Here is a 53019-nt window from a genome sequence, read left to right as displayed (position 1 = left end):
GACGGCCTCAGTGCCGATCCCGTACAGAAGCAAGTGCCCGGCAGGTGGACAGCGCAAAAAGGGATTGACTAACTAAGGCCCGTTACAGAAGCCCGGATGAGCGAAGCGACATTCGGGCGCTTTCCTCGCATGTCGCTGCGCTCATGCGGGCCACACGTCGAATGTGAAAACGTCGTCATGACCGATCAGAACACACCCACCGCTTCCCCCTTCCAGTCCATCCGCGCCATCGACTACACCGTCATCTTCGTGCGCGACATGGCGGCGATGCGCCGCTTCTATGAGGGCGTTCTCCGTTTTCCGCTGACGCGCGAGTTGTCGGCGGGATGGATCGAGTATCAAATCGGCGGCAACACGCTCGCGCTGGCGCGGCCGAGCCGGACGGCGAAGGATGCGCCGGTGCCCACGGGGAGCGCTTCGCTGCAGCTTGCTTTCAAGGTTGGCGCTGACGACGTCGACCGCTGCGCCGACGAGCTGGTGCGGCAGGGGGTCGATCTGCTGGAGCCGCCGACCAACCAGCCCTTCGGCCATCGCACGCTATTCTTCAGGGATCCTGATGGGAATCTGCTGGAGGTATATGCGGAGATTTGACGCGGGCGAGAATCGTAGCCCGGATGGAGCGCAGCGAAATCCGGGACAGGTCGCGCGGTGCAGAGATCGCCTCCGGATTTCGCTGCGCTCCATCCGGGCTACTCTAGGCGTTATGGCGCCGCATTGCGCGCCCTAGTTCAGCGTCAGCCACACCAGGTTGCAGTCGGTGTGGCAGGTGTTGCAGCGCGCCGGCTGATTAAACGTGTTGGCGAGCTGCCATTCCTGCGCTTCGTTGCTCCACTGCGCGGTGGCGTGGCAGATGATGTCGTCGGAACCGCAGGCGGCGCAGACCGGCGTGGAACGGGCGGCGCGATTCACCACCTTGCGCTCGATCGGCTGGGGCCGGTCCTGGGTGATCCGGTCTTGACTGACCCGGTCTTGGGCGATTTCGAACGGGTTCATCAGCTTGGCGAGTCGCAACATCGGTCCTGTGCATCCATCTGCGAGTTCTGGGAATCGCTACCTTTAAACTAGCGAATCGGCATGGCCGTTCCATCGCAAAATTTAGGAATACCCACGTTTTAAATGTGATCGTCACCAGCGGGACACAGAAGCGGCTTTCCGGTGAGAGAAAGCGGTCCATTGATGCATCGCACTGTGCAAATGACGCAGAGACCTGCGGAGAAGATCAACCTGCACGCGCACGCAAAACGGCCCGGCATCGATGCCGGGCCGCGCTGTTGGAGAATTAGTACTTCTTCTTCGCAGCCGATCCGGTTGTCGTCTGCTTGCCGGGCGCGCTTTCCGAATGGCCCTTCGCCGTCTTCTTCTGATGTCCCGGCGCGTATTCCGACGCACCCGGCGCGGTCGAAGTCGTGCTCTTCTGCATCTTCTGTCCCGGGGCGTATTCGGAGGAGCCCTTGGACTTCGTGGTGCCCTGCGCAAACGCCGCGGTCGTGAGCAGCACGGTCGAAACCGTAATCAACGTCTTCAGCATTGGTGATCTCTCCTGTTGCAGGAAACCAAGCAACGCCTCGCTCGCGGCGGTGTTCCACTTTTTCCCGCTTGCGGTCGCAGCGGCGCATGCTGATGAACAAATCTTCATCTTCACGGTATGCGGGCGCCTTACGGGGCGCTGCGCGTAAACAGAAAGTTCTCCAATTCTTTCAACGTGATTTGCCCTGTCCAGTCCTGCGCGAGAAAAGAATCCTGTTCTCGCGCGAGGCAAATCAGTCCTACAACTCGCGTCATCCCGGCCCGCAAGAGGGGCGTTGGCCATCGTCACGAACGTGGGCCGGGCTGCGGTGGACGCGAAAGCGCCGGGCGCGCGAAGTTGTTCGCAGGGCGGTTATCCGTGAGCGAACGCGGCGCGCAGGACGTACGGCGCTGAAGCGTACGGCAAAACCGTGTGGTCCTGTAGTCCAGCATTATTTTCGTTCGCAAGAGAACCGATAAAACGTAGAGAAGCCAAAGGCTTCGGCGAGTTTGGATGACAGAGAAAAGACCCGCCCGCATGAGCCGGGCCCCAATAGGCCCTAGACCGTTCATCCCTTGAAAGCGGACGTCGAGCGCTCGCACGTGCTCGTCCGCGAAGGGCCAACAGGCGACATGGAATCACATCAAACGAAAGAGGCAGAGCTTGCCTGCCGAATAGGTCTTGAGCGGCTGGTCTCAATGTATCGCGACAGGGGGCAGTGCAAGCACTGGATCAAGGTCAAGAACCGCAACGAATCCCACGAGCGAGCGTGTGCTAGACAGCCTTGCTGTAGCGGGATCGTTGTCGTCCTTTACACGCCGAAACGGGAACTCAATATCCTTCTGGAGTACCCCAATCGATCATATTGCGTTTCTCTTAAGCCGAGAGCATAGGCGCGGGCAGACAAGCATTTGCTTGCCATCTGCTGTCCGCATAACGGCGACGTACCGAACTCTCCGTTTCTTCGAAGTGGCAGCGTTGGTGCCATCGGCAGGCTTTCAAGACTTCAACTATCAATGCCAACCCGCACTCGCGTTTGCACGCGTGTGCACAGCTATGACGAGCAGATTGGCTGAACAGCCCTGCCCCAACTTTGTGCATTCGGGGAGAACGGCAACAGCACCTTTCAGCAAGACATGGCCGAACATCTCCCCTTCTCCGCTGCCATCGCTGACCTCAACAGAGATGGCTAATTGGAAATCTTGAGTGCGAGGGCACTACTCGCCTCGAATGTTCTCAAAGGGAGAATTCAATGGCTATTACGTTTGCCTCACACGCCGACTATGGCGTTGGACCTGCACCGCAGTTCATCACCAGTGGAGACCTGAACTCCGACGGTTTCCTTGACCTCGTCGTTGCCGACCGGGACGCCGGGTTTGTTTCAGTGCTGCTCGGGACAGTCAGTGGCACTTTTCTGACACCCACGAACTATTCGACTGGACTCGACAGTAGAATGGTTAAACTGGCTGACTTTAACAATGATGGGACGTTGGACATAGCGGTCACGAACCAAACCTCCAACAATGTTTCAATATTGCTTGGCAACGGCAATGGCAGCTTTGGCGCGACCTCGAACTTCGCGGCAGGCTCCGGTAGTCCTTATGGCATTACCGTGGGGGACTTCGATGCCGACGGCAATTCCGACCTTGCGGTTGCTAACGTAGGCTCAGGTAAAGTATCTGTGTTGCTCGGCGACGGAAATGGTGCATTTAGTTTCGCCTGGGACGGCGACGTAGGGACTAACCCGAGTGACGTTGCCACCGCTGACTTCAATGGTGACGGGACGCTCGACTTGGCCGTTTCGAACTCCTCAAGCAACAGCGTCACGGTGTTGCTTGGAAACGGTGATGCCACCTTTGGCGCAGGAACTAATTTCGCTGCAAGCACAGATCCGTTCCGTATCATTACGGCCGACGTTAACGGCGATGCTAAGCCTGACCTAGTAACGGCCAATGCCGCTTCCGGTGACGTGTCGGTACTGCTTGGAAATGGCAACGGCATCTTTGGGGCGGCCGCGAATTTTGCGAGCGGCCAGGAAGCTCGGGCGGTCCAAGCCGGCGATTTCGACAACGATGGCAATCTTGATTTGGCGGTCGCAAACGCGACTGATAATAACGTTTCGGTACTGCGCGGGTTCGGGAACGGCACGTTTGGCGCGCCGCTCACCTTTGACGTTGGTGCTAACCCCCAATCTCTCACGATTGGGGATTTTAACGGTGACAGCAAGCAAGATATAGCTACATCCAATCTTAGCAATAACAGTGTTTCAGTTTTGCTGAACACGACAACGCCCAGCCCCAACTCGGCCCCGATAGCGAAAGACGATATCGCCGGGGTAACAAAGGGCAAGGTCGTCACTGCCGACGCCGCGCACGGCGTGCTGGCCAACGATACCGACCCGGACACCGACACCTTGCACGTCACTGCCGTCAACGGCAATTCGGCTAATGTGGGCCACGCGCTTGCTGGCGATTTCGGGAAGCTGACATTGAACGCTGATGGCAGCTACAGCTATGCCGCCAACAAGGGAGGCAGCGCATCCCCAGTGCTGCCCCAGGACACGTTCACGTATACGGTCGATGACGGTCATGGCGGGACCAGCACAGCCACGCTAACAATCTCGGCCATAGCTAACAACGGCCAAGTCTATAAGAGCGGGACGGACGGGAACGACAACCCGTTGCAGGCAGGCACCGTCCGAACCGTACTCGATGGCGGTAACGGGAACGACGTCCTCGTCGGCGGAAGCAGCGCCGATGCACTGATTGGCGGACGCGACAACGACACCCTCACCGGCGGGAAAGACTCTGACACGTTCGTGTTCAACCCCAACTTCGGCAAGGACGTGATCACCGATTTCAAGCAGGATCACATCCAGATTGATAACACGCTCTTTGCAGACTTTGCTGCCGTGCAAGCTCATGCGGCCAGCGACGGGAACGGCAACACCGTGATCACTTACGATACGAACAACACGATCACATTGACTGGCGTCGCTCCCTCTCAACTGCACGCGAGTGACTTCTTCTTCGTGTAATGGCGAGGCAGGTCCGTTGAGCGCGACAGCAAGTACAGCCGCACCAACCACAACGATGGCCCCGACGATATTGCACGTCGGGGCCATTCAAGATCACCAAGCCGGTTACATCCGCCACGTTCCGACATCCATTTCCCGTTACGCGCATTTGTCTCTTTTGGGTCAAAACCGGAATTCAGCCTCAACACCACTCGGTGCCCGGTTTATCCTCGAAAGCGGACATGATGCCCTTCATCAGTCCGAGCAGGATCGCGCCGACCTTTGCCTCGGCCCCGGCGCCGATCGGATTGGTCGAGCGCGTTCTGCCAACTGATAATCTCGCTTTCGTACCAAATCTTTCTGTTCGGCGAGATGAAAACGCCTCGCGGAAACTTGCCCGCGCGTTCCAGCCGCCACAGGGTTGAACGTCCGATCGGAATGAGTTGCAAAATCTGCTTCTCGGTCAACATACGTCGAGGCCGGGGGGCGCCGTCTTCCGCTTCGGCTGGTGGCTTGGGCGCGATCATCGCGAACTCCACACTACGGGTGAATGCCACCTTTTCGTGTTGTCTTCTCTTGTTCAGCTATCCACGCGAGCAACGTGCTTCGGCGCCCACAGATAACTTCGCCCAACCGAAACAGCGGCAGGTCCGAACGTGCGGCCAGATGATAGACGCGGCGCCGCTTGTCTGGGGAGCCAAACATGAAGCGCGCGATCTCCTCGGCGCCTTCGAGCAAATCGTCCGCGATACAATCGTTTTCATGCGCCTTCATGGCACTCACTCCTACGTCCGAAGAATATCGGCGATAGCAAGAATTGTCCGCTGCGTGATCCTTGTTCTTTCCCTGCGGTCAACACTGGCCTCAGCCGATGGCTGTCTTGGAGGATCTCCGAACGAGATGTAATCCCTGTGGCTGGTGTTCAAAATAGAAATTCCGACGAACACGCTAGGAACGGGTTTCTCGAATTCGATCTCGAACCTGTACGTCGCGTTAGGGAAACGTCTCCGCCCGAGAACGTGGCCGCGTGTGCCCAAAAGCGCGACCATCTTCGTAACGTAATCGGCCAGCATTTCCCGCTTGGCTGCCCAAATCAGTTCCTCCAACTCGTTGCCGAATTCACGCTTTCGCTTCGCTTGGAGCAATCGATATTGCGCAACAGCGGCAGGGGCGGTTCGTGCCGTATCCGCTGTGTTAGCGGCGATCAGCAAGTTCGCCGCGTCCGGCTCTGACATCTGCGCGGCCGAGGTTCCTCGCCCAGACGTGCGAATGAGCCGGTGCTCGCGAACCGCGCGTGCGATCGCGCCGACGCGCTCTGGATCGAAGCCTTCCAAGGTGGCTATGGCAGTTACCAACTGACTAAGTGTCGCCATGACGAGTACCCATAGGTAAATATTGCAAATGGGACGGAGATGGGTCAAGCTCCATTTGAGAAAATTTCAGATGGCGTCGGCGGCCGATGCTGCCTGAAACGAAACGCCGCCCTGCTTGGGGGCAAGCAGAAGCGGCGTGAAACTTCATTTTCCGACCGGCGAAGGCCGGGACCTTGAGCGGCCCGCTTCATAACCCGGTCAACCCCAACCACGCAAGTGGGAGGCCGGATGATGTACGCAAACCAAACGCGCGCCAGTCCAAACTGCTCGCCACCTGCGATGGCCGGATGGGCAGCGCCGCGCGTCCATCCGATTGCGACCCCCACCAGCTTCTCGATTTATTGCCACCGATTGCCGGACGCGCGCGCGAATGCTGCCCACGCGCGTGAAGCCGTTTTCTGGAATGGCAGCACGCAGCACCTAAAAGGATGAAAAACGATGACCGCGTTCGATGAGTTGGATACCAAGACAATCGATCGCCTCAAGAGGCACGCGCAAGAAGCTCAAGCTACCCCGCTTCCCTTTCTGAACTACGAAGGGAGCGTGTGGAGGATCGGTGGCGAGCAAGTAACCGACTCCGAGTGGGTCGTGGCCACGGACATGTGCGCCGTCGGATGGACCCTGTTTCATGACAATCAGATCGCGGGCGAGCTTTACGTGTCGGCTCTTGGAAACGAGAAACCGCCGCGGCCCAAGACCCATACCGACAAATCTCTCTGGAAGGTCAGCGCTGGCGGATGGCGCAGTGATCCATGGAGCCTTCAGTACTCGCTTCCGTTGCGCAACGAAATCAGCGGTCAGATTGTGCTGTTCAAAGCGAGCAAGTCCGCAGCGAAGGCGGCCGTCGGGAAGCTGCTGGAAGATTTTGCTGACAAGCGCCGGCGGCCGCGCGTCGTGCTGACTTCCACCACAGTCCGCCGCAACGGCCGCGACGAGATCGATCCGGTCTTCGAGATCATCGAGGTACGTCGTCGACGACGCGCCTTGGCCGGGTGTCATTGTCGAAAAGAATGACGTCCCGGTCGCAGAGCCGAAGCCCGCCAAGAGCGCCATGGACGATCCCATTCCGTTCTAAGTGCCCGCATGTGGCCGGCCTTGTCAGGCCGGCCGCGCCCAAAGATCGCTCCAATGTCAGTACACGTCAGTGCAGAGCAAATTGCCGCCAGACTTGGCGGCGAAGTACGCCTCGGGAAGGATGGCCCGTATGTTGCGGCACCGGGTCCCGGACATAGCGTCAAGGATCGCAGCCTGATCGTTACGCTCGTTCCGTCCGCGCCGGACGGCTTCCTCGTCCACAGCCATTCGGACAAAGATAGGGACGCCATTGCCCTCAAAGATTACGTCCGGGAGAAGGCGAGCCTGCCGGCTTTCCAACCTAAGACAACGGCCACTGGCGCGAATGGGTCTCGGCTAGCGCCTTCGGAGGAGGTCGCCGCAAGGCGCGCCGCCGCCACCGCGCGGGCTGCGGCCGCACTGGCGAAAGGGGCCGAGCCGGCGGCCAAGGAGGTGGCAACATACGACTACATCGCTGCCGACGGCAGTTTGCTCTATCAGGTGGTGCGCTACGAGCCGAAGGCCTTTCGGCAGCGTCGGCCAGACGGCTGCGGCGGCTGGATCACTCACAAAGTGTTCGAAGGCGTCTCCCGTATCGTCTATCGGCTCGCCGATTTGGCTAAGTATCCAGACGGGACCGTGTTTGTCACCGAAGGCGAGAAGGATGCCGACAACGTCGCCGCGCTTGGACTATGCGCGACCACAGTTGCTGGCGGCGTCTGGACGCCGGATTGCAAGGCGCCGTTGGCTGGCCGCGACGTGCTTATCCTTGAGCACAACGACAAGACCGGACGCGAGAAAGCGCTGGAGGCGGCGACCGCATTGCACGGCATCGCCAAGAGCATCCGCATTGTCCCGTTTACCGATCTGCCCGCCAAGGGCGACGTGAGCGACTGGATCGCGCTCGATCCGGAAAGGCATGATGCCGATGCCCTGACCGCTCGGTGCTTAGCCGCACCGCCGTGGCAGCCGGGCGCGACCTTGCCGGCCGTCGCGGACACAGCAGCGCCGACACCGTCCGAGCCTCTGGGCGAGTGGGATGCAGGCGATGATGACCGGCCGATCCCACCGCGCGGTTGGCTACTCGGAAACACCTTCTGTCGACGATACGTCAGCTCGGTGATCGCTGAGGGGGGCACCGGGAAAACGGCGCTGCGCACCGCGCAACTGCTTTCCTTAGCGGCCGGCCGCGCGCTGACGGGCGAACATGTCTTTGCGCGCTCGCGTGTGCTCATAGTTTCGCTTGAAGATGATGCCGATGAATTGCGCCGCCGGCTCAGGGCAGCCTGCCTGCACCACGGTGTTGAACGGAGCGAGCTCAAGGGCTGGCTATTCCTGGCGGCGCCCGGCGGGCGCGGCGGCAAGATCATGACAACGGACCAGCACGGCCGGCCTGTCATTGGTGACCTTGCCGTCAAACTGGCGAACACCATCAAGGCCCATCAGATCGACATCGTCAGCCTCGATCCGTTTGTGAAGGCGCACTCGGTCGACGAAAACAGCAACAGCCTGATTGACGAGGTGGTGCAAATCCTCAGCGATCTCGCCGGACAGTTCGATATCGCCGTCGATGTGCCGCACCATGCCGCGAAAGGTCCGGCCGATCCCGGCAACCCCAATCGAGGCCGTGGCGCCAGCAGCATGAAAGACGCCGGAAGGCTGGTCTACACTCTGACGACCATGAGCCCCGAGGAAGCGCGGGCGCTTGGTTTAAGCGAAGCCCATCGCCGCAGCCTGATCCGCATGGACAGCGCCAAGGTCAATATTGCGCCGCCAACCGTCGAGGCCAAATGGTTTCGGATCGTTGGCGTCGATATCGGCAACCGCACTGATCTATATCCCAATGGTGACCGCGTGCAGACGGTCGAGCCGTGGTCGCCGCCTGACATCTTCGAAGGGCTGAGCACTATGCTGCTCAACCAGATTTTGACCGACATTGAAGCCGGCGCACCTGACGGCAATCGATATACCGACGCCCCGAACGCCTTCGATCGCGCGGCATGGCGGGTCATCGTTAAGCATTGCCCGGACAAGGGCGAAGCGGCCGCAAGGAGGATCATCAGGACGTGGACCATGTCCGGCCTGCTGGTCCGCAAGAATTACGAAAATCCGTCTACCCGGAAGACCGTCAGCGGCTTCTGGATCGACCCGGTAAAGAGGCCATCATGAGTTGCGCCATTGACCACAACTCAATGGCGCACCAATGGCGCAACCAATCTGCGCCATTGTTGAATTGCGCCTACAGGAAAAAGCTAATGGCGCAGAGGCGCCCATTAGCTGTTTTCCAACGGCGCACCAATGGCGCAACGGCGCTCGCGGCAGAGGTCAGAAGGAACCTGCTATTGCCAAGAAAGGAGCTCTACAGATGACGTATCGCTGGAAGGCTGACATCCAAAACAACAATGGCGAGCCGCCGGACGTGGTAGCCTTTGAAGAACTGGCCGAGTTGCAAGATATTGTGGAACTTGGACCCGACTGGAATACGATTAATCAGATCGTCATCACGCTCAGCCGACGCCGTAGTGTCACGCCCGCTTCCCCGCAAAAGATGCGTCCGCCGGCTCGATGACGTGAAGGCTTGCGGGCCATCCAGATGAACGAGCAGGAACGCATCGCCCGAGCGCTTGAGCAGATCACCGCGCAGGTGCGTCAACTTCCGCCGTCGAACGATTGGGTCGACGCGTATGGCACGGGCGACGCGGTGACCAGCGATGCAGCGGGCTTCATCGCCGACGTCTCGTCGGCCACAATCCGGCGGCGGGCGACCGAAGCCGCGGCATGCGGCAAGCCGCTCGGCGTTTTGATCGCGAGCTCGATCTGGCTGATAAGCGAGAGGCGACTGATCGGCTGGATTCGGGATCACGAGGGCGAACACGCGGCGCTGTGTGCAACGACACGGGCGAGGAAACTCGCTCAAATGAGCGCGCCGCTGCAAGCGTCGGCGTGGAATGAGCGTGCAACGCCAGAGTGACCCTTCCAATTGTGCGACGACGATTTACCATTCCACCATGGCAGCAAGAAAGACATCAACGACTGAGAGCCTCGAAGTGGCCCTCACCAAATTGCGTTCGCGCCATTTGACGCTCAACGAGCGAAAGGCGGAAGCCCAATCCGCACTCGATCAAGCCAGGGCGGATCAACAGAGATATTTCTTCGAATCCGACATCATCGACAACGGGGCGATCGCGAAACTTGAAAGTGCTGTCGACGCCGCAACGTTGCGCCTTTCCAGCCTCAGCGACGCATGCACAGCGCTTGCAGCCCAGATCGCTGATGCGGAGCGGACGGTAGCCGCCGAGACCGAGCGCGAGGAGCGACAGGCAGCGGCAAAAGACATCCTCACTACCGCCGACGCGATCCAGGAGCGGCTTGAGGCGCTGCTCCGCGAGAGCCGCAGTGTCGGAGAAAACCTCGTCGCGATAAGGCACTTGACGTTCCAGGCCCGTGAATTCGGTCACTACCTTGACGGCGTGGCCACCAGGCTCGGGGTTGCGTTGGACGTCGTACCGTCTCAACTGCGTGGTCTAGCCAAAGCCGTCGAGCTGGGCGAAGAGCAAATCCCGATCGCGTGATGCATGAGAACTCGCGATCGGCGGCGCGGTATAGCCACGGCTCAACGTAGCCGTCTGCCCGCAGCCTCGCCCGGCGCGGTCGGAGGGGTGGCGCTCCTCCGGCCGCTGCTTTTCTAGTGCGTGTACTAATAACGAGCGATGTCCGATTTCTGAGGCCAAGCAGACACACCTTTGGCTCTGGTGGATGCCCGCAGATGACCCAACTCGGACGTCCCGAGCCCATTGCCCTGATTACAATTCTGGTCTCGAGGTCGGAGACGCCGTAATGGCTGGTATTCCAAGGCTCGCCAACAGGAGCAACTGATCGCAACTGCTTAGCCCGCTGGATTCATATCTGCAGAGCTTGTCGAGCATCCCTGTTGGGACATCAGGCTCCGCGCTCAATAACTCGCCGAGATATTTATCCCCAGAGCCGGTACAATCGCCTCGTGTATTTCACGGTAGCTGCTGTGTCTCCGTTCGGCTTAGGATCGCATATTCAGCTGCCAGAAAATCCAAGAGCGCACGCACTGAGGGAAGCAGACCTCGACGGGACGGGAAGATGGCATGGATGATGCCTGACTGAGGGGACCACCCCGGCAACACGTCGATCAATGTTCCGTCGGAAAGGTCTTTTGTCACCACCATCGTCGGCAACTGTACCACGCCCACGCCGCGGAGGGCCGCGAGGCGCAGGGCAACCATGTCCTCGGTTATCAAGCGAGGCTGGTGAGGAATCCGGGCCGTGGCTCCATTTGGCCCATCCAGTACCCAGTCGTAGTCCTTTTGTTGTTGCGGTGGACCCCAGGCAAGAGTCGGAAGCTTGCTGAGATCCGCTGGCACAAGCGGTCTGGAAAGTTCCTTCATCATGATGGGACTGGCCAGCAGACGTTGAGGGCTCTCTGCAAGCACTTTCATGACAAGATCGCTTTCCTCCAGTGGCGGGAAGCGCACTCGGATCGCGATGTCGAATCCTTCGCCGATCACATCGACGGGCCGATTGATGGCTTCAAGATGGACTTCGACGTTCGGGCACGAGGCCATGAAGCGCGCCATCATGTCACCAACCTGAAAATAAAGCACCGATGACGGACAGCTCAACCGCACTATGCCTCTCGGCTCGGCGCGCGCCCTTTCGATCGCGTCTTGCGCCGCCTCAGCTTCGACGAGCATGGCGACACAATGGCGGTAATATTCCAGACCTATCTCCGTGACAGTGAAACGACGAGTCGATCGCTGCAGCAGACGGACACCGAGACGATCTTCGAGCAAGCCAATACGCCGGCTGAGCCTTGAGCGCGGCATGCCGAGCGCCCGCGCCGCCGCCGCAAAACCGTTATGCTCGACCACCTGAGCGAAGAAATAGAGATCGTTGAGATCCAGCATCGTTGCCGATTGTCCCTCCAATAGGACACAGCGACTCGATTATGCCGACTATTCGAGGGTTTGTCTCGCTCCTATCCTCTATCGCATCGATACGAGCGATGGAAACCTTGGACGGAGGAATCCTATGCGAAAGGTTCTCGGCGTTTATGCAAGTCCCAATCCGCATTGGGTCGGCGACGGCTTTCCGGTGCGATCGATGTTCTCGAACGCAAGCCACGGCCAGCACGTAAGCCCCTTCCTTCTGTTGGACTATGCCGGCCCGGCAGAGTTTTCGCCTGCGCAGAAACCGCGCGGCGTGGGGGAGCACCCGCATCGCGGATTTGAGACGGTCACCATCGTCTATCAGGGCGAGGTCGAGCATCGCGATTCGACAGGCAAAGGCGGTGTTATAGGGCCGGGTGATGTGCAGTGGATGACGGCGGCGTCTGGCATCCTGCATGAGGAATTCCACTCGCAAGAGTTTGCGCGCAAGGGTGGGACGTTGGAGATGGTCCAACTCTGGGTAAATCTGCCCGCCAAGAATAAGGAAGCTGAGCCGGGCTACCAGACGCTCCTCGACCGAGACATCCCTGCTTTGGCTTTGCCAAACAATGCGGGTCGCCTTAGGGTAATCGCAGGCGAGTATCAGGGCAGCCGGGGACCGGCGCGGACCTTCACGCCGATCAATGTCTGGGATTTGCGGCTGAGCCAGGGCGGCATGACAGCGCTTACCTTGCCGGAGGGGCACACCGCCGGCATGGCGGTGTTACGTGGCACCGTTCTCGTCAATGGAAGCGAGAGCGCGAGTGAGGCGCAGTTCGTGCTGCTTGACCGAAGGGGTGGTGACGTGACCCTGGAAGCCTCCAGTGATGCGACGGTCGTGATCTTGAGCGGCGAGCCGATTGACGAGCCGGTCGTCATGTATGGCCCCTTTGTCATGAACACCGAAGACGAAATCAGGCGTGCGATAACCGACTTTCAAAGCGGGAGGTTCGGCGCGATCCGCGCCGACGCCTAAGCGCCATTCCGAAGGCCGGACCTTGCCTGCCGGCCCTCGGCTCGGCTCGCGCAGCAGCGTGAGGCTCTCATGGGCAAATGACCTGTAACCAAGGAGGAAAGTCATGAGCACGATTGCAAGTCCTGCCAACTTCGAAGGCAAGCGACCGGTCATAGATCCGGATGATTCCGCGATGTTGCTGATCGACCACCAGAGTGGCCTCTTCCAAACCGTTGGCGACATGCCGTTTCCGGAATTGCGCTTGCGTGCTGCGGCGCTCGCCAAAATGGCATCAATGTGCAAGATGCCGGTAATCACCACCGCATCGGTGCCGCAGGGGCCGAATGGGCCGCTGATCCCTGAAATTCATGAGAATGCGCCGCACGCCAAATACGTGGCGCGCAAAGGCGAAATCAACGCCTGGGATAATCCGGAGTTCGTCGCAGCGGTCAAGGCAACCGGCCGCAAGACTCTGATCATCGCCGGCACCATCACCAGCGTTTGCATGGCGTTCCCGTCAATCGCCGCGGTGCACGAGGGTTACAGAGTGTTCGCTGTGATCGATGCCTCGGGGACCTATTCGAAGATGGCTGAAGAGATCACGCTGATGCGTGTTGTCCAGGCCGGCGTCGTGCCGATGGACACCGCGGCGGTCGCTTCGGAGCTGCAGAAGACATGGCATCGCGACGACGCTAAAGAGTGGGCCGAGGTCTACGCGAAGATCTTCCCGCCCTATCAGCTGCTGATGGAGAGCTACACAAAGGCTCAACAGGTCGCCGTGGATCACGAACAGTTGGATTCGCAACGCGCAGCCTAGCGAACGGACGCTCTAGCGCTCTGGCGGGCCGCCGCCAGAGCGCTATGATTTGGAGCACTTTCGCTGGGCGGGGCCCGACATTTGGACAGACGTCTGGCTGTAGACACGCGAGCATTTATTGGCCGGTGCAGGTCAATGATCGATGGTTAAGGCCCCTGCCAACTCGGGGAAACCAAGTGCCAAGGGAGACTGACGTGGACGGTCGTCAAGCACTCCGGATACCTTGCTGCTTGCTCGTTCTGGGCTCTGCATCGATCGCTTATGCGCAGCAACAGCAAAAACAGCATATGCCACCCCCCTATAAGCTTTTCCGTTTCGAGGAGGATTACAGATATCTTCGGGACCCGACCAAGCGCACGGACATCTGGGACCCGATCAAATACATCCCCTTGGGTTCGGATCCCGCCTGGTATCTCAGCATCGGCGGCGAACTCCGCGAGCGCTTCGAATTCTATTCGCACCCGAATCTTGGGTTGCAGGGTCAAGGGCCGAACGGCTATCTCCTACACCGGCTCCTTTTGCACGCCGACTTGCATGCGAGCGACTACTTCCGCGCGTTCGTTCAGGTCGGCAACCATCTTGCCCCCTGGAAGGACGCCGCCGCGCCTCCATATCTCGACCGGCTCGATTTTCAGCAGGCCTTTGTCGATTTTCGACTGCCGTTCGGTGCCGACCGGGACCCGATTCTCCGTTTAGGGCGCCAGGAGATGGTGTTCGGCTCACAGCGCCTGGTGGCCATCCGGGATGCCCCGAACGTACGCCGCAGCTTTGATGGAGCGCGTCTGAGCGGCACCATCGAGGGCGTCAGCGTCGACGCCTTCGTCACGCGCCCTGTACAGCATCAGGCCGGCATCTTCGATGATCCCTCAGATCAGAGACAGGCTTTCTGGGGCCTCTATTCCACAATGCCGGCAAGCTTCGCGCCCGGCGGTAAGCTCGATTTTTACTATTTGGGCTTCGAAAACACACAGGCCCGCTACGCCGCGGGGCAAGGCGAGGAACGACGACAAACGATCGGGTCGCGCTTCTTCGGTGCTGCCGGGGGCTGGGATTGGGACTGGGAGGCGCTCGGCCAGTTCGGTACGTTCGCAGGGCAAAACATACGGGCGTGGGGAGTCTCAACCGACACCGGATACACGTCTGACCCTGCAGGCTGGAAGGTTCGGCTCGGGTTGAAAGCTGATATCGGAAGCGGTGACCGCAATTTGCAGGATGCCACGCTGGGCACCTTGAACGCGCTCTTCCCAAAACTGGCCTATTTCAACCAAGCAGCAATCCTTGGGCCCTCGAATGTCATGAACCTGCAGCCGACTTTGTCGTTCACTCCGGTGGAGAAGCTTCAGCTGACGCTGGGCTATGGCTTTCTGTGGCGCGCCACGACCGCCGACGCAATCTATACCGGGACCGGCGTGCCCGTGGCCGGAACGGCGGGCCAACCCGGCAGATTCACTGGCCGTCAATTTTCTATCGATCTCGCCTGGCAGGTGGATCGTCATATCGAGATCGGTCTCGGCTACGTCCACTTCGATCCCGCCAGGGTCCTGCAAATGGCGGGGGGCCACGATGTGGACTTCACCTACCTTTCCGCCGCGTATAAGTTTTGATTGACTAGGGGCGTGAACCCAGAGGGCGAACGTCCGCTTTGGTGCGCATTCCGGACTCAAAGTCGGACATCGCGCAAGGTCCGTTCGTGGCCCAAACCGGACATCCCGATAGGCGGCTCCAAACGTCTGCTTCTGAGGGAAAGGCGGAGATTGCGACCCTTGCATCGGTACGGAGGATTTTATAGGGACACGCTTGGCAATTGGTCGCGACGCCCCCATCGCCTCGAACCCGATCAGTCTAATTTACCAGCGCCGTAAACGGCCGCCCATGCGTTTACCCAAGGGGCTGGCCTCCCGGACTCCTCAAGCCGTCAAACGCGCCAGCGGCGGTTTATGACCGAAGCCGCTGTAGGTCCGCCTCGACCAAGGTCAGGTCCGACAGGCTCGACACTCTCTCGCCATGCGCGCCGCCGCCATTCCTCCGGAGGACCACCGCGCGTTCCCGGGCATACTGCTCACGGAACAGCGCCAGAAATTGCGCCTTCTCGGTTCGCGAAAGCGCGCGCCATCCTTGCCAAACCTGTTCTAGCCCGCTCATTCTGCAATATTAGTCGAGGCATCAAAACCGGGAAACACCACCGCGAGATATGCGGGAAGGCTGCGGTCCCGCGTACCCGCGAGTCTCCCTCCCTATCGGTAGGACCCGGTAAAAGGTTAGAGCAGCGTCGTTCGCGCGTCTCGTTCCCGAATAGGCCCGTGAACGCGATTTGTTCCTATGGTCCTAATGGCGCCGGCCTGTTTCGACCCTTAGTGGCCTAGTTTGAAGTTAACAGTGGCCTAATTTGAAGCCGAGCCTAGGATGTCCAAAGGCAACCAAAGGGGGAGGACAGAATGAAATTGAATCTAGCCGTTGCATTCGCCGCGACCTTTTTTATGGTCGGCATTGCCGAAGCTCAGGTACCAACCGTGACGCGCACCGGCCCCAACGGGCAAACGTTGGTCCTCAAACTCGATGGCAAGTACTCGACTTGCCTCCGGGATAGTCAGCGCCTCGGATACTCACTTGAGTCGGCCACTCGCTACTGTGATTCGAAGCCCGGCCTGAAAAAGTGAAATTGACGCAAAGCGCGAAAGAGGCCGCCTCAGTTGGCGGCCTCTTTCATTTCAAGGATTCCTCGACGCTGATGTCCGGGAGGAATTCTCCCGCCCTGAGGGTCAAGGCAAACGACCCCGGCGCTATACGCTACGCTGCACCAAGGCCGCCAACCCAGTTGGGGGTTTTCTTCCGGGCATCAGCCGGAAGCCTAGGCATTCTACGCCCGCCGCCGGGAAAAGATGATTGCTCAAAAGAGGCAATCTTTTGGAATGAATTCCCCGCCGCAATATTGGGTGGCCTATTTCGCGGGAAGTGCGAAGCTCGCGCTGATGATAGCCACCGCGGGAGTGATGACCAAGATCACCATCATGGCGACCATCGGGGCACTATCGTTCTTAGTGGTCGTTGAGGAAGCGAGAGCGCAGAGAACGACTACACCATCCCAGAGCCAAACAACGTCTGGCGTATGCCCGATAGGCACTTGCGCCCCAAATGGCGGTCAGAATGCGAGAGACGTCAAAAACTGCAAAGCCGCTAACTGCAAGAAGAAGTAACTAGGCTCGAAGAAGCCGCCTCAGTTGGTGGGCTCTTTCGTTGATTTGTCTGACCGCCAAACTTCGCACAGCCCCAAAATGCCGTGCCGTTGCCGTGTTAGTACGGATCGAAAAATTAACCGTGCCTCTGTCGGGCAGAGATAGGATCGGCCCTCTCACTCGAACCGGGAGAAGGAGTCGCGCCATGTTATTACCGGTATGCTCCGCCTGCGCCGTAGAGCGAAAGCTCACGGCGGTTCAAGATTTCGCCAAAGGCCACGAACTCCGATCGTTCGAATGTCCGCTCTGCCATACCACATTGCGATTGGTCGTCCGGCGCGGTAATCCGGGGTTGCTCAAAGAAGGAGTGGGACACGCTTAGGCGCTGCCGGCGACACCCGTACTCACCCGGATAGAGTGTTCTGTACAAATACCGTATCGTTGCGGCATTCATAAATTTGTATTTGCGTTCGCCCGGCCGTCTCAAACGGCAGCCGGGCTTTTGCGATGACGCCGCAAGCCGCCGTTTGAGTGATGTTTCCAGTCAGTGTCAGCCTATCAGTCATTGCAGATAGGTCGCGACGAGCGACGGCAAATGTCGAAGTTCTTTTGAACCCTGACCAGCCCGGTTGGTGATCCATCAAAGTTAGCCATCACCGAAGCCTGCCTCGTGAACGATCTCTTCGCTTTTGCCAAGTACTCTATCGATATATTTCATGCGCCCCTCAAACCGACACTAAGGGCTGGTCGCAGGATGAATTGGCCTACGAAGCTAAGATCAGCCGCAGTTACCTAAGCCAAATGAGAAGGGATCACGTCAGTATTTCAGTGATGGGGAAGCTGCATGCGCTGGATGCCGAGCCGGACGAATTATTGAAACGGGCAAAGCGTGGCCCGCAACTGAACTAGCCAAGTTTTTCGCAATTGCTCTGGGATGCCCTTTTCTGAGCGCGTCATTTCCGGGTCACCAATGAATTACTCTCAAATGAAAGACGAGCGCCTGATGGCGTTTTATGAAGCCGTCCGACAGCAAGTCATTCTAGATGGCAAGAGCCGCTACCGCTTTGCTGGTGAAGGCGTCAAGGCTTACGCCGACAAGCTTCGCGAAGAAATGGACAGGCGGCGGCTCAGGTTCACGCCGATTGATTGGCCAGAGGACGGCTGCCGATGATGGATAACGGATTGGAAGTGCCATTTCAGGTTCGCGACCTGGCCGCCACCAGCCTCGATAATATTGAAAAGGCATTCGCGCTGTTCTTCGACGCCGCAACAAGGTCGATTGCGCCGAACTCAGCGGAAACCATCGCTCTGCTAGAACGAGTGATTTCAGTAAAGATAGATTACGCTCGAAAGATTTCACTCGCGAAAGACCTTACGGAAGCGACCGCATTGCAATTTGCATATTGCCGATCACAGGTCCAAATAACGACCGATCTTATTCGAATAGCTTCGGATTCGATTGCGAGCCGACCTGCGGACAATTAGCAGTATCCGGCTTTCGGTTTTTCCACATTCGCCTCTGTCGCTTGGCCTGAGCGCAACCCCGACAATCTCTCGGTGCACTCAACGTCTTCTCTCAATTTCCTTAAGTCGAAATAGGCTCTGGCGAGGCTGTAGTTTGAAGGAATAGCCGGTGCGGGGCGCTTGGACATATGCAATTCTCCGATGCCAAAAACAGACACAACAGTAGTGAAATCGACGGCGCGGGCCCGAGCGGACTCGTTCGAGGCTTGGAGGTTTCCTAAAACGAGTCCGCAACCGCCGCCGCATAAGAAACGTTACTGATCGCGGCAGAAGAGTCTGTACCAAAGCGAACAAATTGATGCGGAACTGGTGCGATGTGGTAAGGGGGACACATATATTTTTGCGCCGGACCTTCGGTCTAACAAGCGGGTGCGATGCTTGGTAAGGGGCCGGCATGTCGCAACGAATAGATGCACGCAAGCGACGTCACGCGACTGGTGCCCCGACCATCGCGGGCGGAGGTTCCGAGCCTCGGATACTTCAATCTCGCTGTCGTCGTGGTTTGCTCTGCGATTTGGCCGAGATGGCGCATCTCAAACCATTACCCGCAGGCCGGGCATATCATGTGGTGGTCGGCTTCGGTCCTAGCGATGCCGTTGACGTCCTGACCCGGTTTCGTCAACGCCTATGACCTCGTATTCAAACACGACGCCTTCGGGATCGTTCACTAAGAACCATTCATCGGCGAGGTCCGAGTTTGCAAACACCTTGAGATGGTCACGGTCGCCGACCTGTTTCTTTGTATCGACGTAAATCCAGACTGTTTTCATGAGGCCCTCAAGGCCCATCAGCCAAGCACATGCCGGAATAGATCGGCCTAATGCTTGAGCAGTTCGTGCTGCGTGGTTGTCTCACTGCCGCCGACCGGACTAGCGCCGACAGCATCCTTGGCATCGCAAAGCGCCTCTGGGGCCTCATGCCTGTCAGGCAGGATCAGAAGCTGTTTCCGCATCTCGGCGAGGCGGGCACGGCAGTATTCGCGGTACAGGAGGTCGAATATGGCGGGCATGATCTAACCTCGTTGTTTGATCTGCACCATCAGGCTCCAAGCTATCATTTTTCTTGGGGCCCGAGATGTGAACTAGATTACAGCCTGTCCCTCTTGAGCTTTCTCCGCTCCCGATGATGCTGTTTCCCGGACTCCTTAAACTCCCGAACGTGGCCCCGGTTCAATGCTTTCATGACGCCGATCCGGGCAAACATCGTCGGGGCCTCCGAGTTCGACCACCAACATCAACGCCGCAATCGCGCCTGCCATTCCGGCTCTGCGGCGTCCTTTTTTGGTAGCCCAGTGATGTAGGTTGCCGCATCGTGCAATGTGACCAGCATTCGCCCGTCGGGTAACCGGATCGGGTCGTCGAAATCGCGCGGCCAGCCGCGATCGGTCACGCGGCGGCGGCCTTGTCTTCCTTGTCGTCGCCTCGCGCGACGATCTTGGCCCCGTCGTCGGGCAATGGCCGTTGCAGCGCCTTCGCCTCATCCCACGGCGCGCGCATCCATACATCCCGTTCTTCGTCCGTCGTCAGGATCGCCGGCATCGCTTTGGGAGTATCGGTTCGACCACTGCATTGGGCGCGGTGGTCAGGAAGCCGTATACAAGGTGCGGTCCGGGGATCGGCTTCGACTTGGTACGCCGGTCGCCTTTGAACTCGGTCCAGATGCCGCCGGACGCGAAAAGCGGTCGGTCATCATGCAGCGCAAACCAAACCACGTCCTTTTTGCCGGTCTACACTCAATTATCAAACCGCACGCCGACGCGATACCCTCTGCGCCAGACAACGCGGCACGAAAGCTTCAATCGGTCATCCGGCATGATCAGTGTGAATTCATTGGGAATGCGGATCAAATCGGAAAACTCTAGCGCCGCGCCGGTGCTAGATATATCGCGGACAACGCAGGGATACTTGTCGCCGCCATAATCGATCTTGGCAGTTTTCATGATCCGAATGCGCGGCGCAACCCGAGTTTCGACCACGGTAATATTCCTAATTCAAATACCGCCTCTGATAGCAGGAACGTGTTAAATGGTTACTAAGGCGGAACCTGGCATGTATTTGCGGCCACGACGGGCTCAAGTTAATGCCTCGTAAGTCAAACCTAGCAGACCTCAGCCGTTAGCAAACGACGGTCCGACAATAGCTTAGAGGCTGCCCCCCGGTTCGGGTCCGGCGCGTATTCCGCAAAACTATTTGCGGGGACTACGCATCGGTTCTCCGGTTTCTTCCCATGACGCGCGCTCTAGTTTTCCTGAAATCGCCTACCTTTCGCATGTAATAGCCTTGCCGTTGAACGGCCCACCTAATCTCCTCGCTGACACTGACTACCCGTCTCTTCTGCTTGCGCCATCTGCCTGATGCGTCGCCAGGAGGGATAGGAATCCCCTACGGACGACCAGCAAATCGCGCCTGCCGTTTAGATAGACGTCGAACATTGCGGTTCTCCCCAGCCCAACGCCAGCATATCGCCGTAGAGCAGAAAGATGCGTTGCGCGAATACAACAGCAATGCAGGTTTTTCCCGCCGCACGCCAGTCAGCCCGCCAGAGGGTGGTGGATCGCTGAGCAATGTCGCAGGTTAGCGTCAGCCGAATTGGCAGCCACAGGTGAGCGACTGGCAATGTCCCTGCAATTCCACCGTGTCGTCGAGGACATGGAAATATGGAGCGCAAGCAGCGACGGCTATTCGTTTGTGATCAGCTTCGAGAGTCTCACCGGTCCCGGCCTTCACGGAAGCCCCGGCTATATCGGGTCATGGCGTCCGCTTTACCAGAGTCGTGGCGCGATCAAGATCATCGGCTCGCCCTTCAAAACTTTCGCTGAGGCCGAGGACGCCTGCAATACCATGCTGAACCACCTGAAGAGCGAAAATTGACGCGCTATCCGTGGAAGACTTGAGCCGCACTTGAAATGCCAAATCGCAAGAAAAGCCGATACAGGCAGGCCGCCCGTGCACATGGTGAAGCTGACGCAAAAGCGGGAGACCGCGCCGCATCCAGCATCCATGGGTGCACCTGACAATCGCAGGCGCGGCGGCGGGATCAGCGAGCGCAGCAGTTGCGGCGGATGTCGGTGATGGTGGTCATAGGGTTCCAGCAATTTCCGCATTCTCCCGGATAGACGCTATTGATCCTGCTCAATACATCCCAGTGCGGAAAGTAACACAAGTTCCAAGTAATCCAGTTAACTCTCGCGGTGAAGATATGAAATCGCTTCTAAGGATCATGCTCGTTCTCGGCGTGATTTTCCTTTTTTATAGGATGGGTACTGACACCAGCAGCAGCCCGCCAGTGCGCATCGACAGCAGTATTAGCCGCCCGTCCACGCTCACAGATGTGCGCAATGGCATAATTTCCGGCAGTCCAGCCGAAGTCGTTCGGGTCACGGCGACCGAACTTTTTCGAGAACACGACAACAACGAAGTCGCAACCGACAACCGTCTGAAAGGCAAGATTGTCGAAGTAACTGGACGGGTAGAGTCGATCAATAAGAACTTTTTGGATGATGTATACATTAGTCTGGTGACCCAAATCAATTCATGTCCGCGAGCATGCATGTCCTGAAGTCAGAAGAACAAAAAATGGCCGACCTGCGGAAAGGGCAAGCAGTATCGTTTCGTTGCCCGAAGATGAAAAGATGGGCAGGCTCTCCGTGGGGGGACGACTGCGTTCTCGTAGGCTCGAACTAGAACCGCTCGAACGATCATCGGTCCTCACCAGCCTGGCTCAACACCGCCCTGATCTCGGCGTCGATCTCGGCAAGGTCATGCTTCGAAAGACGGGACAGCCGCGCCGCGACCTGCGACGGGATCGCCAGCATTGCGGCCCGAAGAGTCCGCAGCACGCCTGACTACTCGATTTCCACAGGCTGCCTTGATCGCGGTAGGGTTCGCTGCGCTTCGGCGAGCCAGCCGCGCTCGATCGCTACGACACCGATTGCGGTTCGGACACCCGTACTTTCATGGTCATGCGCCGCTTCCCGTGTGGAATGGGATTTCGATCTTCCCACGCGGCGGCTTCGCCAATCTTTGCCATTAGTTCATCAACACGCTTAAGATCTTCCTTAATCTCGTTTTTGGTCACCTCTCGGCGATTTGCCTCGTTGAAGCGCAGCACGTCGTCATCCGTTCTTACAACGTAGACACGGCCGTTTTCGTGAGTAGACCAAAGCCCGTGAGCATACGTGTTACGCTTGTCTCTGATCTTGTCATAAAGCTTGATGACTTGATCGAATACATCGGGCTTGCCAGCGTGCACGAACGAGTTTTGTAGGACCGCACTCATCGCGCTGATTTTGCCCTCCGCGGTCCGGATGCTGCGCAGCACCTGCCGCGCCACATCGGTTGATGCACTTGGCAGAAGTATCAGCCGGCCAAAGAACGGCACCAGGCTTTCTTCTATGTATGGCAATGCGACAATAAACTGACCGACCATAGCGGCGATCTCTGGATTGCCAATGCCCGATCGCCACTCGCCTTTGGGCAGGTTATCGTTAAAGGAGCGGGCCCGCCCGACGCGTTGTCCTTCAATCCTCTTGGCCATCGGCCGCCCCATTCGGTTTGTGTCCGGCAAATAATTCTATATGCCCCATCTCTGACCTCAATCCCGAACAGAAAGAACGCCCGAAGGCGATCTCTCGGTAGCTTCTGATAGGAGCTGGAAATCAGGCCTCGGTGAGGGCAGGGCCCGATTGCGGCGGCGATAGGCGAGGAAGCCGACGCCGGTAAAGCCGAGGACCATCATAGCCCATGCAGAGGGTTCGGGGACGGCTGCAACGCCGCTAAATGTAGTGACCAACCCGACGTTGTCTGCAACCAGACCAAACCCAATGTCCAGGCTACGAGTTGTCGTCGATCCGCTATAATCCGCCTGAAAGTATGAGTTTCTTCCATCGTTCGGTACGTTTGCCGGATTTGTCACAACAACGTCCATAACCAAGTTGTCCCTCCCTCGGTATGAATAATGGTTGCCTACAATGCTGTAACTTGACCCCACTATCGGGCCGCCAAGCTCACCATCGAAGAATTTATGAAATGATCCAGGATCGGGGATCGGCTCGTTTGTGTGGAGAGCAGACGTGGTCTGAAAAAAGGAGATTTGATAGTGGGCGTTGACGACCTCAGGATGTCCACCGCTGAGAGCGTTGTAAAACGTGACCGTATCAAACGTTAGCTGCCCCCCGAGCGCACTAGCGGAATAGATTTGCTGATAATGAACGGGGACACCACCGTTAACACTGCAATTGAAAGGGGCACAGTTTGCGTTATTCCATGAGCCGACCGTGACACTAGAGGCGAAGCCTGAACTCGGTATTCCTACGCCGAACCCCAAGGTCGCCATAATAGCAAACAGTTCGAATTTCATCCGCCGTATGCGCATCGCACACCCCCCTCGGCCTTGCTTCCATCGCCAAGAATAACTCTAGATTGTTTTCTTTGGCGGCGCCACGGTGTCAATCCTATCTATTTCCGACCTCGGTCAGCGCCGCGCGGACTTCGGCGTCGATCTCGCTAAGGGTCGTGGTTCGACAGATGCGACAGCCGCGCCGCGACCCGTGATGGTACCGCCAGCATACCCGCTCGGGCGGCCCGCCTATGCGTTTGCGCAAGGGCCCGGACCGTTTCCTCCCCGCGCCAGTAAACGTACCAGTGACCAAATGGCGCGTTTCAGCGTGTTTCAAAGAGAAAAGCCCGACCCGGAGATGGGGGCGGGCTGAAAGTTCAGGCGACGAGACGCAGTTCCGTTTCTGCAGGCTCGCTGATGATCCGCCGAACCTCCGCTGCGACGCCATCCAGCACCGCGCGCTTCTCCTTCATGCGCTTTGAGTGATTGTAGACCTTGCCGGTGACGGAAGGCACGATCTGCTCCTGCTTCTTGCTCGCGGCGTGATCGAGACATTTCGCGATCCACCCATCATCAAAGCCGAGATCGCCCGCCAGGGTCGCCGCCGTCCGGCGCAAATCGTGCGGGGTGAACGGCTTGAGGCCGAGCAGCGCGCAGATGCCGGGCGTTTTGACCTTGCCCTTGTGCTTCGTGCCACGCAGCGCCGTTGCCATCATCTTGCGGTTCATCGGCATATCGCCCAGCGGGCTCGCGAACACGAACTGCTTGTTGCTGCCGCGCAGGGCCTCCTTGATGATCTCCACCGCCAGATTGGAAAGCGGCTGTTGGATCACCCGCCGCTTCTTGACGCGCTTGAGCGGGACGTCGAAGCGCGGATTTTCACCGTCGAGATCGAACAGTTCGTCGCAATGTGCGCCGAGCAGTTCAGCCGACCGCAACATGGTGACCAACTCGAATTTGAGCGCGAGCCTCGTTCGGCGATCCCACGGCAGGTCGTCGCGGTCGAGGCCGTGCCAGAAAATCCTGATCTCGTCCTCGGAAAGGACGCGCGTGCGCGGATGCTCCGGGTCAAGCTTCGGCAGGTTTACGCAAGGACTGGCGGTTACATAATCGCGGCCGGCTTCCGCTGCCCAGTTGAACAGGCCCGAGGCCGCCTTGCGCATATGCCGCGCATTGCTGACCGAGGGAACCCCGAACTTGCCCTCGACGATATCATTCGAGAGCGTCGCAATGTCGTGCTTGGTAACTTCGCCCGGTAGCTTTTTGCCGAGCCTTGGGCTAACGAAGCGCCGCAAGTGGCTGGCGGTATTTTCCCAGCTTTCCAGCCGGGGTCGCATTTCTCCGTCCGGCTTGCGAACCGGCGTCTTCATCCACTCGATCCGTTCCTCGATGATCTCATCGACAGTCTTGCCCCGTTTTGCCTTCTGCGCCTTCTGTTGCCGCAAACTCTCTGCCACGTTCTCGCCGTTGCCGATCCGGGTTTTCAGGGCATAGACCTCGGTGCGGGCATGCTCGACCGCGAAGGTTTCGGGGTTATAGACGCCCAACCATTTGGAGCATTGCTTGCCGGTGGCGCGATCGGTGAACTTGAAAAAGAAGGTCGCTATCCCGGCCGGGATGATGCTGACGTAGAGGCCCGGGCATTTGCGGTCGTAAATCTTGACCCGCTTCGCGACCCGCTTCTCGCACATGCGATCGGTCAGGATGACGCTGCCCTTGCGCGGTCGCTTGCCAGCAGGTTCGGCGGTTGTGGTAATATCCATTGCGGTTTCAGGCTCCTAAAGGGTTTGACCAATAGGGCTGGCCTTGGGGCCGGGCCCTAGATTTGGCGAAACCCGCCGAAGCACCCCGAAACAGGCTAGGCGAATAGTACTTGTTTTAAAGGCTTTTCTTCGTTTCGGCGTGTTTCACCGAATACCAAAATATAGACGTGTGGTCCTGACACCCGTGGCTGGTGCCAAGCTGCCGATGGCGAATTTGATCCGACCGGATCGATCTCGCCATCAAGCCGGCAGTGATGGAGGCAAGAGGAATTCGTCTCCAGGGAGAGCGCGGCATAAGCCGTCAAACCATTGCGCAGGGAATGCCGGAGTGCTCCGGCTGTACCTGTATGCTCGTGTGCGCATCTCACTCTATCTCTTGCACACGAGACCGCGGGTGCAGCAAGCACCCGGCATTCCCTGCTCCCTCTGTTTTGAGGGAAAAGGTTCATGCAAACCTCGGGCGCAACGCGCCGCGAGTAGGTGAGTCATGCTTACGAACGTTGACGCACGCAAATTCGTTATGCCCGGCAAACAGCCGCGCCAGCGTGAGGCAGCCTGCGGCGCCTTAGGCTTCGTTCTTCGGAACGTACTTTCCGAGCACGCACTTGTAGCGTTGCAATCGCCATTCGCGATACGGGCCCTTGGCGAGCCAGTCGGCAATTCCGATCTGCGCGTTGACCGCGCAGGCGCTCATGGTGATGCCGGACTGGTCACTGGTGGTGACGATTTTTTCGAGACAGAGCTGGCTGTTGCAGAGAACGGCGACGAGAGTAACGAGCATGGTGACCTTCGTTGCTGGATATCGGTTCGTTTGGCTTATTTCGTTCAACCTATGCAGGGTTCATGCCAGCCACGGTTCACACCGTGGTCTTCGGGGCGTCCCGTAGGGGAAATCGGCCCGTAAAAATACGCACTTCAGCTCCCGCGCCTTTTCTGGCGCGGCACGGAAAATAGAACGCTCAGGAAATACAGATTGCGTTGACAGTAAAGGCGCGACGCGGACGATTCGCAAAGCGTAGAAGTACGGTCGCCGTGCCGGGATGGCGATGACTGTCGTCAAGCGGCAACAGTTCTGTATTGCATCGGGCGGACGCGCGATGAGCGTACCCTTCGCAGGAAAGGGCGCAGCGACCCTGTCGGCCGAAGCTTAATGAGCGAGGGCGGAGGCGAAATTCATCACCGCGTGGTCAGGCCCGTTCGATCGTTATCTGAGTTTGCTTGGCACCGAAGAACCGGGGCCTGAAATGGCAAATTCAGATGATCGGCAGATTTCCGCTTCGAAGCGCACTTCTGACTCAATCCGGACATTGCGCCGTGTTGGTTTCGCGCTCCATGTGCAGAGCGGTTCCCCTCCTGGGAGCAGGATGAGACATTCGTGCAACAACCGCCGTCCTAAATCCCGGAAGGCGCATCGTTAAGAAGCTACCGCCTGCTTGTGCAGATATAATCGCATCGACGAATCCGGAAAGGAGTTTTCGATGTCGAAGTTTGCGATCGGCGAGCAAGTCGAAAACGTCGCTAACGATCAGGAGTCGGGTACGGTTGTCGCCGTTTTTCCGACGGTTGACGGAAGCTTTAGATATGCCGTCGACACGGAAGGTTACGGCACACTCCAGTTCTTCGCCGAGGAGAAGCTGGCTTTCGCCGCTACGAGGCAGGGTGCCACATGACAGGCCGTGCGACCACGCAAGCGATCTCCGCGACCGAACTGTCGGAGGGCGACAGCGACGCTGCGCGCATCAGACACCAGCTTGACGCCTGGGCGAACGCTTCAAACCGTACGCCCAGATTGGTGGCGACACCTGCGGAAGAGATGAGCGTCGAACCATCTGGCGAGGCGCCGTTGCCGGCAACGAAGCGCGGCCGCTCCTCTTCTGCTTCCGGTCGCGCCAAGGCCGGCAAGAGCACCAAGGCCAAGGCCGCCAAGGCGAAGATAGCCGAAAACAAAACAGCAGAAGACAAGATAGCTGACGTCACGACAACCGACGTCAAGACGACCGAGCTCGGCGGCGAGCCGGAGGCGCCCAACGCGCAGCTCGAGCCGCCGACAGTTTCCGTCGCGCCCATCGTGGCGGAGGCCGTTCCCGCCACGTCGATAGTCACCAGCCGCACCATCGCCCTTGTTGCAGCTTTCGCGCTGGCAACGGTTGCGGCCTATTTTTCAGTCGCGGGCATGGCCGAAATATTTCCCGGTGACCCGGTTGCCGTGATGGTGCTTGCCGCCACGATGGAGGCCGGCAAGCTCGTGATCGCCGGATGGCTGGCGGCGCATTGGCGCCGGACCAACTGGAAAATGCGCTCGGTCATGGTCGCGCTTGTTGCCGGCCTTGCGCTGATCAACGCCGCCGGCGTGTTTGGCAAGCTGGTCGAGGCGCATGTCAGCGTCGCGGCCACGGCGCGCTCCGGCGTCACCGAGCGCATTGAATCGCTCGACGCTCGCGTCTCGGCGCAATCGGCTGTCGTTGCCGATTTGGCCAACCGCATTGCGCAAATTGACCGTGCCGTGGATGAATCGACACGCCGCGGCCGGGTGACGCGGGCCATCAACATCGCAACGCAGGAGCGCGCGACGCGGGATGGGCTGGATGCGCAGCGCCAGGCGGCCACCGCAACGCTGGTTGGACTGCAGGCGCAACGCGCGGCGCTGGCCGGCGAACGTTCGCGCATCGAAGCATCTACGGGCCCGATCCAGTATCTCGCGATGATGGTCGGTGCCGCGCCCGAAGCCGCGGTTCGCTGGCTGATATTGTTGATGGTGCTCTGCTGCGATCCCGCAGCGATTGCCTTGACGGTCGCTGCGGCCAGTTCGCGACGCTAAGGCGTCGAGGTTAGGTTAGAGGAGCCGCCAACTTGGCCATCTTCCCGCCATGCGGGAAGGGCGCGCCCTGAACCGGCTACATGGTCCTGCCTTTCGACAGTTTCGCGGTTTTCGCCTGTTTTGCGGTTTTCGCCTGTTTCGCTGCCTTGTGATCGAGCCCCTTGTGATCGTGCCGCGCGGCCACACGGACGCGCTTCTTTGCACTCACTTGCGCTTCCTGCGTGTTCGTGCCGCCGCGGCGAGAGGCATATTCCTTGCCGTCGATCGGCCCGACATGCGGCGGATCTCTGTCGAGGTAGGGCCGCCCGATTCCAAATTCCTTGCCGTGCTCGTCGATCCAGTTCCAGAGCTTTTCGGTGGAGACCCATCGCTGCGCCCGGCTCGCGCCCTTGACGCTCACCACGTCGGCCGCGAGCCCGCGGCCGTAGCCGCCACGCAAACTCCCGCCATGGTAGGATCGGTCGCTTGCTGCCTTCAGCCCGGTCGCAATCGATTGACGGTAGTCATCGCGAAATGCGCTGGTGATGCCGGGCGAGAGCCCGGCCTGCTCAGCCGCGTGCAGCATATGAAAGAGCTTTAGCTTGAAGCTTTCGTCCATGCCTCCGATCACGTAGTCCATCATGGTCATGCCGGCTCTTTCCGCGGCCTTCGGATCCTTCCACGTAAAATCCTCGTCGACACGCCTGGTAAAGGTTTTGGTGACAGTCACCGTCTTGCCCTTCCTCTTGACTGTCACCTTCCTCCGCTCGTGCACCTTGATGGCGTCGATCTTGGGCGCGCGTTCGTAGAGAGCCCACAAATAGCGATCGATGCAGGGCTCTACGACCAGACATTCCTCGTTGATTTCGATGGTGCGCACAGCTTGCACGGCATTGTCGGGTGCAGGATCGGGCGTGACCGTGGTCGCAACCTCGGCGGAAGATATTTCCGGCGGCAGTACCTCCGCCGGGTCGGTCAGCGCGGCCACGACAACAGGTTTCGGCTCCTCCAGGCCTGCGGTCGCGTCAGGAGCTTTCGTCGTGTCAGGCGCTTTCTCGATCACGGATGCGGTAGGGATTGGCACATCGATGGCATCGATGGCGGCGCTTGCCAGCGCGATCACAGGCGGCTTGTGCGTAGGCTCGGCGGTTGCGGGGAGAGATGGTTCCTGACGTGCCACGATTGAAGGCGCGTCGGCGCTCTCGATGGAAGCGGCGGCATTCTTGATGGAAGCGCTGACGACAGAAGCGCTGACGCGTTCGGTGGAAGCCGAATCGAAGCCAGCGAGACAAACGATAATCCAGCTCGCGAGAGCGAGGCCCGCGAGAACGTTGATGCGGCGCTGCGCCGTCGTCGCCAATCGCCAGGGGTCCATGATCCGGCCTCCCAAGGCTCCGCATGAGCCTGATTACACAAGCACGCGACAGGGTTCATTCTTCGGATTGCGAAATGAATCCGCAACGGCCGGAGACTACGGGACAATCTGTTTTTTCAAGGGTGTTGCCTCAAAACAACGAGCGGCACAATGGAACTTGTTGTGCTTTTTTGGGATTCGCGTGCGGTACCCACTAAGGGCAAGGACTGTAGGCGGATCAGCGCAAACGTAATCCGCCGCTTGGTTCGTCGAGCCCGGACTCGCGAAGGCGGGTTACGCCTACCGCCCTACAAAGGCTTACCCCAGCAATGCCGCATCCGCGCCGTTCACGGCATCGGCGCTGTCCGTCACCGTCTTCTCCAGCGCGCCGGCCTGCACGGTGATGTTCTCGGCAAAGAACCGCGCGACCGTCACGTAACGCTGCGGATCGCCAGCGTCGCCATGGCTCTTCGCGGCCAGCGCTTCGCCGGCCAGCATGCAGCCGCCGAGCGTCGAGCCGAACAGGCGCAGATAAGGCGTGGCGCCGGCGAGCGCGTCGTTCGGCGCAGACGCCACGCGCTCCAGGAGCCACTTGCTGGCGCGCTCGAGCGAGCCGAGCGCGTCGCGCAGCTTTGCGCCGGTCGTGCCGAAGGCCGGATCGTTCGAGGCTTCGACCTGCTTGACGATGCCGCCGAGTTCATCGAGCAGCGCCCACACGGATGCGCCACCATTCGCGGCGAGTTTTCGTGTCACGAGGTCGATCGACTGGATGCCGTTGGTGCCCTCGTAGATCGAGGTGATGCGCGCATCGCGGTAATGCTGCGCGGCGCCGGTTTCCTCGATGAAGCCCATGCCGCCATGAATCTGCACGCCGAGATACGTCACCTCGTTGCCGATATCGGTGGAGAACGCCTTTGCGATCGGCGTCAGCAGCGCACCGCGCGCGGCCGCATCGGCGCGCACCTTCGGGTCTTTGGCGCGAGCGGAGATATCGAGCGCCACGGCCGTTGCATAGCAGATCGAGCGCGCCGCGGCCGTCATGCTGCGCATCTGCAACAGCATGCGCTTGACGTCGGGATGCACGATGATCGGATCGGGCCCGTCACCCTGCTTGCCGACGGCGCGGCCCTGTTTGCGTTCTTGCGCGAAGGCCAGCGCCTGCTGATAGGCGCGGTCGGCGATGCCGACGCCTTCGAGGCCGACGCCGAGGCGGGCCTGGTTCATCATCGTGAACATGCATTGCATGCCCTTGTTTTCCTCGCCGATCAGGTAGCCGATGGCGCCGCCATGATCGCCCATCGTCATGGTGCAGGTGGGTGAGGCGTGCATGCCGAGCTTGTGCTCGACGCCGGACGGATAGATGTCGTTACGTTCACCGAGCGAGCCATCGGCATTGACGAGGAATTTCGGAATCAAGAACAGCGAAATCCCCTTGGTGCCCGCGGGCGCATCGGGCAGGCGCGCCAGCACGAAATGCACGATGTTGTCGGTCATGTCGTGATCGCCATAGGTGATGAAGATTTTGGTGCCCTTGATGCGGTAGGTGCCGTCGCCGGCCCGTTCGGCACGGGTGCGCAGCGCGCCGACGTCGGAGCCGGCCTGCGGCTCGGTGAGCTGCATGGTGCCGGTCCATTCGCCGGAGACGAGTTTTTGTAGATAGACCTTCTTCAGTTCCTCAGTGCCATGGGCGTCGAGCGCCTCGATCGCCGAAAGCGTCAGCAGCGGGCAGAGGCCGAAGGCGATATTCGACGCGCTCCAGATTTCGGTGCAGGCGGCGTTGATCGCGAGCGGCAGGCCCTGGCCGCCAAAGGCTTCCGGGCCGGACACTGCGTTCCACCCGGCGGCGGCCCAGCGCTGATAGGCATCGGGCCAGCCCGGCGCGGTCGTCACCTTGTTGTCCGCAAGCTTGATACCGTGTTCGTCGCCCACCCGGTTCAACGGCGCCAGCACGTCGCCGGCGAATTTGCCGGCTTCCTCCAGCACGGCGGCGGCGATCTCGGCGTCGAAATCACCGTAATGGCCGGCCTTCACGGCCGCCTGCAGTCCGGCGCCGTGGTTGAGCGCGAGCAGGATGTCGGAGATCGGCGCGCGGTAAGTCATGACGATAATCTCGCTTTTTTGGCTAATGAGCTGCCGCCGTCTTCCCACGAAACCAGGGTTCTCTCAACTCTCCGGGGGGCGGTATCGGTCCCGCCCGGGCGCGAAAAACCGGCCCGGGAGACCGGAAGCAGGGACCCTTTATAAAGGGTCACATCGATGGAGCTGATTTTGGGGTGAAATTCGCCCCCGCTGCCTGTTGAAATGGCGAGATACCCTCTATAGACCGGCGGTGCCGGACACCGATCGCGTCGGTCGATCCCGTGTTCCGGCCAGGCCTTTTGGGGCGTAGCCAAGCGGTAAGGCAGCGGATTTTGATTCCGCCATTCGGAGGTTCGATCCCTCCCGCCCCAGCCAGAGCCAACGCACTGATTTTGTTAAGTAAATGGTTTTACTTGAGGCGGAATTTCCAGCGCATTTGGAAATTCAGTTTGCCCCGCATTTGGAAATTCTGTGCTGGTTTCGTTTGGTCGAAGGCCGACGGAGGACGTCGCGGGTTGAACACGTCAACCCATCAAAAATGCGAATTGAGCGCGTGAACGCTGTCTGTGGGTTGCGAGCTTTCGATCGTTGCCACGTCCTCGCGTGCAGGATCGCCAGCCGCGAGACACCGTCGACCCTTTGCAGCGTTCAACGAAGCGCGAAGTCTATTTTTGCGATCCGACACTAGTCTTCGACGTTGGGGAGATCTGCTGAATTTCGTCTCGAGCTGATGCTGCTCCATCAGCATTCTGCTGATCGAGTTCCTTCTGCGCCAAGAGGTGTGCATGTCGCTTACGGGTCGCAGCCAACGCTCGCATCATCGTTTCCTTGGCATAGCCGCGATAGGCCTGTGCGGTCTTGTGTCCGGAAAGCGCACGACCCTGGCCGTCCGTCAGTTCGGCTTCCTCAAGCTCGGTCATGCCGCCGTGTCGACAGGCATCAAGCGTGAACAGCTTTGACACGCCGTCGATCTTCTTGCGCATCTGCTGCACCACTTTTTCCATGCCGGGGTAGGACCACACTTTGGCGTGGCCCTTGCACTCACCCCTTTCGATCCGACGCATGATCATCGGGACGCCAAGCTTGGGCAGATGGCTCAAGACGTCCTCTGCTTCGGCATAAAACTTGACGGTCTCGCCGTCGAGAGTCTCTTCTAGCGGATGCCAGACCAACGCATTGTTCTTATGGTGCTCGATGCGCACGGCGTGTGGCCAATTCTTGCTGCGATAGTCGGGCCAAGTCAGAAAACCGGCCACCACATTCTCGGGCCGTTGCAGCCACTCAAAGCAGATCACTGCGACGGCCGCGGGTTCAGGCCGGCCTTCCTTAATGCAGCCCCACGCAAATTTATAGACCTCCTCGCGGGTGACCGCGTGCTTCTTGGTCTTGGTGCGGCTCTTGAGGGTGAAGTCGTCCCAGGGGTTCGGGTGTTTCTTATCGAACAGCTCCGGGTGCAGCCGACGCATGATGCGCCAGACCTTGCGACAGAGGCCGACCACTTTCTCGCCCTGCCGCAGCCTGAGTCCGTTCGGCCCGTTGATGATCTTGTCGTAGATTTTATCAGCGGCCCGTGGCGTGACTTCCATGATCTGCCGTTCGCCGATCCGCCGTCCGCTCTTACCGACGGTATCGCAGATCATCTGCATGATCCGCTCGTAGTCAGGGCGTGACCTTGGAGAGACTTTCTCGGTATAGGCCTTCTCCGTCTTGTATTGCCGGAACAGCCAATCGATTGTGCCATAGCGCGCAATCTTTCCCTGCCCGCCCGGCTCTCCTCTGCGCTGGCCGTTCCACTCATCGAATAAGGCATTGAGTGTGGCGGCGCGTCCGCCTTTTCCGTCATCGCCGCATGCGGCTTCGTAGCTTGTCCCAAGTGGCTCATTCGCCATCTCGCAGCCGAGCTTGCGGTAATAGGTCGGGATCCGGAAGTAGAATGCGACCGAACCGCGGGCAAGCCGACGCACCTCCACAAAGCGTGGAAGTGGGCGCTCCAACGTCACAAATCCGCGGCGAGGTCGCCCGGCACGATGTCCGGCGCGATAGCTCGGTCCAGATCGTCTCGCAACCACAGCTGACGCCTCCCTTCTTTGACCCGCGGTTGAGGATATTCGGTACCGACGCGCTTCAAGAATGACTCGACGGTCGGCTCTCCGCAATATCCCGCTGCTATCGCAGCCGGCATACGGCGCGGCCAAGAACCCGCTGGAATTATAACAGAACGCGGCATCGCGAAGGATCAAAAAACGTGAGCTGCCGAAAAAGTTCGTCTCGAACTTTCTCCACTCATCTGATGGACGATGCATGATGCAGATCACCAGCAACGATTAGAAATGGCGACATCAGGCAAATCGTAGAAGAAGAAAGCGCGGCGCAAAGAAGGGATGGATTTTCAATAATACAGGATGGCCTTCGACCCTGGCTGAAGCACTGAGCAATTGTTTCAGCTCCGAGCTGCCTGCCCTTTGCGGCGTGGTCTTCATGTCAATCTCGGTGCGGATGTTTCCAGCGGGGCAGGGTGTCCACGTATCGCGTTGAGGCCTCGTGAAAGAGGTTGGCAACTTGCAACGCGCTACGGTCTGCCACCGTTTACCTTCTTCGAACCGCGCAGTATCAATTTTGCTATTGTGGTGTACTCTATTTTTATGCATGTCGAGGTCGACTTGCATTGAATCAACTTGGGATCTGGAGGGCAACATGGCTAAGAAAGCGAAGAAGGCAAAGAAAGCAAAGAAGGCGACCGGCAAGAAGAAAAAGAAGTAGCCTTCACCGGCGCACAATAGCCTTGATGAAACACATCAAGATGCGTGCGTGGCTTTGCGATAGCGAGCCGTTATTGCCGCAGCTCGATGTAGTTCAGTGACGCTAGGAGCCGGACCGTGATGCGCATATGTGCTGACCGGTCCGGCTTTTCGTTCCGCTCACCATCACATGGCCGAGCTAGGCCGAAGGACGATGCCCCGCCTAGTTCTTCATCGCGTAGTTCAGTCGCGGTGTCGAACGCGTCCGAAACACGCTTAGCAGCGTGCTCATCATTGTCGAGAAGGCTAGAGTTCGAAAAGTATTGTTCTTTAACTTTCCGGAGCGTTTCTGGTGCGGTGACCTAAGACAACCCAGTAGCTAGTTCATTTATTTTCATTCGAACCTGCAACCAGACCGTTATGAGCGGCCGGCTAAAGATGACTTTCGTTGATTTCCTTGCGTTTTCGTTCAAATGCGATCGCGTTTGTTTGCTTTCGAAGAGCTCGTTTCTGGTGCGAAACTGGTGCGGTTCTGTGCGACCGCGGAAAGGCCCGGCGACGATGTTGCTACAGCCCACCGCTAAGCGAGCCGAGTTCTATACTTGAGAAAGGTCACCCCTGATGGGATGGCTCGCCTTTCAGATCAAGCCCAACCGTCGGCACTCACTCTCAGTGGCTTCGCCGACTGCGGCGACAGCATTCAGCATTTGTTTGAGGACGCCAACGGCGGGCTTGTGGCGCAAAAAATCGATGCCCTCAATAGATACGGTCGGGGAAACGTTTGCATCGTGATTGACATGCTTTTTGGGGTCGGTTCTGAGCAACAGTAGTTCATTTCTTGATGCGTCCCAACGGGGATCGCGGGGGCTAACATTTCCGCCTACAAGCCCGTAGAACCCGGCTGGGCTAACACCCTTGGCAAGGTGCTCGGCGGTCGGTCGTGCTTTGCTCGCTAAAGGGTGCTCGGCGGTAGGGATAATTCTAAGGATGGCCCTGCCGGCAGTCATGGGCACCAAGGAGAAGTGCTTCTTGGTATTACACAATTCGTTCAATGCCCAGAGAACGTCATTCCCTCCTTTGTATGCGTTGTAGCTCCGAAACAGCGCGATGATTTCCGCAGGCAAATCCTTGCAGCATCCGGGGAGAGCCCTAAGGAAATGGGTCTCGTCTTTCGCAAAGGGAAACTTGATGTGCTTTGTGGACTTGTTTTTCGCGGCCATGGCGCAAGCGTATCCGCACTGGTCGAGCGCAGACCTGAGATTATTCACCGCGTCGAACAAAATGCTCGGTAAGTCATCTGGAAGGCTACGACTCCATCTGATCTTGTGCAGATGATGGAATCCATCTGCATCCAGATCGACGACGTGGGTCCACGTGTTGCTGGCCGTGAAGGCGATGACGTGCCGTTCCAGGTCGTCGATGTGATGCTTCGCGCGTTGGATGGTTCGCTTAGGGCTTTCGAAATGGTCAACCATGGCTAAACCCGTACCATCAGACAATGTTGTCTTTAGCGATGCTAGCCTCGTGTTCGCGGACCAACGCCTGAAATGCGCGAAAGGCTTTTAAGCCAAGCTGATATTGTTCGTCCATGAGCCCAGCAACAAAATCAAGACTAAGCGCCGGCAGCCCTCCAAACGAATAATGAATGGATTTTGCTTCCGTATCCACTTCTCGTGCAACAATCTTGGTGATCCCAATAACAAAACGCGGCGAGAACCGGTGGTTATATGCATTCCGAAAGTCCCGTGTCGCCGTCTGATACTCTTTGTTACCAAACTGCTCGATGCATTGTTTAAAAGCGTTGTACGTTCGCCATGGGGCGCCGAACTTGTCGGCCGCGGCGAAATACACCTCGTTGTCTAGTGGGAATTCGTCGCGCCATGATGCACCCTCGCGCGATCGATTTGCCTGGTGAGATAAATGGGCTGCTGCAAACATGAACCGCGACCGGATCACATAAGGCAGATTCAATCCGATGGTCGCAATCGGATCTATAAACTCATGTGTGGCGTCGAGCTTCTCCGCGTCGATCATAGGAGCGATCACGGTGTTCCAAGCCTTCAGACGAAGACTATAGTCATTCAACTCGTTGAGGCTGTTTGCGATCTCTCGCGAGAATTCGTTGAACATCTCGCTATACGCGAGCCATACCCCGCTCAGCGGGTTCGGCAACTCTCCCCAGTTATACTCGACGGGCTGCGCCTCATGGACGATCGCGTCCAGCGCATCGCGATACCGGCGATAAAGGTCAACAAGCACCTAAATTCCTCTCCGAAGAGCCGCGCCCCAACCCTGACCCACGCTTACGAGAACGAGATTCTAGCTCCGTCCGCTTTGACTTGATTTATTGCGTAGCTGGCCGGCTTCGTTCTGATTCCGTTCGGCCTGTTTGGAAAGACCGCCTTCGCCGCCGAGCGCGTACTCGGGAACGTCATCTCGTCCGGCGTCAAGGTCCTGGTGCTTGCCGTCATCGTTGGCATCGGATCGACGCTGTTCTCCCAGTTTACCTCGGGGTTTGGTGGCAACCAGCCGACAATCGAAAATGCGATGGCATTGGTGCTCGCGGCCCTTTCTTTGCTGGGCCTCGGTATCTTCGGGCCTGGAATTGCAAACGGCATTGTATCAGGCGGTCCGCAACTTGGGCCCGGTGCAGCAGTTGGAACCACGATGGCCGCAGGTGGCGTGGTAGCCGCCGGAGCAGCACTCACAGCAGGCGGGGCTGCTCTCACCGGCAGCATGGTTGGAGGCGCGGCGAGGGGAGGCAGCGCGCTCGTAGGCGGCGCGGCATCCGCGTTTCGGACGGGAGGGCCGTCCGCCGAGGCCGGCTCTTCCTCTGCGGCTAGCCCCTTGCGATCGCTCGCCGCTCACTTTGGTAGGTCGAGCGCCGCGCCCGACGAAGCCGGCAGTGCAGATCCTTCTGGAGGCGCACCCGCGTGGGTTCGCCGCATGAAGCGTGCACAGACGGTCAGTCATGGCGTCTCGGCGACTACGCAGGCGCTGCGGTCTGGGGATCACGGCGGAGGCGGGGCCTCCGTCGATCTCAAGGATCAAGAGCGCTGACATCAGAACCATCGCAGCAGAACTCTTCAAACGCACCAAACGCCACCCACGCCCTTCGTCTTGTATGTCGAGATCAACATGTTCAAACGATCGGCCGTTCACTATGGCCGCACACCTCAGCCGGTTACGCCTTACCAAAAAGCCGCGCAGGTTTGGGATGACCGGATCGGCTCGGCGCGTGTCCAGGCCAGGAATTGGCGCTTGATGGCCTTTGGTTGTCTGTTCCTCTCTGCCGGCTTTGCCGCTGCGCTCGTCTGGCAGTCGGCACAGGGGTCCATCACGCCGTGGGTCATCGAGGTCGATCGTCTCGGCGAAGCAAAGGCGGTCGCACCGGCAACCTCGGCTCATAAGGCAACCGACCCTCAGATCGCCTTCCATCTCGCCCGCTTCATCGAACATGTTCGCGCCCTCCCCATGGACGCCATCGTGCTACGCGAGGATTGGCTTCGGGCGTACGATTTCACAACCGATCGCGGTGCCGCCGCGCTAAACGACTACGCCCGCAACAACGATCCGTTCACGAAAGTCGGGAAGATCCAGGTCGCCGTCGAAGTATCCAGCGTGCTCAGGGCTTCGCCCGACAGCTTCCGCATCGCCTGGATCGAACGCCGCTACGAGAACGGCCAACTCGCGACCACAGAGCGGTGGAGCGCCATCGTCGGTGTTGTCGTCGAACCGCCGCGCGATATTGATCGGCTGCGCAAAAACCCGCTTGGCATCTACGTCAACGCCATCAACTGGTCGAAGGAGTTTTGACAGTGATGCGGAGAAATCAACGTTCACTGCGAATGAAAATGGGGAATGGGTTTTCGGCTCTCCTGATCTGCGCCTATGCGCTCGCGGGGTGCACGACATTCAAACCTCCGCAAATCAGTTATGACGACGAAATCCCGCCGCTGCCCAATCAGCCAGCGCTTGCGGACGATCGGCCGCGTCCTCTTCACGTGCCCCCTGCTTGGATGCCGGCACGCGGTGGCAAGGAAAAGGAAGCCGAGGCGCCACTTGACCGAATCGAAAGCGCCAACGACGCGGCCCGCGTTCAGCCTCGGAAGGCAGGGTATTTCAACGCGGTTCAGGTGTTTCCCTATAGTCCGGGCGCGCTTTATCAAATCTATGCGGCGCCAGGACAGATCACCGATATCGCCTTGGAGCCGGGCGAGCAATTGATCGGCTCGGGACCCGTGGCCGCCGGTGACACGGTGCGCTGGGTCGTTGGCGATACCGAGAGCGGCAGTGGCGACACACGGCGGGTCCATATCATGGTCAAGCCGACACGAGCCGCCATCGAAACCAACCTCGTTCTCAACACAGATCGGCGGACCTACCTGATCGAGCTGCGCTCGCGTGAAAAATCATACATGCCGTCGGTCTCCTGGTTCTATCCTGAAGACCGAGCCGCGCGTGGTCGTGCGCTGCCGCCCAAGCCCTTCATTCCAGACCCTGCCCAACGGCGATATCGATACGCTTTTGAGGGCGACAATCCTCCCTGGCGCCCCGTCAGCGCCTTTGACGACGGTCGCAAGGTCTACATCGAGTTCTCGCCCGGCATCGGGCAAGGCGAGATGCCGCCGCTGCTTGTCATCAACTCGGACGGAAAGACCGGGCTCGTCAACTATCGCGCGTTCGGCAACGTCCTGATTGTCGACCGGCTGTTCGCAGCCGCCGAACTGCGGCTGGGGGGCGAGGACCAGCAAAAGGTCCGCATCATCAGAACCGACGGGAGATCTTGATGAGCAATACCGAACAGGGGGCCACAAACGGGGCGGGTGTTCGGCCGGCGCCCGAGGCGGAGATGGCGAGTTCTTTCCGGTTGCGGCCGGAGCGCCCGCACGTCACGCGAGTCTCGCGCAAAGCGCTGATTGGAGGCACGGCTTTAGCGCTCACCCTCATTTCCGCTGCCGTTTTCCTGGCGCTGCAAACACGCGAGAAGCGGGCTCCTGCCTCGGACGAACTCTACTCAACCGATCACCACAATGTGGCAGACAAGCTTGCGAGCTTACCCAAGGACTACGGCTCAATTCCGCCGGAAGTGCCGCGACTGGGACCTCCTTTGCCCGGTGATCTGGGCCGCCCGATTGTCGCCGCACAAAACCAAAATAGCCCACTTGCGGTCGATGCCGAGCAGCAACGGATCAATCAGGAGAGTGAGGCAGCTCGCACCAGCAAAGTCTTTGCGAATACCGTTGCGCGCTCGTCACGTGGCCCAGCGACGTCAAGCGAGAGCGCAGGTGGGGCCACTTCAACCGACGATGCCTTTCTTCAGAACGGTCAAGACCGCAAACTTGCGTTCGTTAATGCTCCAATCGACCGACGAACCACTAGTCCTGAGCGATTGGTGAAGCCCGCCTCGCCCTTCGTGGTTCAGGCTGGGACCATGATTCCCGCTGCGCTCATTACTGGAATTCGTTCGGATCTGCCGGGCCAGATCACAGCGCAGGTAACCGAAAATGTGTATGACACCCCGACGGGACGAGCTCGCCTTATCCCACAGGGCGCGCGGCTGATCGGGATCTACGACAGCCAGGTCACGTTTGGCCAATCACGCGTGCTTCTGGTTTGGACGAGGCTAGTCATGCCGGATGGTCGATCCATTGTGCTGGAACGACAACCGGGAGCCGATGCTGCCGGGTATTCCGGTCTTGAGGACGAGGTCGACAACCACTGGAAGGAACTGCTGGGAGCGGCCGCGCTCTCAACCCTGCTCGCCGTCGGGACTGAGGTGAATTCAGGGACGGATGTTAGCGACACAAACAGCGCTATCATTCAGGCCTTGCGGCGAGGGGCAGGAAACTCGATCAATCAGACTGGCCAGCAGGTGGTGCGGCGCAATCTCAACATCCAGCCGACGCTGACGATCCGTCCGGGATTTCCGGTACGGGTGATCGTCAATCGCGACCTCGTGCTCGAACCTTACAAGGGTTGAAAAGGATGGCTAAGCTGAAACTTGGCGCCATCGCTGACGACAAGCCAGTGAAGTTGACGATTGAACTCCGGCAGCGGTGCATCGGGATATCCTTGCTTACGCGGAGGTGCTTTCAAAAGAAACCGGCCAACCTGCGCATGATCCAGCAAGGCTGATCGCGCCGATGCTGGCGCGATTCATGGCGACGGACCGCGCTTTTGCAAGATCACGAAGGACGTCTCACGGGGCCACCGGACCGAAGGGATAGCGCTCGGCAAGCAATTTTAGGAGATTTTGGAGGGCAGGGTTTTCATTGTCTCCCCGCCAGACCGCTGAAAAGCCGATGCGACTCGGCCCCGTTCCGTCGCGCAGCTCACGATAGACGAGACCGGAAAAGTTGGCACCGATATCGGATTCCAGTACAAGACTTATGCCAAACCCCACGGCGATCAAGCTCTTGATGACGCCACGGCTGACGTCATGGCGTTCGATACGAGGCCGGTGTTCAGGGGAGATGAGCTTTGCGTTCAGGAGATCCTCAAGCTCGCGCCCGGGATCATAGTGACTGAGCAAAACAATCTGATGCTGCAGATCTGTCCAGTAGATGACTTCGCGCGCAGCCAAAGGATGGTCACTCGGCAGAACGATTAGAATTCGTTCACTCCAGAGTGGAGTGATCTTGCTATCGAAGGGCTGCTGGTCGCCTGTTATGATGCTTACGTCGATAACTCCGTTGTGGAGCGCCGTTGTAAGCCGCGTTCTAGATCTCTCGACGGTAACGAGTTCGACCTGCGGGAATAGCTTCTTGAAATCGAGTAATTGTCGCGCGCAGATTGCCTGCCGTCAGCGAGGTACAGAACCCGATAACGAGACGACCGGCTTCGCCAGATCCCTTCGCTCTTGTTGATGCGATAAGTGCCTCGATCTGTTCCAGTATCGAGCGCGTCATGCGCAGAAAGTGACGACCCGCCGGCGTTGCGCGAACGCCACCGCTTGACCGTTCGAAGATGACGACGCCAATTGAGTGCTCGAGAAGCTGGACAGAACGGCTGAGCGTCGATTGCTTTATCGACAACGCATGGGCAGCTTGCCGAAAACTCCCGTAATCTGCCGCAGCGACTGCGTGTTGAAGCCGACTGAAAACAATAGTTAAGCGTCGGCCTCCGACAGGCAGGCCGGCAAAATTCGTTTCGTCCATATGATCAACACCATTGTCCTTATGCTGCGTCGCCCCGGGATCGTGCAGAACATTAAGACAATTTCGGGTTGTGATGCCGCCTATTTCGTGGATAACGGAGCAGGCGATCCATCCGCGGCGCTCGAGATAAGGCAGAGCAGACCCGTTTTTCGGGTCGGCAAATTCGATGCTTACGCCGATAGCCCCCAACACATGAAAGGCCGCAGTGGGCGCCTCGTCAGCAGGAATAGATTCGCCATACGGACGTGGCGTTATCGCGTGTCGTTTAGGAATGCGAATGATATAATTATTAGATGTAGCCCAGCCAGCGCCAGAACGTCGTGCTGCGTGGAAACATTGATCGTTGCAGTGCGGGTTTGGCTGGTGGCGGCTGCGGGTGGCATTTGCTATTTCTGATCGGCGCGGGAGATGTAGAGGACGACTTCACCTCACATGGGCCGCCGACCCACGATGAACATGCTGCTTGATGCTCGACCTAATCGGGACCTTTGTCTTCGCGCTCAGCGGTGCCACCGCTGCCGTCAAGCGCCGGCTCGACCTGTTCGGCGTTCTGGTGCTGTCGTTCGTGGCGGGGAATTTCGGAGGTATCACCCGCGATCTGCTGATTGGCGCGGTCCCGCCCGCAGCGATCAGCGACTGGCGATATCTGGCCGTTTCCCTTTTGGCGGGCGTGCTCACCTTCTGCTGGTTTCCCGGCGTCGACCGGTGGCGCAACTCCGTCCTCCTGTTCGACGCTGGGGGACTGGCGCTCTTCGCCGTGTCCGGCACCCAAAAAGCGCTGGCCCTCGGCATGAATCCGGTTATGGCGAGCACTGCTCGGCATGGTGACGGGAATAGGCGGAGGCATGGTGCGCGATGTCCTTGTCGCCGTTCCAACCGTGCTGCGCGCCGATCTTTACGCCGTTGCCGCTTTGGCCGGTGCGGCGGTGGTGGTTGCAGGCGCCCTGCTGCACATTCCCTCAATCGCGACGACGATTGCCGGAGTCGCACTCTGCTTTGGACTTCGCCTGATGGCGATCCGCCGTGGGTGGCAACTCCCGACTGCCCGCCCTCGCAAGCATTTCGAGAAAGAGCCTTGAGCTGCGGGACAGGGCACGGTGGCCGGAAACAAGGCGGTGAGATTGAGAGTGCTGCCGACTACTGAATTCTCGACCTGTTCCAAGAGACAAAAAACGCATCATTCCTTCAAGCGGCGAGACCTGAATATGGGATCCCAGATTAAAATGACAGGACGCTTGATTGCGGCCGCGCGCGCCTTAACGGGAATTAGCCGCGAGGATTTCGGGGAGCTGCTGGAATCCCGGCCGAAACCACAGCCCTGATGGAGGCGAACGGCAGCGCCTGGCTCCATTCGGAAGGCGACGTCCAAGCTGTAAGCCGGGCCTTCGAGAAGCTCGGAGTCGTCGTCGTCGAAGAGGATGGCAGTATGGGGGCCAGTGTCGGATTGAAATTCACTCGCCAGGACGTCAAACAGATCAATCGACTGGAAGGCGAAGACGGAATCGTGCGTTCGGACGACGCGCCCTGACGTCTGGTTCGTGATGGCTGAACCGAGCTGCGCGGCCGGAAATGCCCGCGGAACATCCGATGGCAGAGAGAGTTCAGGCCTTGCCTTTGGGTCTGACAAACGAAATCAATTAGCGCTCAATTATCTTGTTCTGGGAAAAGGAGGGCGGGCATAGGACAGCGTGCCGTCTGGTGACAGTATAGCCCCTCGAGTGAGGGATGCTGGCACAACGTGGTTGGTCCCTAAAATATGGAATACCGTCTCGCCGGTCGTGATGAGGTAGTCGGCAATTATTCTTCGATGGCATCGCCACCAGACGGTCTCAGCACACATTATTGCAGAAGTGGTCCCGTGCCCAACTTTGCGAAGCTTGGCGAGGCCGGACCGAAACTCATCGCTCATGGCGTAGTCCGCATAATTGTGAAAGCTTCTATTTTCCCAGAATGCATTCACGTCCGCGGGCACGTCTCGCTTCTTGCCACGGAGTCCCCCCAGCTCGGTGATATGTTCATAGCCAATTTGTAACTCGGACAAAGCGTTAGCGAACCGCGCGGCGTTATACTGGGGGTTGGTCAGTGAGCGCGGAATGGTTCGAACGTCGACGACAAGCTTAACCTCGTGCGGTCTCAGCAAATCCACGAACGGAACGACAGAGCGGGTCGAGTGCCCGATTGTAAAAAATCGATGCGCCATGTTTCAAATCTTCCGTCCGACTGCGGTACTCCTTTCATGGCCACTCCTTTGCCGAACTCGCACTTCAAGAACTGCGAGGCTACGCTCTCTTCCTTGCTCGGTCCAACGGATCGACTGCCCCGGTCCAAGACCGATCAGCGCACTTCCTATTGGACTTAGCACTGAAATGCAGCGGCCGCGCAGAGTCTCTTCCGGGAAGACAAGTTGAGCTTGTTGAATTCGTGCATCTGCGTGATCGACGAATTTTACGTCACAGCCGAGTCTTACGACCGAATTCGGTGCGATATCGTCTGGTGCAACATCCGCGCGCTCGATTTCCTCGCGAAGAAAACAGGCAGTGTCCATGTCGACTGTCGATGGCGCGGCGCCAAGCAGCGCGAATAACCGTTCACGGTCCGATGCCGTCAAGACGATGGACGGCCGCTTCTCAGCGTGATCTCGCTCGACGTCGCTCATGGTTGCTCCTTTCACAACGATCGTTGCGATCGAGCTAACGGGCTTTATCTCGCCAGGAATACGATCTCAGCCGGCCTGTTTCCAAACGACGCAATGGTCCGCGAACAGCGGGAGCACACCTTAGAGAAGGAGCATTCGAAGGGATGAAGTGTAGCCTCCGAACTACGACGAACTACGGCGCGAGCGCGAAGCGAGCGAGAATCAGGGCGTCGTGGGATGCTCCGGCCAAGCAGGATTTCAGAACGACCGCATCGTTGTTAGCCTCATCACGCGCTGCAAAAACGATTGTAATCGGCTCCTTGAGCGAGGGTACGAAGTTCGCCGAGCTGGTCTTGATGCCGATGTATTTCTTCCGAGTAGCGACGTCGAAACGTGCAATCCTTGGCCCGCGGATCGATCGCAGCATCTGCTTACCTGACCCCGCGCGGCCACACAGCCGGTCGACCAGTATTCGAGTGCCGTCGCTCGAACCAGCGCGGGATCGTATGCCCGCTTTAGCTTGATGTTCTCGGCAGTAATCCTCTTACTCATCGATACTTCTCCAGTATCGCCGATATCTTAGTCCGCTCCAATCCCTCGGGACGATCGTGTCACCGCGTGTCCCTGTGCAGCCATGCTGACGCTGGTGGCCGGAGCGCTGGAGTCACTGGTCGACTTCTGCATGTTGTTTGCCGATATGGCGACCGATATAAATAGCATCCAGCCGACCATCCAAAACGTCAACCTGCCAGTGTCGTCGCCGGCCCAGAGTGGGCTGGAGTGGAGGCGACTATGCGAAGGCAGAAGCTTGATCAAACGAGCCGCCAGGATGCTCGCCTCAGATGGCGACCATCGCTCGCTATTCGATTTCCATATCTTCGCGGCGAGGCTGTTTATCGCCTGAGCCTTCGGAAGCTGTGTCAGGCGAGCTGCCTCCTGCCAGGGATCAACGTCCTGACGTGCGAGCAGGGACAAGACGCTCAATGTCATCTCATCTGTCTCCGAAAGCGAAGCGAATAGGAAAGCGTCATACTGGGATTCGAGACCAGAAAGTTCGGTCATGTTGCCTCCCACTCTCGAAGGAGATGTCTGGTTGCCGTTGCCCTATCGGGTCGTCCAGCATCTTGCGAGTTCTCGGCAACATCTGACAAGCGATAAATAGTGACAATTCATATTCAAAAAATTGGTAGACGCTTCGCTCGGACCTTCCGTGGAGTGACGTTCTTCTTTGTTCGATCTGCAGCGCTGGGGGACCTTGCTGAAAAGCGAGTTATCTTTGGCGGATCGCTTGCTGGGAATGTGGCCTCCAGTTCCTCATCCAACTGACGGTCCAGTTCTCTCTTTTCCCGTTCTGAGGAAGTTTCCTTTGCGGTCATTGAAATCTCTCCATCCATTTTCATACATGTAGTGCCGTATGATGTGCCTTGGTGGGGGGCCAGTCATTGGATTCAACGCTGGATTTGAAGCGCCGTTCCGTGACCGACCATTCCGCACCAAAACTAGACGGAAATCATGAAGATGGGAGTCGAGGCGAACTAGGTGAGAAACGTCTCAAGCTGCTCGACCTGTTTACGGTGTAGCAGCAGCAGGTACATAAGTTTGGCATTTAGTTTTGAATCGAAGATGTTCAGGACGGCATCCTCGATCATATCGGCCAGCCTAGCCTGATTGCGGATTGCGAATGCGATCATTCGGCGGAGGCTGCATTCTACGTTCGGATGGGCGGTTCGCCTATTGTGACGAAGCATGCCGGCTCCCGTTCTCGTGGCAATCTCCTTTTTGAGAAGGATGCAAATTGCCCCCTGAGCCAGCTCGGATTCAAAAGCGAGGTCTGCAACATGAGAGTCAGCCGCGCCTCCGATCGCTGCATATGCCGTGACACCGATGCGTTCACTTTCAAGGAGTTCCTTGAGAAAATTCAGCACCTCTTCTTTGGACCAATAACCGAAGTAGCTGGGGTCACCTGCATTTATTTCGCGCGGAGAGGATGCGCATGTCTGGATTGTGTCTTCATCTAAATAGGCTTGTTGGGGTAGCCGGGCTTTCCGCATGATTTCGTTTCCCTGCAAGAACGAGATGAGGATCGGCAGCCTGATTCTGGGCCCTCTATTGCTTGGCGGCCGCGCACAACTAGCTGCTCCTTAGTCAAATTTCACAAGCGAAAATTATTGCCACTTTGCATCAAGGAAGTTGTTGCCTAAAAATGGATCGGAATAACGCGGTTCGTGATCTGCGTATGATACGCAGTAGGCGTTTTCGAATCTCGGTACCTGGGCAGGCGGGCGTGAATCGGTCGATGGCGCTAACTATCCATCCGTGATGAGGTCAGGTCCGTACCAACTCTGTGCCCAAGCAATCTTCGTATCAATAGAATCGATACTAAGTCGCGATACTTTTCGTTTGTCAAAATCACTTGCGAGCATACGTTGATGACAACGTTACGTCCGCGATCTGTTCATCGGGGCCAGGACGCAGGCGGTGAGGGCCTAGATGACAAAGACTTCCTTTCGAAGATCCGGCGAGTTCTCCGCCCAGGACGATAAGCGAGGCCATGGGCGTTCTTGAAAGTATCAGCAACCTGGCCGCCGGTGCCGTGGCAGAGGGCGCAACCGTCTGTTTCAAACGTATGAGAGAGGAAACTCGCATGTACCAGAAGATTCTCCTGGCATTCGACGGCTCCCCTGACGGCCGCGAAGCGCTGGTTCAAGCCGAGAGCTTGGCATCAGCATGTGGTGCGACGGTTCATCTTCTCGCGATCATCGACCCGTCCGAAAGCATGCTTGTCGTCGAGGCAATGCCGTTCATTCCCGACAATCAGCGTTTTGTAATCCAGACCGTACTTGATGAGGGGGTGAAACGTTTGCAACGCGCTGGATGCACTGCAACCAGCGAACTCAAATACGGCAATCCAGCGGAACAGATAATTCTGTCGGCAAGAGAGATAGACGCGGATTTGATCGTCGTTGGTCATCGGGATCAAGGGACGCTTGCGCGCTGGTTGAACGGCTCAGTAGGCGAATCGATCTTGCATCAACTTCCGTGCAGCCTGCTCGTCGCCGTAAAGTCCGAGCAAAGGGCGAGTAACGTCACGCCGATTCAGCAACTGAAGGAGCGGGGGAAAAGATGATGAACCTCACGCTGGAAGGCCCAGTTACTCGGCGCGGTGGTGGTACGACGGTGAGACGTCTGAACGACGCAGCACCATTTTCGACGTTAGTAATTCCGGGAGTACCTCAAAGCAGTGGGGTCAAATTGGATCGAGCGGGATGCTGGATATGGGCGATATGGGCAACGTGTTCGTAGTCATACGCCTAGTCATGGTCTTCTTCACGGTCATGCCGGCCATAATCGACCATTTGGGTAGTGCGGCGACGTGACGACGGGTGATGGCCCTGTTGGCTGACGCCGAGGGCTGTCATTGATCAGCAAAACCGGGAGGCTACTCGGCGGGCGGCTCCTCCCGCCTTGTCCTGAACGGATCGGCTGCGTCGTCGTGACCGCTGCGGCTGCTGAAGAACATCAGGGCCATCAATCCGCACCCGACGAGGAGCGAAAAGAAGGTTCCGAGACCAAGGGCGATCCAGCCATGCTTATCCATCACGGCGTCGCCAGTCGCGTTCCATACCGACGTAGCCCAAAAGCCCGTGAGCATCAGCAAGGCCGTCAAAACGACGATAATGGCGATCTGGCCAAGGCTAAGGCTTCGCATGGGTGGCGCCCTTTCCGTTCTGTCCCCAAATAGGCGAGCTGAGCCATCAGGGAAAGCATCCGTTCCTCAGGGGCGCGCTCGCTCGACCAACGGCTTCTGACGGTCAACCTTCTCACCCAGCGATGTAGCATACAAACGAAGTTAATTGACGCTTGAGTGCATTTTTCATGTTAGATAGGTCATGGACATCGAACTGGCCCGGACGTTTCTGGAGATCGTCTCGACAGGGAGCTTCATCAAGGCTGCCGACCGACTGCATGTCGGTCAAACGACCGTCAGCGCTCGGGTACGCTTGCTTGAGCAACAGCTTGGGCGCCCTCTTTTTATCCGGAACAAAGCCGGAGCGTCTCTGACTCCAGCCGGAGAGCAATTCCTACGTTTCGCACCAAGCTTTGTGCAACTCTGGCAGCGCGCGCGCCAGCAAGTGGCCGTGCCCGCCGGACATCGCGCCGTCCTTACGGTGGGTAGCGAGGTCAGCCTGTGGCAGCCTCTCTTGCTCAATTGGGTTCGGCGGATGCGACGCTCACACTCGGACATTGCTCTTCGCGTACATGTTGACGTCCCACAGGATCTAATCACTCACGTAGCCGCGGGGATGGTCGATATCGCAATAATGTATGCGCCTCAACACCGGCCAGGACTTAAGATCGATCTGATAATGGAAGAGGAGCTTGTCCTGGTGACGACGGATCCAAAGGCAGATTCATTGGATACTTCGCGATATATTCTTGTTGAATGGGGACAGGAATTTTCTCTTCACCACGACGTAGCTTTTCCCGAGATTACGCCAACTCTCGTGACAAATCTTGGCCCTTTGGCTCTCAATTACGTCCTTTTAGAAGGAGGAGCCGGGTATTTCAGAATGCACGCTGTGAAACCGCACCTGATATCTGGAGAACTCCACGTCGTGCCTGGAGCGCCTAAGTTTTCGTTTCCGATTTACGCCGTTCATTCTGCAAATGTTGATGAAGCTACGCTTGCTTCAGCGTTAGCGGCGCTACGGGAAGTCTCGACGGCTGAAGCGAAGGAGTGAGGAGGCCGAACGTGTCGGCGACCATTCCAGACGCAACGCGTAGCATGGCTACCGTTCCTCTCAGGTCGTGCGGGCTGCGGAACGCTCTCGCTCGACGCGGTCCGTGACGTCGCGTGCCATGGCGACCGAACCCAACACTTCGCTTTCGTCGCCTTTGACGACAGCGAAGGTCATCTCGACGTAGAGTTTGCGTCCGCTTTTGTGCAGCGCCCGGGTCAGCGTCGGACGGCCTTGAAGCTTCATTACGCCCTTTGTCATCGCCGCGTTGAAGCCGCTCCAGTGCGCAGCGCGCAGATGCTCCGGAATGATCAGGTCGAGACTTCGGCCGAGTGCTTCCTCCGGGACGAAGCCAAACAGACCGATCAAAGCGCGATTCCATCGGACAATTTCGCCCGATCGGTTCGCGTAGATGACGGCATCGGAAAGTTGATCGACAATTCTCTCAGCCAAGAGCCGGTCTTCCATGGGTAGCCTCGCGGGTCGGGTCAACACCATCTGTTGCCGGCATTTACCACATGGGCCTTTCGAGTTGCGCTACTTGCATATCGGCGAGCGTTGGCGACCTGGCCGCGCTCGGCGTGGAACGAAGGACAGTTACACTGCGTCGATCTCCGCTTGCGGTACACCATTCGATCGAGGAGCCTTCCGATAGTCCAATCAAGGCTGCTCCTAGCGGGCTCAGTACCGAAACCGCGTTCGGTTGCGTGGACGCTCCGTCTGGTAGGACGAGGACTATTCGCCTGTTCGCGCCGGCGACGTTGTCGCGCACATCTACATATGAGTTGATACCCACAACATTCGCTGGAAGGTGATCATTAGGGACTATTGTCGCTCGATAGATCTCCCGTAATAGGTTTGAGGCAGCCGGCGCCATGCGACCACGGAGGTGGCAACAGCATACAGCTTCTCTCGATCCGCCTCTGAGATAATGACCGGGGGAAGTCTCACGGGATGATGGTAGTCGGGGGTATCCATTTTCCAGACTCCTTTCATATCCGCCACGCAATTCTCGCTTACCATTCACTTTCTGCAAGCGAAAAAAATTGCGCCTCAGGATCAAAACAGTTGATGCGATCCTCGAGACCGGCAGGTTGATCGACGATCAGAAAGCGTTCAGATTGGCCGCGAAGCCAACCTCAATGCACTCGGCCAGTCTATGCATGCACCGCTTCCGTGCGACGAGTTTACAACGTCGCACGGAAGGCATCGCGTCAACGCCAATGGAGCTTGCGGACCGAGACTACGGTAAGTTGCCGCGTCTCTCCGAGTGGCGTTTTCCACGTGATCGAGTGTCCGGTCCGCAGGCCAATTAGGGCTGTTCCGACCGGGGTCATCACGGAAATCTTCCCTTGTGAGATGTCAGCTTCGTCAGGATAGACGAGCGTGACCTGGCGGACACGTCCCGCTGTATCATCGCGAAATTCGACGTCGTCGTTCATACCCACGAAGTGGTCCGCTATTTCGTTCCGGCTCAGCACGTGCGCGCGGCCGATCTCCTCGGCCAACTCAGACGCCAGATCAGGCAGCCTGTTCCGTGCCGCATGTGCAAGCGTGGAAAGCCGATTGTAGTCCTTTGCCGAGAGGATGATCGCAGGCTTGACGTGGCTCCTCGACGTGGTGACTGTCTTCTCAGTCGTCATCTCAATCTCCCCAATCCATGCTCGCCATGTCGCCGTTCGTGCTGCATAAGCATTGACGGTCGGACGGCAGTAGCGGATTCATCCTGTTACCTTCATCTTCCTTGAGGCGGTCTGCTCTCACCGGGCGACCTGTGCGGCGTCTGGTGTTTGCTACCGGCTAATGGCTTGTCGAGCGTTGGTCCGACGATCAGCAGTCAGCGCTTTGGACTTCGCCTGCTGTGATTCCGACGAGGTCTCTCCGCGCCAAATCCATCGGGGTCAAAAAACAAGACGAGGCCTAGCCATAAAATCAGGACAGTCGCTGTTAACATTAACAACATTGATATCATCACTCCTCTTTCGCGCGAGCTACGACCGTTCCGCCCGGCAGGCGTACAGCGCACGCGTACCGGCGGATCGAGTAGGAGGCATTGGAAATTGGATAGAACTGTCCCGGCCGGCGTAAGCCGCCCGGGCTAGCTGCCAGCTTGCAGCAGGCCCGCGCGAGATTGTAAGTGGTGCGCTTTAGACATCGTCATACCCACGAGCTAATCATGAAATCAGAAAAGTCAATTCTGGCGCTCAGATGCCCTCAGTTCGTGCCCTGACAAGAGGTGATCACGGCGACGATCCGTATTTCACTTCCACGCTCGCACAGATCGTCTGTGCCGAAGATCAGGAAAACCTATCGGCAAATTGCTTTGCTAGAGCGTCAGCGGTAGCATCGGCAATTTGGTAGATGTGGTTTTTCATCTCTTCCCAGGTGTGAGCCTCGGCTTCATACTTCCGATCCTTCAATTCTTGGATCTGCTGGATGTGATGACCACCATGGGCCAAAAGAAGGTTGTTCACTGCATCCTTCGGCAAATGAGGATTGGCCTTGCTTAAGAAGCCGGCAATCTCCTCGGCGTTCGACGTCAGAGACTGAGTTGCCGTGCCTTGCTTGGCAGCGTCGTTTGCGACCGTCGCCATAAGATAGGCCTTTACAGCACCATAGTGACCCGCGAGGAGTTTGAAGAAGGTGTCCTTCGCGGCTGCTCCGTAAAATGGTTCGATGGTCGCGGCGATCGATCGCGCGTTGGTGACGGCTTGTTGCTCTGCTATTTTTGCGGCGTCGTCGCGCTTTTCGATCGTGGTTATCGAAACTTCTCTTACCCAGAAGATGTGTCCGACCCAAAGATCTCGAAGAACCGCTGCGGTCTCGAACGTTTTATCAGTCCGTGTCTTTCTTTTGGCGGAGTGAGAATGTCTGCTGGCCGCGAAGGCACTTCCGGAGATCGGCACCAACGCTGCGATAGCCGCACCGACGGTTACAAGCTCGCGACGATCGGTGAGGGCGTATCGTATTTCGTTCCGTGACATTGAAGCCTCCTCAGGCGGATCAGCACCGTTTGGCTTGAGTGGTTTAAGAGCCTGTATTTCACCAAGGGTAGGATCGGACAAACGAATTTAATTGTGATTTCAATTCATGATTGTTGCTAACCCTGGCCCAAAGACGCTGCTGAAGCGCCGTGGCACGGGTCGTGGCGCCGAGCATTTTGGCCACGACGACCAGAGAACTAGTAGTATGGTCGAAATCCAGAAAGGCGTCGCGAGTTGTCGAAGCCGACATGCCGCGCAACTGCACGTGCAAACTGCCGCATAGGCAATCTGCACGCCATGCCAAGAAGGCAGAGCGACAACGCGTCTTGTCGTCTCGTAGAAGGATGGCGTTTAGAATCGGACGGACCAACTTATACGAAGGGCAATCAACAGGGTGGCGCTGGGTCTCTTGATGGGTAGACCTCGGCAATCTTCGTTAGGAGCGATCGTATGAAAATCCTGGCAGCAACTGATTTTTCCACACGGTCCCAGCGGGCGTTGCGTCGAGCTGGCCAATTGGCTCAGGCCGAGGCCGCGGACCTCGCCATCATCCATGTAGTGGATGATGATCAACCGCAGGGTCTCGTCGAGATGGAGGCGCGGGAGAGCGAACGCATGCTTGCGGAATTGATCAGCGCAGTGTCAGAATTGCGCGACGTGCGATGCCATCCTATGGTCGTGATGGGCGATCCCTTCGACGCGATCGTGCGGACGGCTGCGGCCCAAGCGGCTGATCTTGCTGGCGGAATTCTTCTTCCATATCGCGGATCATCTGCGCCGTGGAGCCGTGTGGGAACTCTTTCGCCAGCTCGCGGCATCTGGCGAGTTTGGCTTCTAGCGTCTGCTTTTCCCGAATCCGATCCATAACTGTAGGACGGCAGGACAGGGCGAAAGTTCAAATCAGGCGACTGTTAATTTCAAACTAGGTCAATTGCGTCCATGAAAGAGGCCGCCAACTGGGCACGAGCTCAAAGCGCCGGTCTGCCGTGACGTCGTCCCGCAGCGCGGTCATGAAAGCCCGCAATCGCTTTTCATGCACGGCCGTCTGATCGGTGGG

General features: G+C 58.4%; 56 protein-coding genes, 1 tRNA gene and 5 pseudogenes. 30 read left to right on the top strand and 32 right to left on the bottom strand.

Features of this window, described 5'->3' with window-relative positions; translation table 11 throughout:
• The first annotated feature begins 177 nt into the window (after nt 1-177).
• On the top strand, nt 178-591 hold the full coding sequence (locus IVA95_RS15660; RefSeq protein ID WP_247511271.1) for a VOC family protein: 414 nt from the start codon (nt 178-180) through the stop codon (nt 589-591).
• Nucleotides 592-723: 132 nt separating this feature from the next.
• Here IVA95_RS15660 and IVA95_RS15655 read toward each other — a convergent pair whose 3' ends face one another.
• Both IVA95_RS15655 and IVA95_RS15650 read right to left on the bottom strand, forming a co-directional pair.
• Complete coding sequence (locus IVA95_RS15655; RefSeq protein ID WP_247511270.1) at nt 724-1014, bottom strand: hypothetical protein; 291 nt, start codon at nt 1012-1014, stop codon at nt 724-726.
• Between the two features lie 265 nt (nt 1015-1279).
• The gene (locus IVA95_RS15650; protein ID WP_247511269.1) at nt 1280-1528 is read right to left on the bottom strand and encodes a hypothetical protein; all 249 of its coding nucleotides are present in this window, start codon (nt 1526-1528) and stop codon (nt 1280-1282) included.
• A gap of 1231 nt (nt 1529-2759) precedes the next feature.
• Here IVA95_RS15650 and IVA95_RS15645 point away from each other — a divergent pair.
• On the top strand, nt 2760-4544 hold the full coding sequence (locus tag IVA95_RS15645) for an FG-GAP-like repeat-containing protein (RefSeq protein ID WP_247511268.1): 1785 nt from the start codon (nt 2760-2762) through the stop codon (nt 4542-4544).
• 203 nt (nt 4545-4747) lie between these two features.
• Here the strand turns inward: IVA95_RS15645 and IVA95_RS15640 are convergent, their stop codons facing one another.
• Genes IVA95_RS15640 through IVA95_RS15630 form a run of 3 tightly spaced genes read right to left on the bottom strand, consistent with a single transcriptional unit; the run spans nt 4748 to nt 5896 of the window.
• Complete coding sequence (locus IVA95_RS15640) at nt 4748-5050, bottom strand: AlpA family phage regulatory protein (protein ID WP_247511267.1); 303 nt, start codon at nt 5048-5050, stop codon at nt 4748-4750.
• 13 nt (nt 5051-5063) lie between these two features.
• Nucleotides 5064-5297 (bottom strand): DNA-binding protein, encoded by a 234-nt coding sequence (locus IVA95_RS15635; RefSeq protein ID WP_247511266.1) that lies wholly within the window; start codon nt 5295-5297, stop codon nt 5064-5066.
• Between the two features lie 11 nt (nt 5298-5308).
• Nucleotides 5309-5896, bottom strand: coding sequence for a hypothetical protein (locus IVA95_RS15630; protein WP_247511265.1), 588 nt, complete (start codon nt 5894-5896; stop codon nt 5309-5311).
• Nucleotides 5897-6334: 438 nt separating this feature from the next.
• Here IVA95_RS15630 and IVA95_RS15625 point away from each other — a divergent pair, with 438 nt between their 5' ends.
• The 5 genes from IVA95_RS15625 to IVA95_RS15605 all read left to right on the top strand — a co-directional run bounded on the left by IVA95_RS15625 (nt 6335) and on the right by IVA95_RS15605 (nt 10521).
• Nucleotides 6335-6910, top strand: coding sequence for a hypothetical protein (locus tag IVA95_RS15625; RefSeq protein WP_247511263.1), 576 nt, complete (start codon nt 6335-6337; stop codon nt 6908-6910).
• 114 nt (nt 6911-7024) lie between these two features.
• Nucleotides 7025-9118, top strand: coding sequence for an AAA family ATPase (locus tag IVA95_RS15620; protein WP_247511261.1), 2094 nt, complete (start codon nt 7025-7027; stop codon nt 9116-9118).
• A gap of 34 nt (nt 9119-9152) precedes the next feature.
• The gene (locus tag IVA95_RS15615; protein ID WP_247511260.1) at nt 9153-9518 is read left to right on the top strand and encodes a hypothetical protein; all 366 of its coding nucleotides are present in this window, start codon (nt 9153-9155) and stop codon (nt 9516-9518) included.
• Nucleotides 9519-9542: 24 nt separating this feature from the next.
• Nucleotides 9543-9920, top strand: coding sequence for a hypothetical protein (locus IVA95_RS15610; protein ID WP_247511259.1), 378 nt, complete (start codon nt 9543-9545; stop codon nt 9918-9920).
• Complete coding sequence (locus IVA95_RS15605; protein WP_247511258.1) at nt 9898-10521, top strand: hypothetical protein; 624 nt, start codon at nt 9898-9900, stop codon at nt 10519-10521. The genes IVA95_RS15610 and IVA95_RS15605 overlap by 23 nt, the downstream gene beginning before the upstream one ends.
• Before the next feature lie 435 nt (nt 10522-10956).
• Here the strand turns inward: IVA95_RS15605 and IVA95_RS15600 are convergent, their stop codons facing one another.
• Nucleotides 10957-11886 carry a LysR family transcriptional regulator gene (locus IVA95_RS15600; RefSeq protein WP_247511257.1) on the bottom strand — a complete coding sequence of 310 codons (930 nt, stop codon included), beginning with the start codon at nt 11884-11886 and terminating at the stop codon, nt 10957-10959.
• Nucleotides 11887-12010: 124 nt separating this feature from the next.
• Between IVA95_RS15600 and IVA95_RS15595 the strand changes: the two genes are divergently transcribed.
• The 6 genes from IVA95_RS15595 to IVA95_RS15570 all read left to right on the top strand — a co-directional run bounded on the left by IVA95_RS15595 (nt 12011) and on the right by IVA95_RS15570 (nt 18337).
• Nucleotides 12011-12883, top strand: coding sequence for a pirin family protein (locus tag IVA95_RS15595; RefSeq protein ID WP_247511256.1), 873 nt, complete (start codon nt 12011-12013; stop codon nt 12881-12883).
• Between the two features lie 112 nt (nt 12884-12995).
• On the top strand, nt 12996-13679 hold the full coding sequence (locus IVA95_RS15590) for an isochorismatase family protein (RefSeq protein ID WP_247511272.1): 684 nt from the start codon (nt 12996-12998) through the stop codon (nt 13677-13679).
• Nucleotides 13680-13909: 230 nt separating this feature from the next.
• Nucleotides 13910-15283 (top strand): alginate export family protein, encoded by a 1374-nt coding sequence (locus tag IVA95_RS15585; protein ID WP_247511255.1) that lies wholly within the window; start codon nt 13910-13912, stop codon nt 15281-15283.
• Nucleotides 15284-16114: 831 nt separating this feature from the next.
• Nucleotides 16115-16336, top strand: a complete 222-nt coding sequence (locus IVA95_RS15580) for a hypothetical protein (RefSeq protein ID WP_247511254.1) — start codon at nt 16115-16117, stop codon at nt 16334-16336.
• Nucleotides 16337-17837: 1501 nt separating this feature from the next.
• Entirely contained in the window at nt 17838-18023 is a 186-nt protein-coding gene (locus IVA95_RS15575; RefSeq protein ID WP_247511253.1) for a hypothetical protein, read from the top strand.
• Nucleotides 18020-18337, top strand: coding sequence for a hypothetical protein (locus IVA95_RS15570; protein ID WP_247511252.1), 318 nt, complete (start codon nt 18020-18022; stop codon nt 18335-18337). The genes IVA95_RS15575 and IVA95_RS15570 overlap by 4 nt, the downstream gene beginning before the upstream one ends.
• 623 nt (nt 18338-18960) lie before the next feature.
• On the opposite strand, the gene IVA95_RS15565 is transcribed toward IVA95_RS15570, so the two are convergent.
• The 4 genes and pseudogenes from IVA95_RS15565 to IVA95_RS15550 form a co-directional block, all read right to left on the bottom strand.
• On the bottom strand, nt 18961-19146 hold the full coding sequence (locus tag IVA95_RS15565) for a hypothetical protein (RefSeq protein WP_247511251.1): 186 nt from the start codon (nt 19144-19146) through the stop codon (nt 18961-18963).
• Between the two features lie 47 nt (nt 19147-19193).
• Nucleotides 19194-19385: a hypothetical protein gene (locus tag IVA95_RS15560; RefSeq protein ID WP_247511250.1), complete on the bottom strand. Its 192-nt coding sequence runs from the start codon at nt 19383-19385 to the stop codon at nt 19194-19196.
• Between the two features lie 376 nt (nt 19386-19761).
• Nucleotides 19762-20102: pseudogene (locus IVA95_RS15555) on the bottom strand (SOS response-associated peptidase); the annotation flags it as partial.
• A gap of 6 nt (nt 20103-20108) precedes the next feature.
• Nucleotides 20109-20351 (bottom strand): PilZ domain-containing protein, encoded by a 243-nt coding sequence (locus tag IVA95_RS15550; protein WP_346658010.1) that lies wholly within the window; start codon nt 20349-20351, stop codon nt 20109-20111.
• Between the two features lie 640 nt (nt 20352-20991).
• On the opposite strand from IVA95_RS15550, the gene IVA95_RS15540 reads away from it, so the two are divergent.
• Both IVA95_RS15540 and IVA95_RS15535 read left to right on the top strand, forming a co-directional pair.
• On the top strand, nt 20992-21246 hold the full coding sequence (locus tag IVA95_RS15540) for a hypothetical protein (protein ID WP_247511248.1): 255 nt from the start codon (nt 20992-20994) through the stop codon (nt 21244-21246).
• Nucleotides 21247-21379: 133 nt separating this feature from the next.
• Complete coding sequence (locus tag IVA95_RS15535) at nt 21380-21934, top strand: OB-fold putative lipoprotein (protein WP_247511247.1); 555 nt, start codon at nt 21380-21382, stop codon at nt 21932-21934.
• A gap of 139 nt (nt 21935-22073) precedes the next feature.
• Here the strand turns inward: IVA95_RS15535 and IVA95_RS15530 are convergent, their stop codons facing one another.
• The 5 genes from IVA95_RS15530 to IVA95_RS15510 form a co-directional block, all read right to left on the bottom strand.
• Nucleotides 22074-22214: a hypothetical protein gene (locus IVA95_RS15530; protein WP_247511246.1), complete on the bottom strand. Its 141-nt coding sequence runs from the start codon at nt 22212-22214 to the stop codon at nt 22074-22076.
• A gap of 80 nt (nt 22215-22294) precedes the next feature.
• On the bottom strand, nt 22295-22912 hold the full coding sequence (locus IVA95_RS15525; RefSeq protein ID WP_247511245.1) for a hypothetical protein: 618 nt from the start codon (nt 22910-22912) through the stop codon (nt 22295-22297).
• 57 nt (nt 22913-22969) lie between these two features.
• On the bottom strand, nt 22970-23734 hold the full coding sequence (locus IVA95_RS15520) for a PEP-CTERM sorting domain-containing protein (protein WP_247511244.1): 765 nt from the start codon (nt 23732-23734) through the stop codon (nt 22970-22972).
• A 356-nt stretch (nt 23735-24090) separates the two neighbouring features.
• Entirely contained in the window at nt 24091-25476 is a 1386-nt protein-coding gene (locus IVA95_RS15515) for a site-specific integrase (RefSeq protein ID WP_247511243.1), read from the bottom strand.
• A 565-nt stretch (nt 25477-26041) separates the two neighbouring features.
• Nucleotides 26042-26257, bottom strand: coding sequence for a hypothetical protein (locus IVA95_RS15510; RefSeq protein ID WP_057843360.1), 216 nt, complete (start codon nt 26255-26257; stop codon nt 26042-26044).
• Nucleotides 26258-26954: 697 nt separating this feature from the next.
• Here IVA95_RS15510 and IVA95_RS15505 point away from each other — a divergent pair.
• Nucleotides 26955-27146 (top strand): hypothetical protein, encoded by a 192-nt coding sequence (locus IVA95_RS15505; protein ID WP_247511242.1) that lies wholly within the window; start codon nt 26955-26957, stop codon nt 27144-27146.
• Entirely contained in the window at nt 27143-28294 is a 1152-nt protein-coding gene (locus tag IVA95_RS15500) for a hypothetical protein (RefSeq protein ID WP_247511241.1), read from the top strand. Before IVA95_RS15505 ends, IVA95_RS15500 begins: the two co-directional genes overlap by 4 nt.
• 76 nt (nt 28295-28370) lie before the next feature.
• On the opposite strand, the gene IVA95_RS15495 is transcribed toward IVA95_RS15500, so the two are convergent.
• Both IVA95_RS15495 and IVA95_RS15490 read right to left on the bottom strand, forming a co-directional pair.
• Nucleotides 28371-29648, bottom strand: coding sequence for a D-alanyl-D-alanine carboxypeptidase family protein (locus IVA95_RS15495; protein WP_247511240.1), 1278 nt, complete (start codon nt 29646-29648; stop codon nt 28371-28373).
• Between the two features lie 297 nt (nt 29649-29945).
• Nucleotides 29946-31727 carry an acyl-CoA dehydrogenase gene (locus IVA95_RS15490; protein WP_247511239.1) on the bottom strand — a complete coding sequence of 594 codons (1782 nt, stop codon included), beginning with the start codon at nt 31725-31727 and terminating at the stop codon, nt 29946-29948.
• Nucleotides 31728-32006: 279 nt separating this feature from the next.
• Here IVA95_RS15490 and IVA95_RS15485 point away from each other — a divergent pair.
• A tRNA-Gln gene (locus IVA95_RS15485) sits at nt 32007-32081 on the top strand.
• A 290-nt stretch (nt 32082-32371) separates the two neighbouring features.
• Here the strand turns inward: IVA95_RS15485 and IVA95_RS15480 are convergent.
• The 4 genes from IVA95_RS15480 to IVA95_RS15465 form a co-directional block, all read right to left on the bottom strand.
• Nucleotides 32372-34027 (bottom strand): hypothetical protein, encoded by a 1656-nt coding sequence (locus IVA95_RS15480; RefSeq protein ID WP_247511238.1) that lies wholly within the window; start codon nt 34025-34027, stop codon nt 32372-32374.
• Between the two features lie 18 nt (nt 34028-34045).
• Entirely contained in the window at nt 34046-34186 is a 141-nt protein-coding gene (locus IVA95_RS15475) for a hypothetical protein (protein WP_247511237.1), read from the bottom strand.
• Between the two features lie 896 nt (nt 34187-35082).
• A complete protein-coding gene (locus IVA95_RS15470; protein WP_247511236.1) occupies nt 35083-35919 on the bottom strand; it encodes a hypothetical protein in 837 nt (278 codons plus the stop codon).
• 16 nt (nt 35920-35935) lie between these two features.
• Nucleotides 35936-36703: an integrase gene (locus IVA95_RS15465; RefSeq protein WP_247511235.1), complete on the bottom strand. Its 768-nt coding sequence runs from the start codon at nt 36701-36703 to the stop codon at nt 35936-35938.
• A gap of 96 nt (nt 36704-36799) precedes the next feature.
• Here IVA95_RS15465 and IVA95_RS15460 point away from each other — a divergent pair.
• The 5 genes and pseudogenes from IVA95_RS15460 to IVA95_RS15440 all read left to right on the top strand — a co-directional run.
• A pseudogene (locus IVA95_RS15460) lies at nt 36800-37504 on the top strand (type IV secretion system protein); the annotation flags it as partial.
• Between the two features lie 78 nt (nt 37505-37582).
• Nucleotides 37583-38260, top strand: a complete 678-nt coding sequence (gene trbF / locus IVA95_RS15455; RefSeq protein WP_247511234.1) for a conjugal transfer protein TrbF — start codon at nt 37583-37585, stop codon at nt 38258-38260.
• Between the two features lie 38 nt (nt 38261-38298).
• Entirely contained in the window at nt 38299-39234 is a 936-nt protein-coding gene (gene trbG, locus IVA95_RS15450; RefSeq protein WP_247511233.1) for a P-type conjugative transfer protein TrbG, read from the top strand.
• Entirely contained in the window at nt 39234-40427 is a 1194-nt protein-coding gene (locus tag IVA95_RS15445) for a TrbI/VirB10 family protein (RefSeq protein WP_247511232.1), read from the top strand. Before trbG ends, IVA95_RS15445 begins: the two co-directional genes overlap by 1 nt.
• Before the next feature lie 5 nt (nt 40428-40432).
• Nucleotides 40433-40674: pseudogene (locus IVA95_RS15440) on the top strand (DUF2274 domain-containing protein).
• On the opposite strand, the gene IVA95_RS39025 reads toward IVA95_RS15440, so the two are convergent.
• Together IVA95_RS39025 and IVA95_RS39020 are read right to left on the bottom strand one after the other, a co-directional pair.
• Nucleotides 40647-41240 carry a LysR family substrate-binding domain-containing protein gene (locus IVA95_RS39025; RefSeq protein ID WP_346658011.1) on the bottom strand — a complete coding sequence of 198 codons (594 nt, stop codon included), beginning with the start codon at nt 41238-41240 and terminating at the stop codon, nt 40647-40649. The pseudogene IVA95_RS15440 and the gene IVA95_RS39025 sit on opposite strands and share 28 nt — an antisense overlap.
• Entirely contained in the window at nt 41167-41796 is a 630-nt protein-coding gene (locus IVA95_RS39020; protein WP_346658009.1) for a LysR family transcriptional regulator, read from the bottom strand. Before IVA95_RS39020 ends, IVA95_RS39025 begins: the two co-directional genes overlap by 74 nt.
• Before the next feature lie 274 nt (nt 41797-42070).
• On the opposite strand from IVA95_RS39020, the pseudogene IVA95_RS15430 reads away from it, so the two are divergent.
• The 3 genes and pseudogenes from IVA95_RS15430 to IVA95_RS15420 all read left to right on the top strand — a co-directional run.
• A pseudogene (locus IVA95_RS15430) lies at nt 42071-42232 on the top strand (TRIC cation channel family protein); the annotation flags it as partial.
• Nucleotides 42233-42452: 220 nt separating this feature from the next.
• Entirely contained in the window at nt 42453-42683 is a 231-nt protein-coding gene (locus IVA95_RS15425; protein WP_247511231.1) for a hypothetical protein, read from the top strand.
• Between the two features lie 242 nt (nt 42684-42925).
• Nucleotides 42926-43132, top strand: coding sequence for a hypothetical protein (locus tag IVA95_RS15420; RefSeq protein ID WP_247511230.1), 207 nt, complete (start codon nt 42926-42928; stop codon nt 43130-43132).
• A 120-nt stretch (nt 43133-43252) separates the two neighbouring features.
• On the opposite strand, the gene IVA95_RS15415 is transcribed toward IVA95_RS15420, so the two are convergent.
• Nucleotides 43253-43804, bottom strand: coding sequence for a DUF488 domain-containing protein (locus IVA95_RS15415; RefSeq protein ID WP_247511229.1), 552 nt, complete (start codon nt 43802-43804; stop codon nt 43253-43255).
• Between the two features lie 3 nt (nt 43805-43807).
• Nucleotides 43808-44260 carry a GreA/GreB family elongation factor gene (locus tag IVA95_RS15410; protein WP_247511228.1) on the bottom strand — a complete coding sequence of 151 codons (453 nt, stop codon included), beginning with the start codon at nt 44258-44260 and terminating at the stop codon, nt 43808-43810.
• 613 nt (nt 44261-44873) lie between these two features.
• On the opposite strand from IVA95_RS15410, the gene IVA95_RS15405 reads away from it, so the two are divergent.
• A complete protein-coding gene (locus IVA95_RS15405) occupies nt 44874-45143 on the top strand; it encodes a hypothetical protein (RefSeq protein WP_247511227.1) in 270 nt (89 codons plus the stop codon).
• Nucleotides 45144-45414: 271 nt separating this feature from the next.
• On the opposite strand, the pseudogene IVA95_RS39015 reads toward IVA95_RS15405, so the two are convergent.
• Nucleotides 45415-45597: pseudogene (locus IVA95_RS39015) on the bottom strand (hypothetical protein); the annotation flags it as partial.
• Between the two features lie 177 nt (nt 45598-45774).
• Nucleotides 45775-46290, bottom strand: a complete 516-nt coding sequence (locus tag IVA95_RS15400; protein WP_247511226.1) for a hypothetical protein — start codon at nt 46288-46290, stop codon at nt 45775-45777.
• A gap of 593 nt (nt 46291-46883) precedes the next feature.
• Here IVA95_RS15400 and IVA95_RS15395 point away from each other — a divergent pair.
• Nucleotides 46884-47366, top strand: coding sequence for a universal stress protein (locus tag IVA95_RS15395; RefSeq protein WP_247511225.1), 483 nt, complete (start codon nt 46884-46886; stop codon nt 47364-47366).
• A gap of 312 nt (nt 47367-47678) precedes the next feature.
• Here IVA95_RS15395 and IVA95_RS15390 read toward each other — a convergent pair whose 3' ends face one another.
• Nucleotides 47679-47948, bottom strand: a complete 270-nt coding sequence (locus tag IVA95_RS15390; RefSeq protein WP_247511224.1) for a hypothetical protein — start codon at nt 47946-47948, stop codon at nt 47679-47681.
• Between the two features lie 181 nt (nt 47949-48129).
• On the opposite strand from IVA95_RS15390, the gene IVA95_RS15385 reads away from it, so the two are divergent.
• On the top strand, nt 48130-48981 hold the full coding sequence (locus IVA95_RS15385; protein WP_213256955.1) for a LysR family transcriptional regulator: 852 nt from the start codon (nt 48130-48132) through the stop codon (nt 48979-48981).
• 60 nt (nt 48982-49041) lie between these two features.
• On the opposite strand, the gene IVA95_RS15380 is transcribed toward IVA95_RS15385, so the two are convergent.
• The 4 genes from IVA95_RS15380 to IVA95_RS15365 all read right to left on the bottom strand — a co-directional run bounded on the left by IVA95_RS15380 (nt 49042) and on the right by IVA95_RS15365 (nt 51962).
• Entirely contained in the window at nt 49042-49431 is a 390-nt protein-coding gene (locus tag IVA95_RS15380) for a PAS domain S-box protein (protein WP_247511223.1), read from the bottom strand.
• A gap of 58 nt (nt 49432-49489) precedes the next feature.
• On the bottom strand, nt 49490-49855 hold the full coding sequence (locus tag IVA95_RS15375) for a GreA/GreB family elongation factor (RefSeq protein ID WP_247511222.1): 366 nt from the start codon (nt 49853-49855) through the stop codon (nt 49490-49492).
• Nucleotides 49856-50192: 337 nt separating this feature from the next.
• Nucleotides 50193-50621 carry a nucleoside diphosphate kinase regulator gene (gene rnk, locus IVA95_RS15370; protein WP_247511221.1) on the bottom strand — a complete coding sequence of 143 codons (429 nt, stop codon included), beginning with the start codon at nt 50619-50621 and terminating at the stop codon, nt 50193-50195.
• Nucleotides 50622-51275: 654 nt separating this feature from the next.
• Entirely contained in the window at nt 51276-51962 is a 687-nt protein-coding gene (locus tag IVA95_RS15365) for a hypothetical protein (protein ID WP_247511220.1), read from the bottom strand.
• A 450-nt stretch (nt 51963-52412) separates the two neighbouring features.
• On the opposite strand from IVA95_RS15365, the gene IVA95_RS15360 reads away from it, so the two are divergent.
• Nucleotides 52413-52829: a universal stress protein gene (locus IVA95_RS15360; protein WP_247511219.1), complete on the top strand. Its 417-nt coding sequence runs from the start codon at nt 52413-52415 to the stop codon at nt 52827-52829.
• Nucleotides 52830-53019 lie beyond the last annotated feature (190 nt).

The organism is Bradyrhizobium sp. 157, assembly GCF_023073815.1.
Taxonomy (GTDB): domain Bacteria; phylum Pseudomonadota; class Alphaproteobacteria; order Rhizobiales; family Xanthobacteraceae; genus Bradyrhizobium.
Note: the sequence above shows the minus strand (reverse complement) of the source record. Positions and strands in the feature narration are given on the sequence as shown.

Excerpts from the sequence above, each read along its gene's own strand:
- IVA95_RS15405 (WP_247511227.1), top strand. The coding sequence starts at position 44,874 with ATGCTGACGCTGGTGGCCGGAGCGCTGGAGTCACTGGTCGACTTCTGC.
- trbG (WP_247511233.1), top strand. The coding sequence starts at position 38,299 with ATGGGGAATGGGTTTTCGGCTCTCCTGATCTGCGCCTATGCGCTCGCG.
- IVA95_RS15625 (WP_247511263.1), top strand. The coding sequence starts at position 6,335 with ATGACCGCGTTCGATGAGTTGGATACCAAGACAATCGATCGCCTCAAG.
- IVA95_RS15365 (WP_247511220.1), bottom strand. The coding sequence starts at position 51,962 with ATGTCACGGAACGAAATACGATACGCCCTCACCGATCGTCGCGAGCTT.
- IVA95_RS15605 (WP_247511258.1), top strand. The coding sequence starts at position 9,898 with ATGAGCGTGCAACGCCAGAGTGACCCTTCCAATTGTGCGACGACGATT.
- IVA95_RS15525 (WP_247511245.1), bottom strand. The coding sequence starts at position 22,912 with ATGGCCAAGAGGATTGAAGGACAACGCGTCGGGCGGGCCCGCTCCTTT.
- IVA95_RS15490 (WP_247511239.1), bottom strand. The coding sequence starts at position 31,727 with ATGACTTACCGCGCGCCGATCTCCGACATCCTGCTCGCGCTCAACCAC.
- rnk (WP_247511221.1), bottom strand. The coding sequence starts at position 50,621 with ATGACGACTGAGAAGACAGTCACCACGTCGAGGAGCCACGTCAAGCCT.
- IVA95_RS15565 (WP_247511251.1), bottom strand. The coding sequence starts at position 19,146 with ATGAAAACAGTCTGGATTTACGTCGATACAAAGAAACAGGTCGGCGAC.
- IVA95_RS15540 (WP_247511248.1), top strand. The coding sequence starts at position 20,992 with ATGTCCCTGCAATTCCACCGTGTCGTCGAGGACATGGAAATATGGAGC.
- IVA95_RS15620 (WP_247511261.1), top strand. The coding sequence starts at position 7,025 with ATGTCAGTACACGTCAGTGCAGAGCAAATTGCCGCCAGACTTGGCGGC.
- IVA95_RS15645 (WP_247511268.1), top strand. The coding sequence starts at position 2,760 with ATGGCTATTACGTTTGCCTCACACGCCGACTATGGCGTTGGACCTGCA.
- IVA95_RS15375 (WP_247511222.1), bottom strand. The coding sequence starts at position 49,855 with ATGGCGCCGGCTGCCTCAAACCTATTACGGGAGATCTATCGAGCGACA.
- IVA95_RS15445 (WP_247511232.1), top strand. The coding sequence starts at position 39,234 with ATGAGCAATACCGAACAGGGGGCCACAAACGGGGCGGGTGTTCGGCCG.
- IVA95_RS15520 (WP_247511244.1), bottom strand. The coding sequence starts at position 23,734 with ATGAAATTCGAACTGTTTGCTATTATGGCGACCTTGGGGTTCGGCGTA.
- trbF (WP_247511234.1), top strand. The coding sequence starts at position 37,583 with ATGTTCAAACGATCGGCCGTTCACTATGGCCGCACACCTCAGCCGGTT.
- IVA95_RS15575 (WP_247511253.1), top strand. The coding sequence starts at position 17,838 with ATGAAAGACGAGCGCCTGATGGCGTTTTATGAAGCCGTCCGACAGCAA.
- IVA95_RS15475 (WP_247511237.1), bottom strand. The coding sequence starts at position 34,186 with ATGAAGACCACGCCGCAAAGGGCAGGCAGCTCGGAGCTGAAACAATTG.
- IVA95_RS15600 (WP_247511257.1), bottom strand. The coding sequence starts at position 11,886 with ATGCTGGATCTCAACGATCTCTATTTCTTCGCTCAGGTGGTCGAGCAT.
- IVA95_RS15470 (WP_247511236.1), bottom strand. The coding sequence starts at position 35,919 with ATGGTTGACCATTTCGAAAGCCCTAAGCGAACCATCCAACGCGCGAAG.
- IVA95_RS15610 (WP_247511259.1), top strand. The coding sequence starts at position 9,543 with ATGAACGAGCAGGAACGCATCGCCCGAGCGCTTGAGCAGATCACCGCG.
- IVA95_RS15510 (WP_057843360.1), bottom strand. The coding sequence starts at position 26,257 with ATGCTCGTTACTCTCGTCGCCGTTCTCTGCAACAGCCAGCTCTGTCTC.
- IVA95_RS15640 (WP_247511267.1), bottom strand. The coding sequence starts at position 5,050 with ATGATCGCGCCCAAGCCACCAGCCGAAGCGGAAGACGGCGCCCCCCGG.
- IVA95_RS15410 (WP_247511228.1), bottom strand. The coding sequence starts at position 44,260 with ATGAGCGACGTCGAGCGAGATCACGCTGAGAAGCGGCCGTCCATCGTC.
- IVA95_RS15500 (WP_247511241.1), top strand. The coding sequence starts at position 27,143 with ATGACAGGCCGTGCGACCACGCAAGCGATCTCCGCGACCGAACTGTCG.
- IVA95_RS15655 (WP_247511270.1), bottom strand. The coding sequence starts at position 1,014 with ATGTTGCGACTCGCCAAGCTGATGAACCCGTTCGAAATCGCCCAAGAC.
- IVA95_RS15420 (WP_247511230.1), top strand. The coding sequence starts at position 42,926 with ATGGAGGCGAACGGCAGCGCCTGGCTCCATTCGGAAGGCGACGTCCAA.
- IVA95_RS15560 (WP_247511250.1), bottom strand. The coding sequence starts at position 19,385 with ATGCCCGCCATATTCGACCTCCTGTACCGCGAATACTGCCGTGCCCGC.
- IVA95_RS15495 (WP_247511240.1), bottom strand. The coding sequence starts at position 29,648 with ATGGACCCCTGGCGATTGGCGACGACGGCGCAGCGCCGCATCAACGTT.
- IVA95_RS15630 (WP_247511265.1), bottom strand. The coding sequence starts at position 5,896 with ATGGCGACACTTAGTCAGTTGGTAACTGCCATAGCCACCTTGGAAGGC.
- IVA95_RS15505 (WP_247511242.1), top strand. The coding sequence starts at position 26,955 with ATGTCGAAGTTTGCGATCGGCGAGCAAGTCGAAAACGTCGCTAACGAT.
- IVA95_RS15570 (WP_247511252.1), top strand. The coding sequence starts at position 18,020 with ATGATGGATAACGGATTGGAAGTGCCATTTCAGGTTCGCGACCTGGCC.
- IVA95_RS15660 (WP_247511271.1), top strand. The coding sequence starts at position 178 with ATGACCGATCAGAACACACCCACCGCTTCCCCCTTCCAGTCCATCCGC.
- IVA95_RS15395 (WP_247511225.1), top strand. The coding sequence starts at position 46,884 with ATGTACCAGAAGATTCTCCTGGCATTCGACGGCTCCCCTGACGGCCGC.
- IVA95_RS15390 (WP_247511224.1), bottom strand. The coding sequence starts at position 47,948 with ATGCGAAGCCTTAGCCTTGGCCAGATCGCCATTATCGTCGTTTTGACG.
- IVA95_RS15580 (WP_247511254.1), top strand. The coding sequence starts at position 16,115 with ATGAAATTGAATCTAGCCGTTGCATTCGCCGCGACCTTTTTTATGGTC.
- IVA95_RS15385 (WP_213256955.1), top strand. The coding sequence starts at position 48,130 with ATGGACATCGAACTGGCCCGGACGTTTCTGGAGATCGTCTCGACAGGG.
- IVA95_RS15650 (WP_247511269.1), bottom strand. The coding sequence starts at position 1,528 with ATGCTGAAGACGTTGATTACGGTTTCGACCGTGCTGCTCACGACCGCG.
- IVA95_RS15515 (WP_247511243.1), bottom strand. The coding sequence starts at position 25,476 with ATGGATATTACCACAACCGCCGAACCTGCTGGCAAGCGACCGCGCAAG.
- IVA95_RS15635 (WP_247511266.1), bottom strand. The coding sequence starts at position 5,297 with ATGAAGGCGCATGAAAACGATTGTATCGCGGACGATTTGCTCGAAGGC.
- IVA95_RS15415 (WP_247511229.1), bottom strand. The coding sequence starts at position 43,804 with ATGGCGCATCGATTTTTTACAATCGGGCACTCGACCCGCTCTGTCGTT.
- IVA95_RS15615 (WP_247511260.1), top strand. The coding sequence starts at position 9,153 with ATGGCGCAACCAATCTGCGCCATTGTTGAATTGCGCCTACAGGAAAAA.
- IVA95_RS15400 (WP_247511226.1), bottom strand. The coding sequence starts at position 46,290 with ATGCGGAAAGCCCGGCTACCCCAACAAGCCTATTTAGATGAAGACACA.
- IVA95_RS15360 (WP_247511219.1), top strand. The coding sequence starts at position 52,413 with ATGAAAATCCTGGCAGCAACTGATTTTTCCACACGGTCCCAGCGGGCG.
- IVA95_RS15595 (WP_247511256.1), top strand. The coding sequence starts at position 12,011 with ATGCGAAAGGTTCTCGGCGTTTATGCAAGTCCCAATCCGCATTGGGTC.